We start from the raw sequence: 57671 nt of genomic DNA on the forward strand, positions 1-57671 counted from the left end.
AATTCTTCCCACCCATTTCTCGGCTGTTTTCTGCATATGCGGATCAAGCGTCGTATAAACCTTTAATCCGCCAGCTTCGATAAAACGCTGATCAAGGTTCAGTCTGTTTACAAGCGACTTTTTCACTTCATCAAGGAAATAAGGCCCCAATGATTCGATCTTATCTTCTTCGGGCTTTGCTAATATAATCCTTTCATGCTTCGCTTTAAAGGTTCTTTCGCCAGAAGCTTTGTTCGTTGCGGCCATAACATCTAGAATCGTTTCCTGCCTGTCTTTTGCCCGTTCAAAATGAACTTTTGGAGAATAATAGCTCGGGCCTTTTGGGATTCCAGCAAGCATCGCCGCCTCGCCAAGCGTCAAATCTTTTGCGTGTTTATCAAAATAATAGTCTGCAGCAGCTTCGATTCCGTAAGCGCCGTGGCCGTAATAAATCGTATTAAGATAGCCTTCCAAAATTTCTTCTTTCGTATAGTTTAACTCCAGGCGAATCGCATAAAGTGCTTCCTGTATCTTCCTTGTCCATGTTTTGTCATGTTCCAGAAACAGGTTTCGGGCATATTGCTGGGTGATCGTGCTTGCCCCCTGGACTTTTGACATCGCCTTTATATCCGCCAATCCTGCAGCGATAATCCTTTTAAAATCAAAACCGTAATGATCATAAAACCTTTTGTCTTCAATAGCGATCGTAGCATCGATAACATTCGGTGAAATGTCCTTCAACGGAACCCAGTATCTATTTTGTCCGCCGTGTTCGCTCTCACCTACCACCGAACCATCACTCGCATAAAAAACCGTCGTTTGCGGAACAAGCAATGTAGGCGGGCCCTGAATTTTCGCATATAAAAAAATAGAAAAAAGAAAGAGTACCATAAAAATAGAAAAAATAAGTGCAAGACGCATGAAAAGCCTCAGCCATCTCCACGTCTGTTTGAGCCGCTGGTCTGTGATCACTTCCATATCCTTCACCTCCGCCCATGCAAATTTAAAAAATCTATAAAACTTAGTTTTAGTATGGGAAAAAAGAAGGATTTCTAAACATGGATAGGAGTTACGGACAGTAAACATCGCTTCGGACAATCAACAAGCTGGTTTTGGCACGCTCGGAAAATCGAAGTAATGAACAAAAAATCTCTTGCAATAGGATAAAAAGTAAGACTATACTATGGCAGTCACAGTGGTTTTTTATGTGATAAAGGTTTTCTTTTTTGCTATCTATAGCGTGCTTTCCGTTTCAGAATTTTTGAACAGGGAACGATAAAACCATAAATTGTATTTCAAAGGATAATAAGGTTAGTTCGAGAAAACCTGAGGAATGAATTTTTTAGAGGAGTGAATGTAATGGAATTATGGTACACAGAGAAACAAACGGAGCGGTTTGGCATCACAGCGAAGATCAAACAAACTTTACATACAGAGCAGACCGATTTTCAAAGGCTGGATATGATCGAGACAGAAGAGTTTGGGAACATGCTTGTGCTTGACGGCATGGTGATGACAACGCAAAAAGATGAGTTCGTTTATCATGAGATGGTTGCACACGTGCCGTTATTTACCCATCCTAACCCAAAGAACGTACTGGTTGTTGGCGGCGGTGACGGCGGCGTTATCCGTGAAGTGCTGAAACATCCTTCTGTTGAAAAAGCGACACTTGTAGAAATCGACGGGAAGGTGATCGAATACTCGAAAAAGTACCTTCCGGAAATTGCGGGAGACCTTGACGATCCGCGTGTTGAAGTAAAAGTTGACGATGGATTTATGCATATCGCAAAAAGCGAAAACGATTATGACGTGATCATGGTAGATTCTACAGAACCTGTCGGGCCAGCTGCAAAGCTTTTTGAAAAAGGATTTTATGAAGGTATTTCCAAAGCGTTAAAAGAAGATGGGATCTTCGTTGCCCAGACAGATAACCCGTGGTTTAAGGCAGACTTGATTTCCCAGGTGAACCGTGATGTGAAGGAAATCTTCCCGATCACAAAACTATATATCGCTAACATCCCTACTTATCCGAGCGGAATGTGGACGTTCACGATCGGTTCTAAAAAACATGACCCGCTTGAAGTAAGCGAAGACCGTTTCCATGATATCGACACCAGGTATTATACAAAAGAGCTTCACAACGCTTGTTTTGCGCTTCCAAAATTCGTAGCGGATTTAGTGAAGTAAGGGGGAAGCAGGATGAAATTCGATGAAGCTTATTCTGGAAATGTCTTTATCTTAAGCAATCCGGACTTCGAAGAGAGCGATGTTGTCATATACGGAATGCCGATGGACTGGACTGTAAGCTTTCGCCCGGGCTCGCGTTTCGGCCCTGCCCGCATCCGTGAAGTATCCCTGGGGCTGGAAGAGTACAGCCCATACATGGACAGGCATCTTGAAGAAGTAAAATATTTTGATGCAGGCGACATCCCGCTTCCTTTTGGTAACCCTCAGAGAAGCATCGATATGATCGAGGAATATATCGATGGCCTGCTTGAAAAAGGAAAGTTTCCGCTCGGGCTCGGCGGTGAACATCTTGTAACATGGCCGATTCTCAAAGCGTTCCATAAAAAATACGATGACCTGGTGCTGATCCATATCGATGCACATACAGACCTGCGTGAGCAGTATGAAGGAGAACTATTATCCCATTCAACACCTGTCAGAAAAGCGTGCGGCCTGCTTGGTGCAGAAAATGTTTATTCATTCGGAATCCGTTCCGGTATGCGTGAAGAGTTTCAGTTCGCAAAGGACTCCGGAATGCATTTGTATAAGTTCGACGTAGCAGAGCCACTTAAAAAAGTACTGCCTGATCTTGCCGGCAGAAACGTATACGTCACGATAGATATCGATGTGCTTGACCCGGCACATGCTCCAGGAACCGGAACAGCTGAAGCGGGAGGCATCACGTCTAAAGAACTCCTGGATGCTATCATGATGATCGCTGACTCCGATATGAAAGTTGTCGGAGCGGATCTTGTGGAAGTAGCGCCGGCATATGACCCGACAGAAAAAACGCAAATCGCCGCTAGTAAGTTCATCCGGGAAATCCTGCTTGGATGGACAAATAAAAAATAATTAATTTTTCATTACTGCATCGCTAAGCGGTGCAGTTTTGTTTTATAATAAAAGCGGGACAAATTGTTTAAAAAATACATATTTTCAAAAAAATACTCTAGTTCCTTAGACTCGTACATAATAATGCAGACTTAGCAAGCTAAAATTATATATAAAGGTGTGTTTGTTAATGAATGCAGAGGACACCCGATTCGGCTCTTTTACGTTATCATTTTACGATCAACTCTCAGATCCGGTCATTTTTACTGATTCAAAAGGATCGATCTTAGCATTAAATAAATCGGCCCAAAAGAAGTTCAAGAATGTTCCTTCCCACACTCCTATCGTTAAGCTTTTTCCGGACATCATAGTTGAAAATCTAAAAGAAGAAGAAATCGTTCCCGCCTGTTCGGTAGATGGTCATGATTATCTTCTTTCTATTTGCATGTCTACCCAATCGAATGTAAGCGCTGTTTTACTTAGGTCTTCGAAATTAGAACAAGAAAAACAACACCGCTACCAGTCATTGTTTGAACAAAATTCTTCGGCTATATACGCGATCGACCGAAACGGTACTATCCTGGACATAAATGCAGAAGGAGAAAGAGCAACAGGATATAAAAAGGATGAACTGATCGGTCATTCAATCCATAAGCTTATCTATGAAGAAGACCTTCCTGCGGTTGAAGAGCTGCGAGAAAGAGTGTATAACGGAGAACATATTGAATACGAGATTCCGATCCAAACAAAAGACTGTGTTAAAAAACATATGAGAGTAAAAAACATTCCTATCGTTGTGCAGGATGAAATAATAGGAATGTACGGTATCGCAAAGAATATCACCAAACAAAAAATAACAGAAGAAGCGCTGAAGATCAGCAATGAACGGTATCGGCTACTCGTTGAACATTCGCCTGATGCGATTGCCATACACAGGAATGGGAAGATTGTGTATGTTAACGAAGCTGGTGTTAAGCTTGTAAGCGCAACCGATCATTGTGAGTTAATAGGTAAAAGTATTTATGATTTTCTTCATGAAGATTCCACTGACATTGTCCAAAAGCGCCTCAGTATTCCAGTTGATGATGCGGCACGGGAAGAAATGATCGATTTGAAGTTGAAAGGAAAAGACGGAAGTGTGGTCGATGTTCAGTTAAAAGCGATTCCATTTGAAGATAAGGACACGGTTCAAATTGTCATCAGGGAAGTGACGGAACAGAAAAAAGCAAAAAGAGAGCTCGAAGATTCAGAACAGCGCTATAAATCCCTTTTTCAGAATAATCCTGATTCCATGTACTCGATTGGGCTTGATGGCAAGTTGTTGAGTGTTAATCCTGCATGTGAAAAGGTTACGGGCTATACGATAGAGGAATTGAAGGCCCAGGATTATGAGAACTTTATAGCGAGCAATGATAAAGAGCGAGTGAAAAAAATATATAAGAGCATAATGGGAGGCGCCACCCGGAAATTCCATAAAACAATCATCCATAAAAAAGGGCATCGCGTAGATATGGAAGCGATTGGGTTTCCTATGATAGTCGATGGCAGGATTGTCGGGGTATACGGGATTATGGTGGATATCACCCATCAAAAGAAGACAGAAGAATTGCTAAGAAAGTCGGACAAGCTTTCCGTTGTCGGGCAGCTGGCAGCGGCAGTGGCGCATGAAATACGCAACCCGCTAACCGCATTGAAAGGGTTTATCCAACTGCTTTATGGAGGCCTTGACGGAAAAGGACAATACTATCAGATTATGCTTTCCGAGCTGAGCCGAATCGAAACGATTATAAGCGAACTGCTTGTCCTGGCAAAGCCACAGGCTGTTGTGTTCGAGGAAAAGAATATCCATTACTTGCTTAGCCATGTTGTAACATTACTTGAAAGCCAGGCCAACCTTCAAAACGTCCAGATTTTCAGAAGCTTTGGTGCCTATAATCCGATACTTAAAGGGGAAGAGAACCAACTAAAGCAAGTATTCATCAACGTTATGAAGAACGCGATCGAAGCGATGCCCCGAGGAGGAAGGCTTATTATCGAAACGACGCTGGAACAGGATAAGTATATAGGTGTGCGGTTTAAAGACAGCGGCGAAGGTATTCCGAAAGAGCGTCTCGCGAATCTTGGCGAGCCGTTTTACACCACAAAAGAAAAAGGAACGGGCCTTGGCTTGATGATCAGCTACAAAATTATCAAAGAGCATAACGGCATGATCGAAATCAAAAGCGAAGAGGGAAAAGGTACTACTGTTGAAGTACTGTTTCCAGTGGTGCAAACGGTTGAAGTATAACTTGTTTTAGAATAATGTTGAGGCATGATCCACGTAAAGTGGACATGCTTTTTTGTTTGATTTGAAAAGAATTGATGTATAAATACCAAAGAAGGAATTTAAGCAGAGGAGCGTTTGCTTTCCGCTTAAGAATGCTCGACTTTACGCAGGGCGGGTGGTGAGCCTCCTTATCGCAAATCATCAGGGTGCTGACTAGAGTGTCCTTTCTTCATTAGAGGACATCTGTTCCGTTATTTGTGACAAAAGGCTGTTTTTTAAAAATTATAGGTCATTGGTGCCGTTATTTACTGGTGAAACGCCTATTTTGATCCGATTATGAGTAAATAGCGGAACGTATGCCCTCATTTATTTCTAAAAGTAGTAGTTTAACACAAATAGCGGATTCAATGTCCTATAAATCCAACTTCAAGCTGGCTACTGATGCCCTCGATACTCCAGGAGTCTAGCAGATCCGCACCGATCCAAATATTCCTGAAAGTTTGCTAACAAACATAAATAATCAACATCGACTGGAAATGATAACCTGCAGAGGGAACCCTGCCAAAGATTGATACGAAAAGGAATCTTTTTTATAATAGAAAAGTTAATGCAAAAAAGGACGTGAAAAGATGCAATCAGAAGTGCAGGTAAACCTTGAGCTGGATACTGTGATCGGCCATGGAAGAGATAAAGAGAAAACGAACTTAAAAACGTCTGGATCCGTTTTTCAAAAAAGTAATGCAACTTACATTAAATATGATGAACATCTTGAGGCGGGAAAAGTATCAAACGTTGTAAAAATAACAGGAACACAGGTTACGGTTATCAGAAGAGGCGCTGTTTCGATGCGGCAAACATTCGAACAGGGCAAAACAACGGAAAGCGTTTATCAGTCTCCTTTTGGAGCACTGCAAATGGAAGCGAAGACAACACAAGTAAGCTTTGAATGGGATGAGCAGAACCGATCCGGGAAACTGTCTCTCGATTACCAACTATCATTGCAGCAAGAACAACCGCGTCATCACCAGATGACCTTTACGTTGAAGGGAGTATCAGTATGAACAGTTTAGAAAAAGTAAAAGAACTTCTAAAAGAGGAAATTGCAGATGCCGTCGTTAAAGCTGGCCTCGCTGAAAAGGAGCAACTGCCGGAAGTTATCCTTGAGACGCCAAAAGAAAAAGCGCATGGTGACTATGCATCGAACATGGCGATGCAGCTTGCCAGAATCGCGAAAAAAGCGCCGAGAATGATCGCGGATGATATCGTGAACCACCTTGATAAGGAAAAAGCGCACGTAAAAGAAATCGAAATTGCAGGTCCAGGGTTTATTAACTTCTTTATGGACCATTCTTATTTAACAGAGCTTATTCCATCTATTTTAAAAGCCGGAGACGAATACGGCAAAACAAATGCCGGCGCTAACAAGAGAATCCAGATGGAGTTTGTTTCCGCGAACCCGACAGGAAGCCTTCATCTGGGGCATGCACGTGGCGCTGCAGTTGGTGACACGTTGTGCAATATCCTTGATAAAGCTGGATACGATGTTTCGAGAGAATATTATATCAACGATGCAGGAAACCAGATCCATAACCTCGCTCTTTCCCTTGAAGCAAGATACTACCAGGCCCTTGGACTGGAAAAGGATCTTCCTGAAGATGGCTATTACGGGGAGGATATCGTTCATTTCGGGAAAGACCTTGCAGAAGAACAGGGCAAAAAGCTTCTCGACCTGGAAGAAAAAGAACGGTATTCCTATTTTAGGGAGTACGGACTGAAGCGTGAATTGGATAAGCTGAAGCATGACTTGAAAGAATTCCGTGTGGAGTTTGATGAATGGTATTCCGAGACCTCCCTGTATACCTCCGGAAAAATTGATAAAGTGCTTGAAAAGCTTGAAGAACGCGGAAAAACGTATAAAGAAGACGGTGCTACATGGTTCCGCTCGACAGAATACGGCGATGACAAAGACCGTGTATTGATTAAACAGGATGGTTCTTACACCTATCTAACGCCTGATATCGCCTACCATCTGGATAAATTCGAACGAGGTTTTGAAAAGCTGATCAATATCTGGGGCGCTGACCATCACGGTTATATACCGAGAATGAAAGCGGCAGTGCAGGCACTCGGATATGACCGGGAGCAGCTGGAAGTACTCATCATCCAGATGGTGAACCTGTTCAAAGACGGCGAAAAGATGAAAATGAGCAAGCGTACAGGTAAAGCGGTAACACTTCGAGAGTTGATGGAAGAAGTCGGCGTTGACGCTATGCGTTACTTCTTCTCGATGAGAAGCAACGATTCCCATCTGGACTTTGATATGGACCTGGCTGTATCGCGATCAAATGAAAATCCTGTCTATTATGTACAATACGCACATGCGCGTGTTTGCAGCATCTTGAGGCAGGGGCAGGAAATGGGCCTTTCATATGAAGGAGATGCTGATCTATCGCTTATCGATTCAGAAAAAGAAATCGAGTTATTGAAAAAGCTGGGCGAGTTTCCAGAGGCAGTAACGGAAGCGGCTGAAAAGCTGATGACTCACCGCATCACCCATTATGCGTTTGAGCTTGCTGCAGCATTGCACAGTTTCTACAACGTGGAACGCGTACTTGATTCAGAAGACATGGAGAAAAGTGCAGCGCGCTTTAAACTGATGAAAGCCGTCCAGCAAACGATTCAAAATGCGCTTCGCTTAATCGGCGTCTCTGCTCCAGAGAAAATGTAAATAATTTTAAGATAGAGTTGACTCAAGTGTCCGGCTCCCTCCGTTTAGCACAGATCTAGATAACGTGTTGGAGGTGCCTGGCACTTTGCCATTGAGTCGACTCCTTTTTGTATTCAGTCAACATCTTATAACTTCCCCTCGCTTAGGTCATCCTAAAAGAGGGTAGAAAAGTTGTGGATAGGAGGGAAACAATTTGAAAATCGTTCTATTATCAATCATTACAGGATTTGTCGTTGGATTTATATTTGCTTTATTTAAACTGCCAATCCCTGCACCACCTGCCCTCGCCGGGATCGCTGGCATCGTCGGAATCTATCTCGGCTTCAAAGCCTTCAGCTGGGTCCAAACCTTCTTCTAACAGGCGAAGAAAAAGAAATGGTGGCTGGCACTTATCCACAACTTTGAGGGGGTCAGACCCCGAAAAAAAGGGGTTAGACCCCAAAAGAGGTGTTAATAAATTGCCTACTGTACATCTAGAGAATGAGCTTGAGGTTTATTATGAGGAGGCGGGAAGGGGGATGCCGATCCTTTTTCTTCATCCGCCCGGGATGGGGCTTGTGACCTTTTATTATCAGCAGGCTCTTGCCGACCAATTTCGGGTCATCGCTTATGACATTCGAGGGCACGGCTATAGCGGGCTGACAGAAGAACCGCTTTCGATCGGCCTTTTAGCTGAGGACCTGCTTTTTTTTATGAATGCGTTAAATATAGAAAAGGCAGTGGTTTGCGGCTACTCCGCAGGCGGGTCGATCGCGCTGGATTTTGCGCTTAAGCACCCGGAAAGGATGGAAGCTTTAATTCTCTCCGGCGGTTTTTCTGAAGTTAACGACTTTTGGCTTCGAAACGAATTCAAAGCGGGAATAGCGCTTTCAAATGAAAAAAGGCTTCCGTTCCTTGCCAAAGCAGTATCCCTTGGAAACCGTTCTACAAAAGCGGATACAAAAATGCTCTATGATTATTTCATGAAGTCTGATCCACTCACGCTTCGGAAGTTATATAAAGAAGGCCTCGACTACAATTGTACGAAGCACCTTCCGAATATAAAATGTCCGCTTATGGTGGTCGAAGGGCAATTTGCTTTTTATTTTCACCACTATCAAATGATTTTCCAGAGTCTAGTGCCGAATGTAGAAACGGCAAGAGTATCAAAAGGTTTCCATGAACTTCCGATGAAATTCCATGATCCTTTCAACCATGTGGTCAGGACGTTTCTTAATAAAGTCCTATATTCTGAGCGTAGCACCGCCGATTCGTTTAAACCCGCGTACAGCTGATAAATCTTCCACCAGCTTTAATGCTGCCTTATCCTTCGCTTTAGCTTCGATCATAATGTCAGCATCCTCGCCATGGGACTGAAGAAGCTTAATGAAGGGCATGGCGAATTCAGCATCAACATAATCAGCGTGAGAACGGTAAGCCTTCTCGGATTTTGGGGAAGAAAGATGAAATTTCGGCTGGAATGATGATTTTTCCCATGTTTTATATACTCTCGGCAAGATTCCTTCCAGCCCTTCATCCCCGGTGTTTGCTTTATAATGATGGTAATCAAGTACAAAAGGAACCCCATGGCGTTCGCACACATCCAGGGTTTCCATAACGGTATACGTTTTGTCGTCGTTTTCCAGGGTGACCTGTTCACGAACCGCTGTATCCAGCTTCACAAAGTTCTGGTCAAACCGCTCAAGCGCCGTTTGCTTATCCCCGTAAACCCCGCCAACATGAATATTGATCGTAGCCTGCTTTTCGATTCCCATCGCTTCAAGCATCTGATAGTGGTAAACCATATCTATGATCGCATTTTCCGTAACGTGACTCTTTTGACTTGTGAACAGCGTAAATTGATTTGGATGAAAACTGACACGTAGCTTATGCTTTTTCACAAGGTCGCCGATTTCTTTAAATTTATCTTCGAATGGCGTTAAAAAATCCCATTTCACTTCAGGATGGGTCGCAAGCGGAACAATGGAAGACGACATCCGATAAACCTGGATGCCGTGCGCGATGTTATAATATAAAGCCCTTAACGTATTGGTAAGATTCGTATCTGTTGCTGTATAAAGCTTTTCTTTTCGTTCTTCGGGACTTAGCTGCTTCCATCTCGTGAAAGTCAGCGTTTTAGCTGGAGAAGCCTCCCATAATGAAAGGGCTGTTGCTACATAGCCAAACCGAATATCTATTTTAAACACGCTCCTCAATCGTTTCTCCTCAAAACTTATCATAAACGTTCCCTGGAAAACTTAAATGAAACGCCTTTCAAGGCCAGGGGAACTTACAGCATTCATCTGGCCAACCTTATAAAAAATAAGAAAGTAAATCAGCGAACGGCTCTTTTAACCGCTGGAGAATTGGACGACCCTTAAACTTTCCGATCGTTAAACGCTCAGAGTCCTTGATGTCCTGTTCGATGGTCTTTTTAATGACCTCAAGCAGTTTGCCATCTTTTAAAATACAGTTGATTTCACTGTTGATATGAAAGCTTCTTTTATCAAAGTTGGCAGTGCCGATATCACATAACTCATCGTCTATTAGAAGCACTTTTGCATGGTAAAATCCCTTTTGGTACTGATAGATTTCACAGCCTGCTTCTAAAAGGGGCAAAAAGTAACGGAAGGCAGCTTCCTTGACGAGCGGATGATCTGCTTTAAACGGCAAAATGATTTTGACATTAATCTTTTTTCTAGCAGCTGTGATCAGCGCATTTTGAATTTTCAGCCCCGGTATATAGTAGGGCGTACCAACGACGATTGATTTTTCGGCAGATTCGATATAATCGAGAAACGAATAGTTCATATCGATGCCTTCAGTCGGTTCAAGCTTGAGGCTGATCGGCCCTTTTTCTAGTTCCGGGTAAAGAGACCGGTCTTTCGTGATACTCATGCCGGCAATTCTCCAGTCCTCTACAAACTGCTGTTGCAGATCCTGAACGCCGTCTCCGTTGATCCTCAGCTGGTAGTCGCGCCAGTATCCGAGCTTAGGGTCCTTTCCCAGGTATTCATCCCCGATGTTAAACCCGCCAATATAGCCGATGTTCCCATCGATCACCCCGATTTTTCTATGGTTGCGATGATTCAACGTGTAAAAGAAGAAGGGGAATTTTGGGCGGTTGGAAAGACCGAGTTCAATGTTGTTTTCTTTCAAAAGCTTCCGTGCGCTTTTTGATAATTTATGGCTACCTATTGCATCAATTAAAACGCGCACCTTTACCCCTTCTGAAGATTTCTTGATGAGCCGCTGGATGAGTTCCATGCCAATTGTGTCATCACGAAATATATAAAACAAGAGATGGATGTGCTTCTGTGCATTTTCGATATCGTCAAACAGGACCGAAAAGAAGTCCCGGCCTTCATTATAAAAGGAGCAAGAGCTGTGGCGGACAGGGAGGCGGGAAGGCTCGATCTGTTCCATCCTTGCTTTTTTTCCAAGATAAAAATCCAGCCCCAGCCAGATTGCTATAACAACGATAAGGATAATGATGGCAATGAGCAAGAGATTCCCTCCTGAATGGTTAGTAACCTTAGCGTTCCCTAAAAAATAAAAATTAAAAAAAAGTTCCCGACTGAATGCTCATTCACAAAAAATATGCTATAATGATGTCAGAAAATTATTTGCTTTCTGCTCATTCTGACTTAAAAACGCTTTCATATATGCGTTTGATAAGAAAGGTGACTCTCATTACCAACATCACCACCGATGAAAGGAGCACTACACCATGAATGTACTGTTAGTGTTAAACTGGCTTGCGTTTCTTGCCGTCACCGGTTACGGACTGTACTTATTTGCATCCGTAGTGAAAACAAGATACGAATTTATCAAAATGGGTAAAAAAGAAGAGTATGACCGCACGTTAAAAGAGAGCTTCAAGGAGATTCTTGTGAAAGTGTTCGGTCAGAAAAAGCTATTGAAGGACAAGAAGAGTGGAACGATCCATGTGATGATGTTCTACGGATTCCTGCTTGTTCAGTTCGGTGCGCTTGACATGATCATCAAAGGCCTTGCACCTGGAGCGCATTTGCCGCTTGGTCCGCTTTACCCGGCGTTTACGTTCTTCCAGGAGCTTGTTACTTTGATGATTTTGATAGCGGTTGCATGGGCTTTTTATCGCCGTTATATAGAGGCGATCCCTCGTCTGAAAAAAGGCTTGAAAGCTGGACTGGTACTTATTTTTATCGGTTTGTTGATGCTTTCCGTGCTGCTTGGAAACGGAATGGAAATCATCTGGCATGATACAGGATACAGCTGGAGCGGACCAATCGCTTCTGGTGTCGCATTCCTATTCTCATGGCTGAATGAATCGGCCGCAATCGGTATCTTTTATTTCGCATGGTGGGTGCACTTGCTTACATTGCTTGCATTCCTTGTCTATGTGCCGCAATCCAAGCATGCCCACTTGATCGCTGCTCCTGCCAACGTATTCATTGGATATACTTCACCGGTAGGGAAAATGAGATCGATCGACTTTGAAGACGAGTCAGTGGAATCATACGGCGTAAATAAAATCGAAGACTTCACACAAAACCAGCTTCTCGATCTTTACGCCTGTGTAGAATGCGGGCGTTGTACAAACATGTGTCCTGCGACTGATACCGGAAAAATTTTATCGCCGATGGATTTGATGATTAAATTAAGAGATCACCTTACAGAAAAAGGTGCTGCGGTAACGTCAAGAACACCATGGATGCCGGCCTATGCATTTTCTGATACAACGGCAAACCAGCTGGCGTACCAGGCTAGAGGCAACAACGAAACAGCGGCTGCTGCGGAAGGCGGCTCACTTGTGAAAGATGAAATTATCGGAAACGTTATCACAGAAGAAGAAATCTGGGCTTGTACAACTTGCCGCAACTGTGAAGACCAGTGTCCGGTAGAAAACGAGCATGTGAGTATGATCATGGACATGCGCCGCCATCTTGTATTGATGGAAGGAAACATGGACAGTGAAGTACAGCGTGCGATCACAAACATCGAGCGCCAGGGCAACCCATGGGGTATCAGCCGTAAAGAGCGTGAGAACTGGCGTGAGATCCGCGATGATATCCATGTTCCTACCGTAAAAGAAATGGAAAAAGCGGACGAAGAGTTCGAATACCTTTTCTGGGTAGGCTCGATGGGATCTTACGATAACCGAAGCCAGAAGATCGCAGCTTCTTTTGCGAAGATCATGAATGAAGCAGGCGTGAAGTTCGCCATCCTTGGAAATAAAGAGAAGAACTCTGGTGACACGCCTCGACGTGTCGGAAACGAATTCTTGTTCCAGGAACTTGCGAACAAAAACATCGAAACGTTGAAAAAGCATGACATTAAAAAGATCGTGACGATCGACCCTCATGCATACAATACAATGAAGAACGAATATCCGGAGTTCGGCCTGGAAGCAGAAGTGTATCACCATACCGAACTGCTTGATAAGTGGATAAAAGAAGGCAAGATCAAGCCTACGTATGAAGTAAATGAGCGAATCACGTACCATGATTCCTGCTACCTCGGCAGATACAATGAGGTTTACGATCCGCCAAGGGAAATCCTGAAAGCGATTCCGGGAATCGACCTTGTTGAGATCGAGCGTAACCGCGAGGAAGCAATGTGCTGCGGGGCCGGCGGTGGCTTGATGTGGACAGAGGAAGATACAGGATCCCGCATCAACGTAACCCGTACTGAGCAAGCATTGCGAGTCAATCCATCCATTATCAGTAGTGCCTGCCCGTACTGCTTAACGATGATGAGCGACGGAACGAAAGCGAAGGATGTAGAAGACGACATTGCGACACTTGATATCGTCGAAATTCTTGAGCGTTCCCTTATTAAAAAAGAAGCAGAAGTAGTCCAGTAAGAGAACCAATTGAAAGATGCTTATGCCGGTGTGTAGTGCCGGCATAGGCTGTTTCACTGAGGATAGGGTGAGCGAGCGTTCAGTCGTCAGCTTGCCGTTTAACTAAATTGCTTACATAAAGAGAAAATAAGCAATTGCTGCCGTTTTATATGCCATGTTGAAAGCGATTACTTTTTCAAGGAGGAGAAAGAAATGGGAAAAACAGTGATTGTAAGCGGAGTAAGAACGCCATTTGGAAAGTTTGGAGGAGCACTTGCGCCATTAACAGCATCCCAATTAGGCGGTAAAGCGATCGAGGAAGCACTGAAGCGGGCTGGAGTTACAGGAGAGCAGATCGGCGAGGTTATCATGGGAAGTGTTTTACAGGGGGGACAGGGACAGATCCCTTCACGCCAGGCTGCCCGTAATGCCGGCATCCCATGGGAAGTGAAAACGGAGACGATTAACAAAGTTTGTGCTTCCGGTATGCGAAGCGTGACACTCGCTGACCAGATTATCCGTGCCGGCGATGAAGAGGTGATTGTAGCCGGCGGTATGGAATCGATGAGTAACGCTCCTTATGTTCTAAAAGATGCAAGATGGGGATTGAGGATGGGAGACAGCAAAGTGACTGACTTGATGGTCCATGACGGTCTGACCTGTTCATTTAAAGGATGCCACATGGGCGTTTATGGAAACGCAGTAGCGGATGAGTTCGAAATTTCCCGTGAAGCGCAGGATGAATGGGCTTTCCGCAGCCATAAAAAGGCATCAGAAGCGATTGAGTCCGGAAGAATGGCAGAAGAAATTGTTGCGGTTGAGGTGCCTCAACGTAAAGGCGATCCTCTCGTGGTGTCACAGGATGAAGCGCCAAGAAAAGATACTACCTCTGATAAACTTGCAAAACTGAAGCCTGTTTTCGGTAAAGACGGCACGATCACAGCAGGAAACGCACCTGGCGTGAATGACGGTGCTGCAGCAATGGTTCTGATGTCAGAAGAACGCGCGAAACAAGAAGGAAAAGAACCGCTTGCAACAATCCTGGGCCATGCGGCAATCGCGGTGGAAGCTGAGTATTTTCCAAAGACTCCTGGCCTTGTAATCAACGAACTCTTAAAGAAAACCGGAAAAAAGATCGAAGACATCGACCTGTTTGAGATCAACGAAGCATTCGCAGCAGTTGCATTGACCAGTGGTAAGATCGCTTCGATCGACCCTGAAAAAGTAAACGTGAACGGCGGAGCAGTTGCACTAGGACACCCGATCGGAGCAAGTGGCGCAAGAATTATCATCACACTGGTAAACGAATTAAAACGCAGAGGCGGGGGACTTGGAATCGCTGCGATCTGCAGCGGCGGAGGCCAGGGAGACGCGATTTTATTGGAAGTGAAGTAATAGAAGTCCGTTTGCAAGAGAAGATTTTAATAAGACCACAAAGCGACACATCCTTGCTCTCCCTAAAAAGAAGATGAGATATCAAAAGAGCCGACCGGGAGAGCAATATTGTTTTACGAGTGACAACATTCCAAGCAGTTAATAAATAGATAACAGGAGGAATACGGATGCAAATCAAAACAATCATGGTGATCGGAGCCGGCCAAATGGGATCAGGAATCGCACAGGTCTGTGCTGCCAACGGCTACGACGTATACATGCATGACCTAAAAGAAGAATTCACACAGCGCGGAATGAACGGAATCGACAAAAACCTGAGCCGCCAGGTAAAAAAAGAACGCATGACAGAAGATGAAAAACAAGAAACCTTAAATCGCCTGCGCCCAACAACTGACCTGGATGATGCAGTCCATGCAGATATCATCATCGAAGCAGCAGTAGAAAATATGGAAGTAAAATGCAACCTCTTCTCCAGGCTTGATGGCATCGCACAAGAACATGCGATTTTAGCGACAAACACTTCTTCCCTGCCGATCACAGAAATCGCAGCTTCCACCAAACGACCGAAGCAGGTGATCGGAATGCACTTCATGAACCCGGTTCCTGTTATGAAGCTAGTGGAGATCATCCGCGGCCTTGCAACAACGGATGAAGTTTATGAAGCAGTAGAAACGCTAGCGAAGAATCTCCAAAAAACGCCGGTCGAAGTTAATGACTTTCCTGGCTTCGTTTCGAACAGAATCCTGATGCCGATGATCAACGAAGCGATTTTTACCGTGTACGAAGGCGTTTCTTCCCCGGAGGATATCGATACTGTGATGAAACTCGGCATGAACCATCCGATGGGACCGTTGACACTTGCCGACTTTATCGGCCTTGATACTTGCCTTTATATCATGGAGACGCTTCATGAAGGATTTGGCGATGACAAGTACCGTCCATGTCCATTGCTAAGAAAATATGTGAAAGCTGGCTGGCTCGGCAAAAAGACTGGAAAAGGGTTTTTCGAGTATGAAAGCAACTAAAACAGCATGAGAAAGCCTTGAGGAGGAACTTATATGGAGCTTCGCTTCACTGATGAGCAACTGATGATGCAGAAGATGGTCCGCGATTTTGCCCAGAAAGAGATTGCGCCGATCGTTGAACATATGGAAGAAACAGACGAATTCCCAAAAGAAATCGTCAAAAAAATGGGAGAACTCGGCTTGATGGGAATTCCGGTTCCTGAAAAATATGGCGGCGCGGAGATGGATTATACTTCTTATATCATCGCGATAAACGAGATTTCCCGTGTCAGTGCGACTGTGGGAGTCATCCTTTCTGTTCACACATCAGTCGGAACAAACCCGATCCTTTACTTTGGGACAGAAGAACAAAAACAAAAGTACATTCCAAAGCTTGCGTCCGGCGAGTATCTGGGGGCATTTGCGCTGACAGAACCTGCTGCAGGGTCTGATGCTGCAAGCTTAAAAACAAGAGCCGTGAAAAAAGGCGACCATTATGTGCTGAACGGCTCCAAGATCTTCATCACAAACGGAGGAGAAGCAGACACGTATATCGTTTTTGCCAGAACAAACCCTGAGGAAACAGGTAACAGGGGCGTCTCGGCATTTATCGTTGAGCGCGACACTCCGGGATTTTCAATCGGTAAAAAAGAAAAGAAAATGGGACTTAACGGCTCGAACACCGTTGAGATCATTTTCGAAGATGCGAAGGTCCCGGCAGAAAACCTGCTCGGTAAAGAGGGGGAAGGCTTTAAAATCGCCCTCGCTAACCTTGAAAAAGGAAGGATCGGAATCGCGGCGCAATCACTGGGAATCGCAGAGGCAGCCCTTCACTATTCGACCCAGTATGCAAAAGAAAGAAAGCAATTTGGCAAACCGATCGGCCAAAATCAGGGTGTCGGCTTTAAACTTTCTGATATGGCGACCGAAGTGGAAGCTGCGAAACTATTAATCTTCCGTGCTGCCGACTTGATCTCAAGAGGAGAACCATGCCGAACAGAAGCATCGATGGCAAAGCTCTGCGCCTCCCAGGCTGCAGTCAAAGCATCGATCGAAGCAGTCCAGATCTACGGCGGATACGGCTACACCAAAGAGTACCCGGTAGAACGCCTATTCCGTGACGCCAAAGTAACCGAAATCTACGAAGGCACAAGCGAAATCCAGAGAATGGTCATCAGTAAGAACCTATTGAAATAAAACATTTAACGAAACATTTTTGAAATTAACTAAAAGCCTTTAATAAGACCACAAAGCGACACATCGTTGCTCCCCTTAAAAAAGATTGAATAAATCTTTTTGCAGGAGCGCAAGCGACAAGTCTCGTCGATTTAAATGAATCGTCAAGCTCGCTTGTAAGAGGCTTTTAAACCGTAAGAGACGCCGGGGAGCAATAACACTGAAATAACTCAAAGATAAAAAGGGGAGAAACCAAATGAATTTCCAACTATCAGAAGAACACGAAATGCTAAGAAAAATGGTCAGAGACTTCGCTAAAAAAGAAGTCGAACCAACAGCAGCGGAACGCGACGAAGAAGAACGCTTCGACCGGGGCGCTTTCAACAAAATGGCGGAACTTGGCCTTACAGGAATCCCGTGGGACGAAAAATACGGAGGCATCGGCTCGGACTACCTGGCATACGTTATCGCAGTTGAAGAACTTTCACGTGTGTGTGCATCCACAGGCGTAACGCTTTCAGCTCACACATCACTTGCTGGCTGGCCGATCTATACATTCGGGACAGAGGAGCAAAAGCAAAAGTTCCTTCGCCCGATGGCAGAAGGCAGCAAGATGGGTGCATACGGCCTAACAGAACCAGGCTCAGGATCAGACGCGAGCGGCATGAAAACCACTGCGAAGCTTGAAGGCGACCACTATGTACTAAACGGCTCTAAAATCTTTATTACAAACGGTGGAGAAGCGCAAATCTATGTTGTCTTCGCGCAAACCGATAAAGAAAAAGGACACCGGGGCATCACAGCGTTTATCGTAGAAGAAGGAACACCGGGCTTTTCCATGGGTAAGAAAGAAAAGAAACTGGGTATCCGTTCATCCCCTACATTAGAAATCATATTTGAAGACTGCAAGATTCCGGCAGAAAATCGACTTGGCGAAGAAGGAGAAGGCTTTAAGATCGCGATGAAAACCCTTGACGGGGGCCGTAACGGAATCGCTGCCCAGGCGGTCGGGATCGCACAGGGCGCTCTTGATGCTGCTGTAGCTTATGCAAAAGAAAGAAAGCAATTCGGAAAACCGATCGGTGAAAACCAGGGTATCGGATTCAAGCTTGCAGACATGGCAACAAAAGTAGAGGCAGCAAGACTGCTAACCTATCAGGCGGCCTGGAGAGAAAGCCAGGGTATCTCTTACGGAAAAGAATCCGCGATGTCTAAGCTGTATGCAGGCGATATTGCGATGGAAGTAACTACAGAAGCGGTTCAGGTATTCGGCGGATACGGCTATACAAAAGATTATCCGGTAGAGCGCTATATGCGTGATGCGAAGATCACCCAAATTTATGAAGGCACACAGGAAATTCAGCGACTTGTTATTTCAAGAATGCTTTTAAAAGATTAATTGGAGTTGTTTTGGATGCATCCACTGGCAGAACGGATAAAAAACAAGGATGAAAGAGCGCTGGCACGGGCCATTTCCCTCGTGGAAAACGATAGTCCCGAGAAGCTTTCCCTGTTAAAGGATATCCACCCGATGACAGGAAGGGCCCACTATGTTGGCATAACAGGTTCTCCAGGAGCAGGGAAGAGCTCGCTTGTGAACCGGCTGATCACCTATTTACGCTCGCTTGATTTAAAAGTGGGAATTGTAGCAGTAGATCCAACGAGTCCTTTCAGCGGAGGGGCTTTGCTCGGGGACAGAGTACGGATGGCAGAACATTTCACAGATCCGGGCGTGTTCATTCGCAGTATGGGAACACGGGGTAGCCTCGGCGGGTTGTCGAGAACAACGAAAGAAACAGTCAGGCTGCTCGATGCCTATGGATTCGATGTGATCTTGATTGAAACGGTCGGAGTCGGGCAATCCGAACTCGATATTATGAAAATTGCCGATACGATCACAGTTGTTTTAAATCCTGGCAGCGGTGACGTTGTCCAGGTGTTTAAAGCGGGCATCATGGAAATCGCCGATGTATTCGTCGTAAATAAGGCTGACCTGCCAGGCGTGCAAAAATTGCTTACTGAACTTGAAAGCATGCTTGACATTGTAAAGCATGATGCTGATTGGAGGCCTCCTGTCGTACAGACGGTCTCTGTGAAAAACCAGGGGATCGACGAAATGTGGAAAGAGATCGACCATCATAGACAGGAAATTGAACGGACAGGCGAAAGGGAAAGAAGAAGAAAAGCCAATCTTGAGCGGGAAGTTCTTGAGGTCGTTCATTACGAATTAATGCGCGAGATACAAAAGCGAGAAGAAGATACTGGATACGAATGGTTAGAGGATGTCGAGAAAAACCGGGTCGACCCTTATTCGGCGGCCCAGCGGATTTTAAGAAAGTGGACAGAAAATCCAACATAAGAAAATGACTTCATAGGAGATGAGAGTATCGTGAAAAAGAATGTTCCTTCGATGGTGAAGGATGAGAAGCTCATCCAAAAGCGACGGAACCAGATGATCAAGGCCGCGGTCTCTTTGTTCAAGGAAAAAGGATTTCATCGAACCACGACCCGTGAAATTGCCAGGGTAGCCGGCTTTAGCATCGGCACGCTGTATGAATACATTCGAAAAAAAGAAGATGTGTTATACCTGGTCTGTGATTCGATTTACGATGAGGTCCGAGAAAGGCTCGAAAACGCCATCGATGTTGATAAAAGCGGACTGGAAAAACTCAAGCAGGCAGTTCATGCGTTTTTTAAAGTGATGGATGATATGCAGGATGAAGTGCTCGTCATGTATCAGGAGACAAAGTCACTGCAACAGGAAGCCCTGCCGTATGTACTGAAGAAGGAAATCGGTATGGCTGAAACGTTCGAAAAGCTGCTGAAGCACTGCGTGGATGAAAAACAGTTGGAGCTGAGCGATAAAGAGATCCAATGTGTGGCACATAATATACTTGTTCAGGGACAGATGTGGACGTTTAGAAGATGGGCGCTTCACAGCCTGTATACGTTGGAAGAGTATGCAGACATACAGCTCGGGCTTATGCTTAATGGAATCGAGAAAGGGAAGGTTTCGTCATCGGTGTAACGAAGGGGCAATTATTGCTCCCCGGCGACTCTATTGTTGTCTTACTTTTTGAAAGAAAACCTGACAGACAAAAAAGCAAAACACATAAGGAGGTAAATGGGATGAGTACGGTTGATATTTATCGTCCGAAGAACCATGTTCGGTTTGTGACGGCGTCGAGTCTGTTTGATGGGCATGATGCCTCCATTAATATTATGCGGAGAATTTTGCAGGCAAGCGGTGCTGAAGTGATACACCTTGGACATAACCGCTCCGTCGAAGAAGTGGTGAACGCAGCGATTCAGGAAGACGTTCAGGGAATCGCTATTTCCTCTTACCAGGGCGGACATATGGAATACTTTAAATACATGTATGACCTGCTTCAGGAAAAAGGGGCACCGCACATTCGCATTTATGGCGGAGGCGGGGGTGTTATCATCACTCGTGAAATCAAGGAACTGCATGAATACGGTATCGCCAGGATCTTCTCTCCAGAAGACGGCAGGGAGCATGGCCTTCAGGGCATGATCAATCAGATGGTCAAGGAGTGTGACTTCCAAACGGTCCGCCAGATTTCTAATCAAATGGAAAACCTTAAGGAGCGCGATCCACAAGCTGTTTCCAATCTGATTACCTTTGCAGAGGAATTTGGTTCAAAAAAATATGAGTCAACCAGCGGAGAAGTTGCTGCAACTGCTGAAAAAGTATTCACTGACTTGAAAAATATGACGACGGAAACGCCTGTAATCGGTATTACTGGAACAGGGGGAGCAGGTAAAAGCTCCCTGACAGATGAACTCGTTCGAAGGTTTTTAAACGAATTCGAAGATAAAACGGTAGCGATATTGTCCGTTGACCCGACAAAACAAAAAACAGGCGGTGCTTTGCTTGGTGACCGTATCCGCATGAACGCGATCCATAACGAGCGAGTATTCATGCGCAGCCTTGCGACGAGAAAATCGAAGACTGAACTTTCTGATGCGATCCGTGATGCACTAACAGTCGTAAAAGCTGCTGATTATGATTTGATCATCGTTGAAACGAGCGGGATCGGCCAGGGAGATGCCGAAATCGTAGAAATCTCGGACGTTGCGATGTACGTGATGACAAGCGAGTTCGGAGCACCATCCCAGCTTGAAAAAATCGATATGATCGATTTTGCTGACTTGATCGCGATCAACAAGTTCGAGCGAAAAGGCTCTGAAGACGCACTCCGCGATGTAAAAAAACAATACCAGCGCTCCCATATGCTGTTTGACAAAGACCTTTCTGAGATGCCGGTTTACGGCACAATCGCGAGCCAGTTCAATGACCCGGGAACCAACACCCTTTTTAAAGTGCTTGTTGATACGATAAATGAAAAATGTAACCTTGACTGGAAAACAGATATTGAAACAACTGACAAAGTAGAAAAGCTAAACCTGATCATTCCTGGTGACCGGCAGCAATATTTGAATGACATTTCCAGAACGGTTAAAGGCTATCATGAGTATGTGGAAAAACAAGTTAAGCTTGCTAGAAAAGCGTTCCAGATCGACGGAACCGTAAAAGCGCTTAAAGAAGCAGAAGATGATCACTCTGGAACCGTCAACATGCTTGAGAAAATGAAAGAAGAAACGCTCGAAAGTATGCACCCGGAAACAAGAAAGATCATAGAAAACTGGCCGGAAGTAAAAGAAAAGTACGCTGCACAGGAGTTTGTTACAAAGATCCGCGATAAGGAAATCGTTACGGAGCTTCAAACGAAAAGCCTTTCAGGACTTGATATTCCTAAAGTTGCGCTTCCGAAATATGAGGACTGGGGAGAAATTGTCCGCTGGGTCCTAAAAGAAAACGTGCCGGGTTCATTCCCGTTCACGGCAGGAGTGTTCCCTTTCAAGCGTAAAGGGGAAGACCCGAAACGGCAGTTTGCAGGGGAAGGAACTCCAGAACGTACAAACCGGCGCTTCCACTATCTTTCAAAAGATGACGATGCAAAGCGTTTAAGTACGGCTTTTGACTCTGTAACATTGTATGGGGAAGATCCTGACTATCGTCCTGACATTTACGGAAAAGTCGGCGAAAGTGGTGTCAGCATCTGTACATTGGATGACATGAAAAAGCTGTATGCTGGTTTTGACCTTTGTTCACCGTCTACTTCGGTTTCAATGACGATCAACGGTCCGGCACCGATCATCCTTGCGATGTTTATGAATACGGCAGTCGAGCAGCAAATCGAAAAATTTGAAGAAGAAAAAGGCCGCTCCGCAACAGCAGAAGAGCTGGAAGAGATCAAAGCATATACGCTGAACACGGTGCGCGGAACCGTTCAGGCGGATATTTTAAAAGAAGATCAGGGACAGAATACATGTATCTTCTCAACAGAATTTGCGCTTCGCATGATGGGAGATATCCAGGAATATTTTATCGATAATCAAGTACGTAACTATTACTCTGTTTCAATCTCCGGCTACCATATCGCTGAAGCGGGAGCGAATCCGATTTCCCAGCTTGCATTTACGCTCGCGAACGGCTTTACCTATGTTGAGTACTACTTAAGCCGGGGAATGGACATCAACAAGTTTGCGCCGAACCTGTCGTTCTTCTTCAGTAACGGACTTGATCCGGAATATACCGTTATCGGACGTGTCGCTCGCCGAATCTGGTCTACTGTTATGAGGGATAAATACGGTGCGAACGAGAGAAGCCAGAAGCTGAAATACCATATCCAGACATCAGGACGCTCGCTCCATGCCCAGGAAATGGACTTCAACGACATCCGTACGACGCTTCAGGCATTGATGGCGATTCAGGACAACTGTAACTCGCTTCACACGAATGCATATGATGAAGCGATCACCACACCATCAGAAGAGTCTGTTCGAAGAGCGATGGCGATCCAGATGATCATTTCAAAAGAGCTTGGTTTAACGAAAAACGAAAATCCTCTTCAAGGTTCTTTCATTATCGATGAATTAACAGATCTTGTAGAAGAAGCGGTATTAATGGAGTTTGAACGAATCAATGCCCGCGGCGGCGTACTGGGAGCGATGGAAACGCAGTATCAGCGCGGTAAGATCCAGGAAGAATCTATGTATTACGAAATGTTGAAGCATACAGGGGAGCTTCCGATCATCGGAGTCAACACATATCGCAATCCGAACCCTCCTGCAGAAGAAGAATTCAACCTGCAGCTGGCCCGTGCTTCAAAAGAAGAAAAAGAGCAGCAAATCGCCAACTTGAAAGCGTTCCAGGAACGAAATGCAGGCAAAACAGAAGAAGCGCTAAAACGTCTGCAAGAAGCTGCCCTTACAAACGGAAACATCTTCGAAGAATTAATGGAAACAGTAAAAGTAGCAAGCCTTGGCCAAATCACAACCGCACTATACCAGGTAGGCGGAAAATACCGTCGTAACATGTAACATAAAAAAAGCAGCAATAAAACTTCTTTTTACTTGTAAAACAAAAAAGTTCATATTATCTTTAATGGAAAGGGGAAACCCTTTCCCTTTATTTGTAATACAATAATAACTTCAACCTGTTTACAAGAATAAAAGAATGGCAACAATTTAAATAGAGTTATAATCAATTTCTTAATATTTTTAAATGGGACCACAAAGCGTTACATCTTTGCTCCCCCAAAAAAAAGATTGATGAAATCTTTTTTTGTAAGAGCGTTAGCGATTGGCACGTTGTTTTGAGAGCTACGTCAAGCTTGCTTGTAAGAAGCTCTTGAAACATAAGTGCCGAGGGGGAGCAAAACTGTCCCTTTCTTTGAAGATATTTTGCCTTCTTCTATAGCATATCTAACCAAACTTTGTTTATAATGAATGGTATGATTTTCAAATCAAGACTAAGATCCTATGTTACCGTTCAGAAATGAAAGGGAGTGCCTTAATTGAGTATGACAGACCAACTCACACCTGAAGAAATCCTGGAAACACCAATGATCGAAATCATGCATCATGTATTGTTGCAAGAAAAAAAACCATTGTCCTTCTATGCGCTCATGCAGCGTATCGGAGAATTGAAAAACATGCCCAATGAAGAAGTGAAGGAACGCCTTGCACAAGTCTATACAGATATAAATATCGACGGCCGCTTCGTAACACTTGGTGACAACCAATGGGGCCTAAAAAGCTGGTATCCTGTTGAACAGAGCCAGGAAGAGCTAGCGACAACCATCAAACCTAAAAAACAACGCAAAAAAGATGAAGATGCAGATGAGCTAGGCCTTTATGACGATCTTGATGATGACTTCGAAGACCTTGATGAAGACGTGGAATTCGACGAAGTGGATGATGAAGACTTTGCTGCCGACGACGCAGATCTCGATTTCGATGCGGACGAAGATTTTGACGAAGACGACGATGAAGATGAAGACTTTGCAGAAGATGAGTATGACCTGGAAGATGAAGACTAAAAATTATTTGTAAGACCGGTTGACTTTATAGGAGGAAATCGGTAGAATCATTTTTGGGCTTTACCAAACAGAAATTTAATAATTGAACGATAGAATAAAAACAAAAGCGCCCCCTCCAAATGGGAGAGGAGTCGCTTTTGTTTTTTTATATTTATAAGGGCTTTTATTCTTGTTTGAAATGGCTATCATATTTTTAAGTAGTTATCGAAGAGCGAATTATTCAGCCTATTAATACTCCTAAAAGGAAGTTCCCTTATTATAAAAGGCTCCTTTCTAAAAGATTGTTGCTTTTGCACATAAGCCATAAACTGCGACGTAAGTTACTGTTGACCGATACGGAAAGCGAACTGCCCGGAGTGGAAATCAATGCTGCAATTGCAGTTCATCTCTAATGAGAAGCTTATTAAGCAAGAAAGTATGGGAAGAGAGCTTTAAAAAAAGCGTATGAACGTGACACTGCCGCAACTAAACTTTGCAGGATAACATTATTTTTCCAAAACTTGTTTTCTTCTGCATGAGATATAAATCAATATGGCAAAACTACTTAACCGAGGAGGAATTCCAAATGACTAAAAAATACATCTTTGTTACCGGTGGTGTTGTTTCTTCACTGGGAAAAGGAATTACGGCAGCGTCTCTCGGCCGTTTATTAAAAAATCGCGGTATCAATGTTACCATTCAAAAGTTTGACCCATACATTAACGTCGATCCGGGTACGATGAGTCCGTATCAGCATGGAGAAGTTTTTGTAACAGACGATGGAGCGGAAACAGATCTAGACCTTGGTCACTATGAGCGCTTCATTGACATAAATCTTTCTAAAAACAGCAACGTAACAACAGGAAAGATCTACTCTACTGTTTTGAGAAAAGAACGCCGCGGTGACTACCTTGGCGGAACAGTTCAAGTTATTCCGCATATTACGAACGAAATCAAAGAACGTGTCTTCCGAGCAGGAAGAGAAACGAACGCTGATGTCGTTATCACAGAAATCGGCGGAACTGTCGGAGACATCGAAAGCTTGCCTTTCCTTGAAGCGATTCGCCAGATTAAAAGTGATATCGGAAAAGAAAATGTAATGTATATCCATTGTACGCTCCTTCCATATTTAAAAGCGGCAGGAGAAATGAAGACGAAACCAACCCAGCACAGCGTAAAAGAATTGCGGAGCCTTGGCATCCAGCCAAACGTAATCGTCGTTCGAACTGAAATGCCTGTTCCTCAGGAAATGAAAGACAAAATCGCGCTCTTCTGTGATATCGATAAAGACGCGGTAATCGAAGCACAGGATGAGGATACATTGTATAAAGTACCTTTGTCCCTGCAGAAGCAGCATCTTGATGATATAGTTTGTAACCATTTGAAGCTAAAATGCGGCGAAGCAGACATGGAAGAGTGGAAACAGCTCGTCGATAAAGTAAGGAACCTGTCCAGGAAAACAAAGATCGCGCTTGTAGGTAAGTATGTTGCTCTTCAGGATGCTTATATCTCCGTGGTAGAATCACTGCGACATGCGGGCTACGCATTCGATGCAGATATCGATATCAAATGGATCGATTCAGAAACAGTTACAGAAGAAAACGTTGGGCAATTGTTAAATGACGTTGATGGCGTTCTAGTGCCGGGCGGTTTTGGAGATAGAGGGATCGAAGGGAAAATTTCAGCTATTAAGTATGCCAGAGAAAACAAAATTCCTTTCCTTGGGATTTGCCTGGGTATGCAGTTAGCATCAGTAGAATTTGCCCGCAATGTTTTAAACCTTGAAGGAGCACACTCTGCTGAAATTGATCCAAAAACAGACTACCCGATCATTGACCTTCTTCCAGAACAAAAAGATATTGAAGATCTTGGCGGAACGCTAAGACTTGGATTATATCCTTGTAAGCTTCAAGAAGAAACAAAAGCTTACAATGCATACAGTGACGAAGTGATCTATGAACGCCATCGCCATCGTTACGAGTTCAATAATGAGTATCGCCAGCGAATGGAAGAGGCAGGGTTCCAGTTCTCAGGGACAAGCCCGGATGGCCGTCTTGTGGAAATTATTGAAGTAAAAGACCATCCATGGTTCGTTGCATCCCAGTTCCATCCGGAATTCACTTCTCGTCCAACAAGGCCACAACCATTGTTCAGAGAATTTATCGGAGCAACTTTAAACAAATAACATCAGGAAACGCCCTTATTCAAACAGGGCGTTTTTTAATTGCCGTTTTAAATTTATTAAAAAGTAAAATCAATCTTGACTAACAGAACGTTTGTTCGTATAATAATTTTAAAGAAAGCTAAAGTTTCTCTCTCAAACTTTAGCGCCTTGAAACGTTTTTCTTTTTATCCTCAGATAAATGGGAGAAGACAGAACAAGGCGCCGACAGTTCGGCTCGCGCTAGAGGCTTATGCAGAGGTAATGTCCAAGTTATGTAACCAGCGGGAGGTTGAGGTGGTCTTGCGAGGAATTACAGGGAGTGAGTCTCCCCGACAACTATAATTCTTCCAGTATTTACAAATTCCTTCTTATTTTTTGAAAATTTTTATTTTTATTTTCTATTTAGGTCGAAATTTGTGGAATAAGTTGTCTCTGCAAGTAAAAGAGACAATTAAAGATCCAGTTCATGTTCCTGCAGAATTTCCGTCGTGGTCAAAAATAAGGCAAAGTAACAATATAGAGCTGCCATTGCGGAAGGGAAGCCGACTCTGTTTCCGTCTTCACCAGGTACAAGGGCATCCACCTGCTTTGTATCAAGATGAAAATCAACCTCATTCACAAAAAGCCGTTCTTCCTCTTTTCTTGTTGCGGAAATGCCGATCACTACTGCACCTTTTTCTCTTGCTTCTTTTGCAAGATCGGCTGCCTTCTGGTCCTCTGAAAATCTTGTAGCCAGTACTACCCCATCTTGAGGAATAAGCTCTGCCATTTTCCCACCTTTTATTAAAAAATCAGTGGCAGGCAATGTTTGAGCTCCATAAACCGCTTCATAAGAAACAGCCTGCATCTCATCTACGCCATGGAAGTAAAGTGTTCCTCCGGCAGACAACACCTGGGTAAACACCCGAGAAATATCTTCGATCATCATCTCTTCTTGCTCCTGAATCTTATTAAAAGTTCCCATTAACTGAGTAGTAAAAATCTTTAACATCGTTTCCGTCCTTTCATTCATTAATAACTATCAGACATTATAACGTTTTAGAATGCAAGGTACAAAAATCAAGGTTATCATTATTGATAGGGCCGGGGAGCAAAAATACTATTAATCATCTCTGCAATAAATATAAATCCCGATTGCCTAAAAAACCTTGAAGGAATCCTACTAATCACAGAGAATAACTTACAAAAGGAGAATTTATGCATAGTTGGAGGCTACATTCATGAAGAAAAAAATCTTAATTGTCGATGACCAATATGGAATACGGATCCTTCTTAACGAGATATTCCAAAAAGAAGGCTATGAGACATACCAGGCTGCTAACGGTGTTCAGGCCCTTTCGATCGTAAAAAGCGAAGATCCGCAACTTGTCATATTAGATATGAAAATTCCAGGAATGGATGGACTTGAAATATTGAAGAGAATCAAGGAAATGGAAACAAAAGCCCAGGTAATCATCATGACAGCATACGGAGAACTGGACATGATCCACGAAGCGATAGAACTCGGAGCGGTCACCCATTTCGCAAAACCGTTCGATATCGATGAAATACGTGAAGCGGTAAGAAAAGAACTCCCGTTAAACAGTTGATAACCAGTAGCGGAAAAAGGATAGCGCTTTCATAAAAAACCTTGATAAATCAAGCGTTTGCCCTTCTTTTATTATGTTGATATGCTATAATAGAACCGGTAATTGGAGTTGCATAAAAGGCGTTATTATTTTCCTGATCCATACATAAAACCCATCCATTTATGCCATGTTGTAGAAGAATAGCAATAGATTTCTATTACGCCATTTGCTCCACAAAATGTTCAAGTAAGTATTCAACAATCTAAGGAGGATCTTACAATGCCTTTAGTTTCCATGAAAGAAATGCTCGAAAAAGCAAAAGCAGAAAGCTATGCTGTCGGGCAGTTTAACCTAAATAATCTTGAGTTCACTCAAGCGATTTTACAGGCCGCACAGGAAGAAAAGTCTCCGGTTATTTGCGGTGTGTCCGAAGGTGCTGCGCGTTACATGGGCGGTTTCAATTTCGTTGTGAAAATGGTTGAAGCGCTTATGGAAGAGTATGAAGTGACTGTACCTGTTGCGATTCACCTTGACCACGGTTCAAGCTTCGAAAAATGCATGCAAGCGATGAAAGCTGGATTTACTTCCGTTATGATCGATGGTTCCCATTATCCGCTTGAAGAAAACATCGCGCTTACAAAGAAAGTTGTAGAAGCTGCACATGCAGTCGGTGTTTCTGTTGAAGCTGAGCTTGGCAGAATCGGCGGCCAGGAAGATGACTTGATCGTTGACGACGCTGAAGCAGCATACGCGATTCCGGAAGAGTGTGAGAAATTGATCAACGAAACTGGTGTAGACTGCTTTGCTCCAGCACTTGGTTCTGTACACGGTCCATACAAAGGCGAACCGAACCTTGGATTTGATCGCATGGAACAAATCAGTAAATTGACTGGTGTTCCGCTTGTTCTTCATGGCGGTACTGGCATCCCTACAAAAGATGTTAAGAAAGCAATCGAGCTTGGCCATGCAAAAATCAATGTTAATACAGAAAGCCAGATTTCTTCTTCTAAAGCCGTTCGCCAGGTTCTAGAAGAAAAGCCTGATCTGTATGACCCGCGTAAATATCTTGGGCCTGCACGTGAAGCTATTAAAGAAACAGTTAAAGCAAAAATGCGTGAGTTTGGTTCTTCCAATAAAGCGTAAGCAAAAATAGAAAGGAAGCCGCCTGGATCATTTGGGCGGTTCCTTTTCATATCACTTCCATCCAGGCGCTCATCATCGCATTTCCCTCTGCCATAGACATCATTAAAAACGATACGCCTGCCACTCTGTTTGTCACCCGGACTCCGACGTTTAAGTTTGGCTTTTTCAAGGTAAATTCTTCATAGAATAGAATCCTCTAAATTAGTACAACCAAAGAAGCAATTTTAAGAGAAATAAGCCAATTTGATAGAATTATGTTACTATTTTATAGTAAACGCTTTCGAACAATAGAAAAGGAAGTGATCCAGTGAAGATTTTTATAGATACTGCAAATGTAAGTGAAATTAAAGAAGCATATGACATGGGGATTGTATCAGGTGTTACGACAAACCCATCTTTAGTAGCGAAAGAAAACGTGGATTTTCATGACCGCCTGCGAGAAATTACAAGTTTTGTAAAAGGATCAGTAAGCGCAGAGGTAATTTCGACAGAAGCAGATGGAATGGTGGAAGAAGGAAAAAAACTTGCTGACATCGCACCGAATATCACCGTGAAAGTCCCGATGACAGGAGAAGGCCTGAAAGCTGTTAAAGAATTCAAAGAGCTTGGCATTAAAACGAATGTTACCCTTGTTTTTTCTGCGAATCAGGCATTGCTTGCTGCAAGAGCGGGAGCATCGTATGTATCGCCATTTTTAGGCCGTCTTGATGATATTGGGCAGAACGGATTAGACCTTATTGCGCAGATTGCTGAAATTTTTGGTTTGCATGGAATCGAGACGGAGATTATAGCAGCGAGCATCCGCCACCCGATGCATGTAACAGATGCAGCCCTGGGAGGCGCTCATATTGCTACAATGCCGTTTAAGGTCGTCCAGCAAATGCTTAAGCACCCATTAACAGACGCTGGAATCGAAAGGTTCCTTGCAGATTGGGAAAATGCACAAAAAGGCTAAGCAAAAGTAAAAGGTTTAGTATTAGGAAAAAAGTAAAATTTTAATCTGATTTATAAAAATTGGCATGAACTTCCTAATTATGCTCATACTAAAACTAACGTATGAAAATAAGGTGTTTTTGCTTAAAACTTGAACAGCGTGCAAGGAAGGGAGACAGTTATGGAAAAGTTAATGATCGCCGGAGGACAGCCTCTAAGTGGAACCGTACAAGTAAGTGGAGCTAAAAACAGCGCAGTTGCTCTTATACCGGCGGCTATTCTTGCTGAATCAACAGTGACGATTGACCATTTGCCAAATATTTCAGATGTTGCAATCCTACGTGATTTACTTGAAGAAATTGGCGGTAAAGCTGAGTTGGATGGTACAACATTAACCGTTCATCCAGAAAACATGATTGCGATGCCGCTTCCAAATGGACGAGTTAAAAAGCTTCGTGCTTCTTATTATCTAATGGGCGCTATGCTCGGGCGCTTCAAAAAGGCAGTGATCGGCCTTCCGGGTGGATGTAACCTTGGCCCTCGCCCGATCGACCAGCATATCAAAGGGTTTGAAGCACTCGGAGCAAAAGTGACGAATGAACAGGGAGCGATTTACCTTCGTGCGGACGAGCTGATAGGTGCTCGCATTTATCTTGACGTTGTTAGTGTCGGAGCTACGATTAACATTATGCTTGCTGCAGTCAGGGCAAAAGGTCGGACAGTGATTGAAAATGCTGCGAAAGAGCCTGAAATTATTGATGTCGCAACGCTTTTAACAAGTATGGGCGCAAAGATAAAAGGTGCCGGTACAGATGTTATTCGCATTGATGGTGTCGATGAACTGCATGGCTGTTATCATTCGATCATCCCGGATCGCATTGAAGCAGGGACATATATGATTATGGGAGCTGCAGTGGGAAAAGACCTGGTCATCGATAACGTTATCTCTCAGCACCTTGAGTCCCTTATAGCTAAATTGCGTGAAATGGGTGTTACGATTGAAACAAACGAAGATCAGGTTTTTGTACAGGCTCCTGATAAGCCGTTAAAGAGTGTAGATATTAAAACACTTGTCTACCCAGGATTTCCAACCGATCTTCAACAGCCTTTTACATCCCTTTTAACAAAAGCTGCGGGAAGCAGTGTTGTAACTGACACTATTTATTCTGCCCGCTTTAAACATATTGACGAGCTCCGCAGGATGGGAGCCAATGTAAAGGTAGAAGGCAGATCGGCGATCATTAACGGTCCGTTGAAGCTGCAAGGAGCCAAGGTGAAGGCTTCAGATCTTCGTGCGGGAGCATCATTAGTCGTTGCTGGCTTAATGGCGGATGGTATCACTGAGATATCCGGTATCGAGCATATCGATCGTGGTTATGAAAAGCTTGTTGAAAAGCTTTCAAGCCTTGGGGCGGATATCTGGCGTGAGGAAATGGATGTTGAAGAAATGAAAGAAGTCGAAAGTTCTTGATGAGCATTCATAAAGAAAATCGTTACTGGAACGATTTTCTTTTGATTTTAACCTGAAAGCGTTTTACTTTTCGTATACAATAGAGAAGAGAGAAAAAATTGCGAGCCCGAAAGCAATGGGGGAGGAGAAAATCATGGAAAGAAGTTTATCAATGGAGCTTGTCCGTGTAACAGAAGCTGCTGCTTTAGCTTCTGCTAGATGGATGGGAAGAGGCAAGAAGGAAGAAGCTGATGATGCTGCTACTTCTGCAATGAGAGATGTATTTGATACTGTGCCGATGAAAGGGACGGTTGTAATCGGGGAAGGGGAAATGGATGAAGCCCCGATGCTGTATATCGGAGAAAAGCTAGGAACAGGTTACGGGCCTCGTGTCGATGTAGCTGTAGACCCGCTTGAAGGGACAAACATTGTCGCTGCCGGCGGATGGAATGCGCTTGCGGTGCTTGCGGTTGCTGACCACGGTAACTTGCTTCATGCTCCTGATATGTATATGGACAAGATTGCAGTTGGACCTGAAGCGGTAGGAAAAGTGGACATCAATGCGTCTGTCCTTGACAATTTAAAAGCGGTTGCGAAAGCAAAGAACAAGGATGTCGAGGATTGTGTGGCGATCGTTCTAAACCGTAAACGACATGAAAAGATCATCCAGGAAGTTCGGGATGCAGGGGCAAGAATTAAACTGATTTCAGACGGTGATGTTGCAGGTGCGATCAATACGGCGTTTGAAGATACAGGTGTAGATATTTTGTTTGGCTCAGGAGGAGCTCCCGAGGGTGTTCTTGCTGCAGTGGCATTAAAGTGCCTTGGAGGAGAAATTCAGGGAAAGCTTCTTCCTCAAAACGATGAAGAACTAAAACGCTGCCATGGAATGGGCATTTCTGATATTAATAGAGTGCTTCGGATGGAAGACCTTGTGAAAGGCGATGACGCAATCTTTGCTGCTACAGGTGTAACGGATGGAGAGCTTCTAAAAGGTGTTCGATTCAAGGGAACCTTTGGAACGACAAGCTCTGTTGTCATGAGAGCGAAGTCTGGAACTGTCCGCTTCATTGACGGGAAGCATAGCCTTCATAAAAAACCAGACCTTGTTATTAGACCATAATGGCCTTATAATCTATATATTAAGAGGTAGTGCGTTTCATGCGCGCTACCTTATAACTGTTTAAAAGTTGAATAATTCATGTTAATATGGGTAAAATAAAAATTGTGTTTTGTTTTTTGATTCATCTTCTATGTTAAGATTCCTCATCATGGAAAATTCCTGCTCTAAAACTCCATGTACCTCTTAAGGAATTACATATTCAGCCCTACAAGGACGAATTTCTTTTTGGTCGTTTATTTAAAATTTAATTTTTTCAAAGAAAGCAGATCTGTTTGTTTTTCTTCTTTTAAACAATGTTTTAATTGTTTGTTTTTCTATGGATGTTTTTCGAAAAGAGTGTTGGTGGGAATGAACGTATAATAGACAGGCATCGTGTAGCTTGTTTCAAGCAATATTTAAAAATCAGAAGTGTGGTGTCATAATGGGAGTTAATTTATCAGAATTAGAAGGTATGAAACTAAAAGATTTGTACGAAAAAGCCAAAGAATACAAAGTCTCATACTATAGCAAACTTAACAAAAGAGAACTTGTTTTTTCGATTCTTAAAGCTCAGGCTGAACAATCCGGCCTATTGTTTATGGAAGGGGTTCTTGAAATTATCCCTTCAGAAGGCTTTGGCTTTTTAAGGCCGATCAATTATTCGCCGAGCTCAGAGGATATTTATATTTCAGCATCCCAAATCAGGCGTTTTGACTTGAGAAACGGTGACAAAGTATCAGGAAAAGTTCGTCCGCCAAAAGAAAACGAGCGTTACTACGGTCTGTTGCATGTAGAAGCTGTTAACGGGGAAGATCCTGATTCCGCGAAGGAACGTGTACACTTCCCGGCGCTTACTCCGCTTTATCCTGAAAAGAAAATGGTGTTCGAAAGCAATCCGAAAAACATTTCGACGCGAATTATCGATATGATTGCACCGGTTGGTTTTGGACAGCGGGGATTGATTGTTGCCCCTCCAAAGGCCGGAAAAACGATGCTTTTAAAGGAAATTGCTAACAGTATCACAACCAATCATCCTGAAACCGAACTGATTGTGCTATTGATCGATGAGCGACCTGAGGAAGTGACCGATATCGAGCGCTCCGTTGATGGAGAAGTAGTGCATTCAACATTTGATGAAGTGCCGGAAAATCATATTAAGGTAGCAGAACTTGTGCTGGAACGTGCGATGCGCCTGGTAGAACATAAAAAAGATGTTGTGATTCTGCTTGACAGTATCACACGTCTTGCAAGAGCATACAACCTTGTAATCCCTCCGAGCGGCAGAACCCTGTCCGGTGGTATTGACCCGGCTGCGTTCCATCGTCCTAAACGTTTCTTTGGTGCGGCAAGGAATATTGAAGAAGGCGGAAGCTTAACGATTTTGGCAACTGCCCTTGTCGAAACCGGGTCACGTATGGATGATGTAATTTACGAGGAATTTAAAGGAACAGGAAATATGGAGCTTCATCTCGACCGTCGCCTTGCAGAAAGAAGAATTTTCCCGGCGATCGATATCAGGCGTTCTGGAACAAGAAAAGAGGAAATGCTTTTGCCGAAAGAGCAGCTTGAAATGTTATGGTCGATCCGTAAAAGTATGGACGATTCGATGGAATTTGTGGAGCATTTCTTGAAACGGATGAAGAAAACGAAGACAAACAAGGAATTTTTCGATATATTTGAGAAGGAAAAAACTGGCTCTTCACGCAGGTAAGAGAGATGATATAATAGGGAACGGCAAAGCGGGAAAGACCTATGCTGAGGGTAATGACAAAGTTTTTTATTCCTCATTGCATATATGGATACTCCCTGTTATAATATTTCTATGTGTTTAGGAATGACTGCCCGGAATTTTCGGGCATCCTATAAAGTTAACTCTGTTTCCTCAGGACTCAGGGCGGAAGGAGATGAAAAGCATGAAACAAGGAATTCATCCTGGTTATGAAAAAGTAACAGTTACTTGTGCATGCGGAAACGAATTTGAAACTGGTTCTTCAAAAGCTGAAGGCGTAAAAGTTGAGGTTTGTTCCGAGTGCCATCCATTCTACACAGGCCGTCAGAAGTTTGCTGAAGCCGGTGGACGTGTAGATCGCTTTAGAAAAAAATACAACCTTAATAAGTAAGGCTGGTAAACAGGCAAGTACTTCTCTTGCCTGTTTTTTTACTCGCACAAATTATTTTCGCACCTTCTAGTCAAAGCATGAAAAATTATACCAGGCATTCATACCATCTCCTGCGAAAAGATATTATGCCCCGATAATGGATACATACACTGATATCGTGACGGCATTTCAGGGTATTGAATAAGCTATTAAGAAATACCGGAAAGGAGAAGTCATCGCATGCAAGTCATGTCACGCCCCGGTTGGATCGAAGTCATTTGCGGAAGCATGTTTTCCGGCAAATCGGAAGAATTGATTCGCCGGGTGAAAAGAGCTACCTACGCCAAGCAAAAGGTTAATGTTTTTAAACCGAAAATCGATGACCGTTATAGTGAAGAAGCGGTTGTTTCCCATAATGGAATGTCTGTAATGGCTGTTCCTGTTGAAAATTCACTCGATATTTTTGATTTATTAGTGGATGATGTCGAGATTGTCGCAATCGATGAAGTCCAGTTTTTTGATGAAGATATTACAATGGTTGCACAAAAGTTGGCTGATCAAGGGGTAAGAGTCATTGTAGCTGGTTTAGACCAGGACTTTAGAGGAGAATCATTTGGCCAGATGCCGCAGCTTTTAACAATGGCGGAATTTGTGACAAAATTGCAGGCCATTTGCGTATCCTGTGGATCACCTGCAAGCAGGACTCAGCGATTGATCGATGGCGATCCAGCCCATTATGAGGATCCGATAATCCTTGTGGGTGCTTCAGAGTCATATGAACCTCGCTGCCGCCATTGTCATGAAGTGCCGGGGAAGTCCCATTCTCCAAATAAAACCGAAAACTCTGAATTAGTGAAGTAGCTGTTTCTAAGGAAACGGCTCTTTTTTTTGCTTAAAAAATTCCATCCATTGTTTTACGCAGCAAATTTCCTTTAATTGGTCTTATAGATGGTACATTTTTCTTCGTCTTCTTTATCGTGGGACAGGGCACGCTAAGTGCAGGAGGTGTCCTAGATGAAAAAAGGTTTAATGATCGCTGGAATCATTCCGGTGCTTCTTGCAGCTTGTTCGCCGCTTCAATCCTCAGGGGCAAGGGACCGGAATGAAATTCAAAACATATATGAAACAAATTTAAACCCGAATAACTACCGAAACATGAATGCTAACAAGCCGACACTCAGTAACGACCAGGCGAAGATAAGAGAAGCTGTTAATCGGATTGACGGAGTTAGAGCAGGCATGGTAGCAATTGTTGGGAACATTGCTTATGTTAATGTTAAATTCACAAAAGACATTAAACAGGAAGATCGCAGGGATTACCTGAATGAAATTGAAGAAAAAGTGTATAAGGAAGTTCCCCGGTATAAAATCCGTGCCAGAGAATCGTAAAGGACGCTCCTTCCCGGAGAGTCCTTTTATTACCGTATAGAAAATATACCTTTTAGCAGAGAAGAAGGTTCGCCGTTTTTGAAAAGTTTTAGGAAAGATAGCGCAATTCTCCGTCGGCGAGTTTTCTATCTTATGTTGCCCGCCTTGCAGCCTGTTGAATCGGATCCCATACACTGTTGTAAGGTGGAGAGTAAGCAAGATCAAGATCTTCCATATCGTGTAGAGTCATCTGGTGAAACAATGCAGTAGCAAGCACATCCACCCTTTTATCAACGCCGTGTTTCCCTATAAATTGCCCGCCTAGAATCCTCTGGTTATCCTTTCGGAATGTAATCTTTACCTTCAGTTTCTCGGCATCAGGATGATAGCCAGCAATGTCGGTTGCTTCTGTATAACAGGAGTCGTAAGGAATTCTTAACGCTTCTGCTTCTTTTTCAGATATACCCGTCCTGCCCAGCGTAAGGTCAAGAAACTTGATTACAGAGGTTCCGACTATGCCTTTAAACGTTTTAGGGATTCCGGCCATATTCAATCCTGCGATTCGCCCCTGTTTATTTGCTGTCGTTCCGAGCGGGATAAAATCGTCTTTTTCTTTTACCAGGTTATAATGGACAGCACAGTCTCCGGCTGCATAGACATCCTTCACGTTTGTTTCCATGTAATGGTTGACCTTGATGGCCCCGTTTTCTGCCAGATGGATCGGTGTACCTTTTACAAACTCGGTGTTTGGCTTAACACCTACAGAAACGAGGACAAGATCCGCTTGATAGCTTCCTTTATCAGTTACGACCTGTTCGACACTCTTGCTGCCTTCGAATGCTTTTACCGCTTCTTTCGTTTTTACTTCTATCCCGTGTTTTTCAGCTTCTTCGTGTACAAACGTTGCCATGTCTTCATCAAAAATCCCGGCAAGATGAGAAGATAGTTCAATAATGGTTACTTTTTTTCCGAGGTGAACAAATGCTTCTGCCATTTCGAGTCCGATGTATCCACCGCCGATAACAGTAACATGTTCTACGTCTTTATCAAGCGAGCCCATTATTTCTTCTGCATCCGGTATTGTTTTTAGCATATGTATCCCCTCAAGATCAAACCCTTCCCATTTTGGATTAACAGGATTTACTCCTGTAGCAATCAACAGCCTGTCGTACTCGTATGAAAAGATTTCATGGGAATCTAACTTTGTTCCAGTCACAACTTTGTTGACTGTATCCACCTTTTCAACATTGTGTAACGTTCTGGCATCAATGCCGTACTTATCACGAAAAGTTTCCGCCCTGCGTGCGATGAGGTTTTCGGTCGATGGAATCAATCCGCTTATCACATAAGGAAGTCCGCACTGTCCGTAAGAATAAATCGAGCCTCTTTCAAGCGTGAGTACCTCTGCCTCTGAATCGTTCCTCACAATTTGCATCGCAGCACTCATACCGGCCGCATCTCCGCCGATCACTACATATTTCATTACCCATTCCTCCTTATCCCACGTTGCTTCTTTTTAGTATTCCCCGGGTAGTATTCTTATTAACATTTTTTTGGGTCAGACCCCGAAGTTAATTATCCACAAAAACAATGGGGTCAGACCCTGCTGTGATGTGTGGATAAAACAAAACGCGTTGGTAGAAAGATAACGTTGTTTAAATCTGTGGCATATACATAGTCAAGACGGTTTGAATAGGTATTGGGACGCCTTCTCCCGGGTTATCCAAAAAAACAGTGGGGTGTTGCCCGCTTTACTAATGGGCATTTGTATACTATAATTAGAATGTTATGCAATGATTAATGAGGTGAAAAAGCGTGTTAGAACGTTTAGAAGCGATAGAAGAGCGTTATGAAAAATTAAATGAGTTGCTTAGTGATCCAGAAGTTATTAATGATACAAATAAGCTGCGTGAGTATTCGAAGGAGCAGTCTGATCTGCAGGAGATTGTCCAGGTTTACCGCGTTTATAAAACTGTAACAGATGAATTAGAAGATGCAAAAGTGATGCTGGAAGAAGAAAAAGATCAGGAAATGCGTGAAATGGTTAAGCTTGAGCTCAATGAGCTGGAAGAACGTGAAGAAGAGCTTAGCGACAAACTGAAAGTCTTGCTTCTTCCAAAAGATCCTAACGACGATAAGAACGTTATCGTTGAGGTTCGCGGTGCTGCCGGTGGAGACGAAGCTGCATTGTTTGCCGGCGACCTATACCGTATGTACAGCCGATATGCTGAGGTGCAGGGCTGGAAGACAGAAGTTATCGAAGCGAGTTCCACGGAGCTTGGCGGTTACAAAGAGATTATCTTTATGATCAACGGTAACGGAGCTTATTCTAAGCTTAAGTATGAAAACGGAGCTCACCGTGTTCAGCGTGTACCATCTACAGAATCCGGCGGACGCATTCACACTTCGACTGCTACAGTCGCTGTACTGCCTGAAGCAGAAGAGGTTGAAGTAGAAATTCACGAGAAAGACATTCGTGTTGATACATTTACATCCAGCGGGCCAGGAGGGCAAAGTGTAAATACTACTATGTCTGCGGTTCGTTTAACACACTTGCCAACTGGGACAGTGGTATCATGCCAGGATGAAAAATCACAGATTAAAAACAAAGAAAAAGCAATGAAAGTATTGCGTGCACGTGTATATGATAAGTTCCAGCAGGAAGCACAAAAGGAATACGATGAAACCCGTAAATCTGCAGTAGGGACAGGGGACCGTTCGGAGCGTATTCGTACGTACAATTTCCCGCAAAACCGTGTAACAGACCACCGCATTAACTTAACGATTCAGAAGCTCGATCAGATTCTTCAGGGGAAGCTGGATGAGTTTATCGATGCGTTAATTACTGAAGAGCAAACCAGGTTAATGACAGAGGCTGGAGTGTGAACGTAACATGCGAAAAATTTACGAAGCCCTCAATTGGGCTTCTTCTTTTTTAGAAGAAAATGGACGCGAACCGTTTGCTGCTGAGTTGCTGCTTCGCCATGAACTGGGGGTCGATCGAACCGGCCTTTTCATGAAAATGCGGGACGGTATTCCAGAGGCTATGGAGCGGGCATTTGTTGAAAAGATTAAAGCCCATGCAACAGGTATTCCGCTTCAGCATCTTACAGGAACAGAAAGCTTTTACGGGCGCGAATTCACGGTTAACGAACATGTGTTGATTCCAAGGCCGGAAACAGAAGAACTCGTATTAGGAGTTATCGAAAGGTCCGCGAAGCTCTTTCCTGGAAGTGAGCCTTTATCACTTGTAGACGTTGGAACCGGGAGCGGGGCAATTGCGATTTCTCTGGCATTAGAGCTCGAACGGTCAAACGTGACCGCGATCGACATTTCTGAGGAAGCATTAAAGGTCGCCAAACAAAACGCAATCAACCTTCGTGCAGAGGTTTCCTTCTTGCATGGAGACCTGCTGCAGCCAATTATCGAACAGGGAAAGCGTTTTGACATCGTCGTCTCCAACCCTCCGTATATCTCGCAGGAAGATTACGAGCAGCTTGACCCGCTTGTGAGAGACCATGAGCCAATAACAGCTCTAGTTGGCGGAGAAGACGGTTACGAATTATACCGAAAGCTTGCCCACCAAATTCCTAAAGTATTAGCTCCTAAGGGGATCATCGCTTTTGAAGTCGGCGAAAAACAGGCGAAAACAGTCGCCGGCTTTCTAGAAGCCTCCTTTGGAAACAACATCAAAACAGAAATCGTAAAAGACATAAACGGAAAACAACGCATGGTCTTCGGACAGGTAGGATAACCATCCCGCCTGTCTTTTTCCATGGGTATATTTTAATTTTTAGCATTTAAATGAGACCACAAAGCGACACTTCTTTGCTCCCCCTAAAAAATAGATTGCCAAATCTATTTTATAAGAGCGTTAGCGACAAGTCTCTTGTGTTATAAAAGCTGCGTCAAGCTCGCTTGTAAGAAGCATTTATAACATAAGAGACGCCGGGGGAGCATAAGTGATACCATCTATTACTCCTCAGTTCGTCGAAATCCTTCGACTTATGTTGGAAGAAAACACGTTTGAACTCCGTATAACCTGTCCACACTGTTTGTAACAGAAAGGACGGGGAATAAAAATGAAAAAACAAGCACTTATCCATCTATTAATCTCTTTTATCATTGTTTTTACAAGCTTATCCTCAAGCCAGCCAAGAGCCTTTGCAGAACAGGATCCAAATGTTATCCCGGACGAAGCGATTCGCCTTCGCATCCTGGCAAACAGCAATTCTGATGCCGATCAATCAGTTAAGCGGCTCATCCGTGATAAAGTAAATGAATCGATCAATACATGGGTAAAGGATCTGACATCCATTGAAGCTTCACGAAAAGTGATCCGAAGCCATCTTGGTGAAATCAGCAATATCGTTAGCAATGAGCTTGAAGCAATGAACCTCGATGGCCAAAATTACAAGGTAGAATTTGCGAAAGTGCAGTTCCCTACTAAACTTTACGGAAACTATGTATATCCGGCTGGAAAATATGAGGCAGTGTTGATCACTCTAGGCGAAGGTCTTGGCGACAACTGGTGGTGTGTGTTGTTCCCTCCGTTATGCTTCCTTGATTTTGATAACGGGGATGCCGTAAAAGATGCAAACAATGAAAAAGCGGTGAATACTGAACAGGCTAAAGAAATCCAAACGGAAAAGGAAGAAGTAAAAGTAGAATTTTTCCTGGTAACTGTTTTTGATGGATTAGTAGACTTTGTGAAAAATCTATTTTAATGTAAACTGCCGGTGATATTTTTCCTTCCGATCTCATAGGTTTATAGAAATGGGAAATGGAGGGGGATCTATGACGGTAAATATCCGCAAGGCGGTCAAGGATGATAAAGTTTCGATTGCTAGAATGATAGAAAGAGCCGGTCTATTGAACCGGGAGTCTTTGCCTGATGTAGAAAACTTCCTGATTGCTGAAACGGTTGATGAAAATATTGTGGCAACGATCGGGCTCGAAAAATACGGGGATTTCGGTTTGCTGCGAACATTTGTAATGGACACAAATTATTGGGACGCGAAAAAAATGATGCAGTTTTTCCAGGTAGTATTTGATTATGGCGTGAAACAGGATTTAAAAGGGCTCTATCTACTAACAAAACGGCCATCCTTTATCTTTCAGGCGTTTGGTTTTCAAACAATATCGCAAACAGAAATCCCCACAGAAATGCTTCGTTCGAGTGCTGTTGAAAAGGCCATTATGAATAAATCTGTGATTATGTTTAAAAGCCTGTGAATAATCGAGAGAATAACTGCTAACTATCCCAAAATCTTGAATTTATCAACAGAGTTATACACAAAATCCGGGAACTTATTCACAACCTGTGAGTAATTTCTCTTTCTTTCTTTTTGAAGGGAAATCCGTTACGATACATAGTGGGAAAGTTAAACGAATTAAATAGGTAAAAAGGTACTCTAAAGGTAGGTTTTATAGGTCTTTAGCTACTGAAATGAGGCAAAAGAAAAAAGTAGGTGTTGTAAAATGAATGATATCCACACAAACGTTTGGGTTGTGGATGAAAATGTGGATAATTTAGAGAGTTGTGCACAAATAACGGAAAGTGCGGAGCTTCTGCAAAAAAATGAGGTGGTGGCATTTCCTACTGAAACAGTTTATGGGCTCGGCGGAAATGCTTTATCTGAAATAGCGATCGCTAAAATTTTTAAAGCAAAAGGACGCCCTGCAGATAATCCGTTAATTGTTCATGTTTCTTCCGTAAGCCAGTTAGATCAACTTGTAAAACACATTCCGGAGTCAGCCAGACCGTTGATTGAAGCGTTTTGGCCTGGCCCCTTAACGATAGTCATGCCTGGCGGGGCGCAGGTCGCGTCTAACGTTACAGCTGGGCTCGATACAGTAGCGATACGGATGCCAGATCATCCTGTTGCCCGAGCGCTTATCCATAAAAGCGGCATTCCACTTGCGGCCCCAAGCGCGAACCTTTCTGGAAAGCCTTCTCCGACAACAGCAGCTCATGTATATGAAGATTTAAAAGGAAGGATCGCCGGTGTCGTGGATGGGGGGCCAACAGGAGTAGGAGTTGAATCAACGGTAGTAGACTGTACGGGAGATGTCGTCACTATTCTTCGTCCTGGAGGAATTACGAGAGAACAACTGGAAGAGGTAGTTGGTAAGGTGTCTGTTGATCCAGCATTATCAAACGAAGGACAGGCCCCCAAATCTCCTGGCGTAAAGTATAAACACTACGCTCCACAGGCTCCGTTTACACTTGTTGAAGGCGATACAGAGGCGATACAGTCGCTGGTAAATGAAGCGAAAACAGAAGGCAAAAAGGTCGGGGTACTGGCAACCGAAGAATCCAAACATCATTATGATGCTGACCTGGTTATTTCCTGCGGGACAAGAAAAGACCTTGCTACCGTTGCCAATCGCTTATACGATGTATTGCGAGCTTTTGATAAAGAAAATGTGGATGTGATTTACGGCGAAACATTTCCAACTTCAGGCATGGGGGAAGCGGTTATGAACAGGCTTATGAAAGCTGCGAACGGGAGGATCATCAAGAAAGAATTTTTAGGTAATTAATGAAGTATTTCAAAAGTCATTCTTAAAGGAATGGCTTTTTTAATTTTTCTATTTTCTCGTACTTTTTAACTGGTTTTATGTTTTAACTTGAAAATATAGCGCTTTCATTGTATATTTGAATACGTATTCAAAAAGTGGAAATTTCAGAAAGTTGGTGAATAGTTGGAAAAAGTAGCGGTACTCGGGTGTGGCACGATGGGGCATTCTATTGCACTAAATGCAGCCTGGGCCGGGATAAGTGTAACAATGCAGGGCATAAGCGAAGCAGACCTGGACCAGGGATGGACGAATATGCTAAAGAAGCTGCAGATCATGCTGAATAACAATATTTTATCTGATTCAGAAGCCGACAAAATTAAAGAAAATATTAAAATAACGACTTCCGTTGAAGAAGCGGCCGAACAGGCGACGTTCGTGATTGAAGCTGTGCCGGAGGATATTAACTTAAAAGTTGAACTTTTTAAGAAGCTTGATAGTTTATGCGGAGCAAATGTCATTCTTGCCAGCAATACAAGCGGTCTAAGTCCAACGGAGATTGCCAGTCAAACGGCTCATCCAGAACGGACGGTGGTTACTCATTTCTGGAATCCAGCACATCTCATTCCTCTTGTAGAAGTTGTAAGAGGAGAGAAAACAAGTGATGAAGCAGTGGAAAGAGCTTTTGAATTATTGCAGCAAATGAAAAAGAAGCCGATCGAAGTGAAAAAAGAGGTACCTGGATTTGTAGGAAACCGCCTTCAATATGCGCTTTTTCGTGAAGCCCAATATATTCTGGAAGAAGGCATCGCAAGCAAGGAAGACATCGATGATGCAGTTACATTTGGTATTGGCCGCAGGCTGCCCGTATCAGGCCCGTTGATGTCGGCCGATATGGGAGGATTGGATGTTTTTTCTGCTATTTCGGATTATTTATTCCAGCATTTATCCTGTGCAGAAGAATCACTGCCGACTCTAAAAAATCTTGTGGAAGAAAAAAAGCTCGGGGATAAAACAGGAGAAGGCTATTATAAGTGGGATGAGGCATTTTCAAAGGAATACAACCAGAAAAGGGAAGCTGAACTTATCCGCTTTTTAAAGAAAGACTTAGGAATCGAACAAAAATAATGGAGGGGTGTTATGAAAAACTTTCCCGATCTTGAAAATAAATCGGTTATCGTGACAGGCGGAAGCAAGGGAATCGGAAAGGATATCGCCCTTTCTTTTGCAGAAAATGGAGCAAAGGTTGTCATTGTAGGAAGAGACGAAAATGCTCTGCGTCAGACAACCGATGAGCTGAAAAAAATAAACGCCGATAGCTTTTACGTATCAGCTGATCTTAATAGTTTTGCTGAAATCAAACGCATGACAGATACAGCAGCAGATTACATGGGCTCGATCGATGTACTGGTCAATAATGCAGGTATCAACAGAGCGAAGCCTGCGATGGAAGTTACAGAGGAAGATTGGGATTTGACGCTCGATACAAATCTTAAGGCGGCTTTTTTCTGTAGCCAACAGGCAGCGAACTATATGATGGCGAACAAGTCGGGCAAAATAATAAATATTGCTTCTCAAATGGCATTTGTCGGGTACTACAAACGTGCGGCCTATTGTGCCAGCAAAGGCGGAATGGTCCAACTGACGAAGGCTCTTGCAGTTGAATGGGCAACGGATGGAATAAATGTTAATGCAGTTGCACCAACATTTATTGAGACAGAACTCACTGCGAAGATGTTTGAAGACAAAGCGTTTGAACAGGATGTTTATAGCAGAATCCCGCTTGGAAAGCTTGCTGATGCAGAGGATGTTTCAAGTGCAACAATGTTCCTGTCTTCAAAACTATCCAAGTTCATAACTGGAGAGACGATTAAAGTAGATGGCGGCTGGACAGCCATTTAATTTTTAAACAATTTTGCATACGTATTCAAAAATCAATTATGGAGTGATTAATCATGGCGACTTTTTTAAAACAGGGAAAGAATGACCAGGAAGTACAGGAAGCAGATGTAAAAGTAAAAGAAGCTGTAAGCGAAGTTCTTAAAAATATCGAAGAAAACGGGGATGAAGAAGTTCGCAAGCTTTCCGAGAAGTTCGATAAGTGGTCTCCTGAGCAGTTCAGATTAACGGATGAGCAAATCCAGAACATTGTTGATTCTGTTCCAGAACAAGTTCTAAACGACATTAAATTTGCGCAGGAACAAATCCGAAACTTTGCCCAGCATCAAAAAGATGCATTAAAAGATATTGAAGTGGAAACATTGCCTGGCGTCTTCCTTGGCCATAAAAATATTCCGGTAAACAGTGTAGGTTGCTATATTCCGGGCGGGCGCTACCCGATGGTCGCATCTTCGCACATGAGTGTTTTAACTGCTAAAGTGGCAGGTGTTAAGCGTGTTATCGCATGTACGCCTCCTATCAAAGGAGAGATTCCTTCTGCAACTGTGGCTGCAATGCATCTGGCTGGTGCAGACGAAATTTTCATCCTTGGTGGAATCCAGGCAATGGGTGCGATGGCGATCGGCACAGAAACGATTGAACCGGTCGATATGCTTGTCGGTCCAGGTAATGCATTTGTTGCTGAAGCGAAGCGCCAGTTGTACGGAAGAGTAGGGATTGACCTGTTCGCAGGTCCAACTGAGGTTCTTGTTGTTGCAGATGAAACTGCAGATGCTGAAATGGTAGCAACAGACCTTCTGGGACAGGCAGAGCATGGGCCGAATTCCCCGGCTGCACTTATTACAACGTCTGAGAAATTAGCAAAAGAAACGGAAAAGGAAATTGAACGCCAGCTTGAAACGCTTCCAACAGCTGATGTTGCAGGTGTAGCATGGCAGGATTATGGTTCGATCATCCTTGTAGATAGCCTTGAAGAAGCAGTAGTAGAAGCTGATAAACTTGCATACGAGCATGTGGAGATCCTGACAGAAGATCCAAATTACTTTTTAGAAAACATGACGAACTACGGGGCGCTCTTCCTCGGTCCTGAAACGAACGTAGCATACGGTGATAAAGTCATCGGAACCAATCATACATTACCTACCAAAAAGGCTGCCCGTTATACAGGCGGACTCTGGGTAGGCAAGTTCCTTAAAACGTGCACATACCAGAGAGTAACACCTGAAGCGAGTGCCACAGTTGGGGAGTATGCTTCAAGGCTATGCGATCTTGAAGGCTTTAAAGGGCACCAGGCACAAGCCGATCTGCGTGTCGAACGCTATGGAAAAAAGGATAAGTAAAATCTGTTATAATTTCTCTGTCTATACTCAGACAGGAGGAACATGCTTTGAAAAATAAAAAAGTTACAGCTATGGATGTCGCTCGGTTGGCAGGAGTCTCCCAATCGAGTGTATCCAGGGCTTTTAGTGAAAATTCAAGTATCTCAATAAAAAAGAAAAAGATTATTCTAGAGGCGGCAGAACAACTTGGATACCAGCCGAATGCGATTGCAAGAGGCCTGATCACGAATCAGTCGCGCATCATTGGAATCGTAATGCGAAATATCCAGAATCCGTTTTTTCCGGAAGTACTCGATCGATTTTACAGCAGGCTTTCTGAAAAAGGATACCACGTTATGTTTATCAACTCGCAGAATAATGAAATACAAGAGGAAGAAGTGAGCCATTTAATCGAGTACAGTGTGGAAGGTGCTATCATTACAGATGCGCTTTTAACTTCATCTGCTGTACAGAAATTTACCCGGAATGGCATCTCGGTCGTTTTGTTTAACCGATATGTTAACGATTCCCTGAGCAATGCTGTGGTATGTGATAACTTTGCTGCCGGGAAAAAAATTGGCCACTATTTAATTGAAAAAGGACATGAGAATCTTGCCTTTATCTCCGGACCGGTAAATACATCAACAACAGTCGATCGAAGAAATGGATTCCAATCGGCTTTAGCTGAACATGGAATCACTTCCTTCTTAAAAGAAAATGGCCTTTATTCATATAGAGGAGGATATATTGCAGCTCAGAGATTACTTGAACAAGATAAAGACATCGATGCTATTTTTTGTTCTAACGATATTTCTGCTTTTGGTGCGATAGATTATCTAAGGAAACAAGGGATAAGAGTTCCCGAAGATATTTCAATAATCGGCTTTGATAATGTGGCGATGGCGGACTGGTCTTCCTACGCGCTGACAACCTGGCATCAGCCAATAGACGAAATGGTCGATTCTTCTATCGAGCTTCTACTGAATAATGTAAATGGAGAGGTACGTTCTCCTGAAATACAAAGATTAGAAGGGCATTTAGTAGAAAGAGGATCAGTAATGGATAGAAGATGAGGGAGACAAGGAAGGGTTTTCGGAAATAGGAGGATTTTATGCTTAGTATGATCGGACTGCTCGGGGGGATAGCCCTGCTGATCTATCTCACGATGAGAGGGGTGAACCTGCTGCTAGCTGCCCCTTTTGCAGCTTTTATTGTTGCAATATTCAGCGGGTTGCCAATCTTCCCCCAGTTTGCAGGAGAAGGTGAAGTCAATTTTGTAACAAATTATATGGAAGGGTTTTCAGGCTTTATCACTTCCTGGTATTTGATGTTCTTATTTGGTGCTATTTTTGGAAAATTAATGGAGGACAGCGGAGCAGCGGATAGTGTATCAAAGTGGATAATTGAAAAAATCGGTATGAAGCGTGCTGCTTTGGCTGTGATAATTGCCTGTGCGGTCTTGACATACGGTGGAGTAAGTCTGTTTATCGTTGCTTTTTCCGTTTATCCGATGGCATTAAGTTTATTTAAGGAAGCAAATCTGCCAAGGAGGTTTATACCGGCAGCACTGGCTTTTGGTTCGACCACGTTTACAATGACATCAGCAGGATCTCCGGAAATTCAGAACTGGATTCCGATAGAATTCTTAGGAACTTCCCCATATGCAGGCTGGGAAGTGAGTTTGATCGTCGCTGTATTCATGATGGTGTTCGGTTATTGGTGGCTGAAGAAGATGATAAACAAAGCGGTTCAGAATGGAGAAAAGTTCGAGGCGAGGGAAAGTGACCCGACCCTGGTACGTCAAAACCTGCCAGGTCCTATTTTGAGCATGATTCCTCTCTTGACCGTTTTAGTTATTTCTTTCATCTTCCATGACATATTGGCGCAATCAGCTCTTATCATTGCTTTATTAAGTGGTTGTATCGTGACATACCTTCTTAACCGAAAATACTTCACCAACGTGTGGGGAGCAGCTTCAGAAGGTACGATCGGAGCTCTGATTGCGATTGCAAATACATCTGCGGTAGTTGGCTTTGGTGGCGTGGCTAAGGCTACTCCTGCGTTTGCCAGTGCAGTTGATGCTATGACCAGTGTCCCGGGGAGCCCGCTGATCGGAGGGGCTATTGCAGTATCTGTAATAGCCGGCCTAACGGGATCGGCATCAGGTGGCCAATCTATTGCATTGCCGTTGCTTGCTCCACATTATCTCGATATGGGAGTCGTTCCTGAGGAGCTACATCGTGTCGTTGCAATTTCTTCAGGTTCGATCGATTCTCTTCCTCACGGAGGATATGTTGTGACCACGATTCGTGCGATTGCTGGGGAATCCCATAAGGATGCATACCCGGCATTCGGTGCTATGACTGTTATTGTACCGATACTCGGTGTTATTCTGGCAGTTGCTCTATTCACTATCTTTTAAAGGAAGATTGAAAAATGACAGCGGAGAATTTTCCCTGTCTTTTTTCGTTTAAAAAGAGTTAAGAAACGTGTTAGCTTTTTGCTTTTCTTGTGTCTGATAAAAGTCTTGTAGCTGTTCCTGGGTACCTAACGCCAGTTTATACAATAACCAGAGAGTGTTATAATTTTGAAAAAATTATAAATGATGGAGGGGTCTGACTTGCCTCAGGATTTATATAAAAATATGGATGATTTACACAGGGATGAATTATTCCAGGTGAAAAATTGGATGACGCCAGGTCCTTACTCTATTAAAACGGGACAAACATTCCGGGATGCTTCTAAAATGATGGTACAGTACCATTTGAATAGCTTGCCAATTGTAGATGAAAAAGGCCGTTTCGTCGGAATGATTACCCCTGAAAAGCTTTTAAATTACTTTGCGCAGGGAAAACAGGGAGACTCCTCGATCAGCAACATACCAAAGTCAACTTTACCAACTGTAAGACCTGATGACTCTATTATTGATGTTGGTTCTCTTCCATATGATCATTTACCAGTCACACAGGATGGCGAGCTGATTGGAATTATTACAGGCAGAGATATTTTGGATGGACTCTCAAAGTATATTTATAAACTGGAGCAACAGAAAAACTCTGCAGGGGCACTTGAGGCTATTCTGGAAAGTGCTTATGAAGGGATAGCTGTAGTTGATGAGAACGGCATCCTTCTAGAATTCAACGAAGCCTATAGCCGTTTTACAGGGATTAGCAGAGACGAGGCGATAGGAAGGCATGTGAAAGAAGTCATCGATAACACCCATCTACATGAAACGGTGAAAAGTGGAATTCCCGAAAGAGGAGTTTTGCAGAATATCCAGGGGCACGATATGGTCGTCCATCGAATTCCGATCTGGAAGGAAGACAGGGTTGTCGGAGCAATCGGAATGCTTATTTTTGAAGGTGTGACAGAGGTCTATAAAATTTATGAAAAAATACAGAGAGACCATGGCCAAAATTCGGAGAAATCATTTTTAACGAAACAAAAGGAAAGGGACAGCAGGATCACACTTGACCAGATTATCGGTACGAGTGAGGGGATAGTCGAGGTCAAGCGACTTGCAAGAAAAGCTGCCAGAACGGCGGCAACCGTTCTGGTTACCGGCGAAAGCGGGACGGGGAAAGAGATGTTTGCAAAAAGCATTCATCATTTGAGCCCTTATTCCAATGGGCCGTTTATCAGCGTTAACTGCGGTGCCATTCCTGAACACTTATTCGAATCAGAATTGTTCGGGTATGAAGAAGGTGCTTTTACAGGGGCAAAAAAAGGAGGGAAGCCTGGCAAATTTGAATTGGCTAACAATGGGACGATCTTTTTAGATGAAATAGGGGAGATGCCTCTTGTGATGCAAACCAAGCTCCTTCGCGTTCTGCAGGAAAAGGAAGCTGAAAGGGTGGGCGGCGTAAAGAAATATAACATTAATGTAAGAGTGATCGCTGCTACCAATCGTAACCTGATGCGGATGGTGGAAGAAGGGGAGTTCCGGGAAGACCTTTTTTATCGATTAAATATTATCCAGCTCCATATCCCGCCTCTTCGGGAACGAAAGAAGGATATTCCAGTCTTATTGATTCATTATTTGAAAGAAATATGTGAGCGGTATCATGTTCAACAAAAGTTGTTCACATCTGAAGCGGTAAAGGCTTTTGTTCATCATAAGTGGAGAGGGAATATTCGAGAGATGGTCAATACAGTGGAACAACTGGTGACACTTGTAGATGGTAAAGTGATAGACTATCATCATTTGCCAGATGTTTTGAAACAGGATGATATCCAGAAGGAAAAGGCGAGCCGATTACCTTCATCAAAAAGTTTAATAGATGAAGCAAAATCTCTGGGCCATAAGCGGGAATCAGAATTGATTAAGGAAGCAATAAGGAGAGCGGGAGGGAACAAGTCAAAAGCTGCTGACCTGCTGGGTATCCACCGGACAACCCTATACCAGAAGTTAAAAAAACACGGAATTTCTTAAAAAAAGTGTAGTGGTCAATCTACAAAAAAACTACATATGTAGTGTAGCGGCTACACTCTGGATGCTACAAAACACTGATTATAAGCGGATTCAAAGTTGGCACACTTCTTGCAAACAAATAAAGTGACAGATTTTAAAAGGGGTGGAATGTTCAATGGAGAATTCAGGAGTTTTCCGTGTGCCTGAAGCGATCTTCTATGGAAGGGGCTCACTTGAAAAGGTTGGGCCAGAAGCGGCACTAAGAGGGAAAAAAGCGTTAATAATCAGTGATAAAATCATGGACCAGCTCGGATATGTCAATGAATGCCTGACCCATCTTGAGAAAGAAGGGGTGCAACATGAAGTTTATCTAGGAGTAGCATCAGAGCCGACCGATGTGTATGTTGCAGAAGCATTGGAACTTTTCCAGAATCAACAGTGCGACATCGTGGTCTCTGTTGGAGGCGGAAGCTGTATTGACACGGCTAAAGCGATCGCAGCCCTGGCGACTAACGGAGGATTTATAGGTGATTATATGGGTGGGGAAAAACTGGCTAACAATGCTCCAGTCCCGCACATTGCGCTACCAACAACAGCAGGAACGGGTTCTGAGGCAACAGACGTAACCGTCATCACAAATTCGTCCAATGATGTCAAAATGATGATCAAGCAGCCTGCCTTTATGCCAAGTGTAGCCATTGTGGACCCATTGTTGATTGTTTCTTCTCCCAAAAGTGTAACTTCTGCAACAGGAGTAGATGCGCTGAGCCATGCGGTTGAAGCCTATCTTTCACAAAAAGCTCATCCGATGACAGACGTAATGGCTGTATCGGCTATGAAGCTAATCATTAAGAATATTTTAACCGCTTACAATGATGGTGAGAATATTGACGCTCGGGAGGAAATGAGTCTAGGATCACTTAAGGCAGGCATGGCGTTTTCAAATGCTTCCGTTTGTCTGGTCCATGGAATGAGCCGGCCGATCGGGGCACTGTTCCATGTTCCGCATGGAATCTCTAACGCTATGCTTTTACCGGCGGTTTTAGAGTTCAGTAAAGAAGCATGCATCGATCGGTTAGCCGATATCGGCAGAATTTTTGAACCGGATAATAACAGTCTTTCCAACGAAGAAGCAGCTGATGTTGCAGTAACGTCTATCAAGAACCTTTGTCAAAAGCTAAATATTCCTAACTTAAGAGATTATGGTATTGACCGGGAGGCGTTTCAAGCTGCTGTTGAAAAAATGGCAGCGGACGCGATTGATAGCGGAAGCCCTGGCAATAACCCGAGAGTGCCGAATCATAACGAACTGACAGAGCTTTACCATGTTTGCTATGATTATCAATTTTCCTCTGAAACAGAGAAAGTATAAAAGGGACAGGGGGGAATGACAATATGATCGGAATGCTAGGGTTAATCGCTTCGTTGCTTCTATTAATGTATCTAACGATGAAAGGCATCAATATTATAGTCGCAGCCATCATCAGTGCAATCGTAGTTGCACTTACCGGAGGGCTGAATCTTGAAACTGCCTTAACAGAGCATTATATGACAGGTTTCACAAACTATTTTTATTCCTGGTTCTTAATCTTTTTACTGGGAGCAATTTTTGGGAAAATAATGCAGGTAACAAAAGCTGCTGATAGTATTGCTAATTGGGTAAAAGACACTCTTGGGCCTTCGAGGGCTGTATTCGCGGTTGTAGCTGCAGCTGCGATTATGACATATGGCGGAGTGAGCCTGTTCGTTGTAGGGTTCGCTGTTTATCCGATTGCTGTATCGCTTTTTAAGCTTGCAAATCTGCCGCACCGTTTTATCCCGGCGGCTTTAGTGTTCGGATCAATATCCTTTACGATGACAGCGCCAGGTTCTCCAGAGATTCAAAACTTGATACCGACAGAATTTTTCGGTACGAAGCCAACTGCAGGCGGGTTTATCGGCGTTTTAATGGCACTGGTCATCATGGTCATTGGCAGCTTGCTGCTCAGCAGGATGGTGAAAAAAGCAGTCCAAAACGGAGAAACATTTTCATTGCCTAATAAGTCCTCGAATGTGGCAGCCGATGAAACTGCTGCTGCCCTCGAAGCCGAGGTGATGATGCAACGGCCAGCAACAGAACCAAAGGGGAAAGAATATCCACATATTATACTGGCGATTTTACCGTTAATGACCGTTATAGCAATGTTAAACACAATTGCCAATTTCACTTCTTCTACGGCCGCTGCCCTGGTTTCATTATTCAGCGGAATCGTTCTGGCGTGTGTTTTAATGTTCAAATATTTAGTTGGATTCTGGGAAGCACTTGCAAAAGGTTCTCAGGATGCTTTAGTGGCCGCAGCAAATACATGTGCGGTAGTAGGATTCGGGAGTGTTGCAGCCCAGGTAGCCGCTTTTGATACATTTGTAGATGCGCTGGTTAATATTCCGGGACCGCCGTTAATGGGATTAGCCATAGCTGTTACTTTAATATGCGGTATTACTGGCTCTGCTTCAGGTGGCCTTGGGATCGCGCTGCCAATCCTGGCGCCGATGTATATGGCTCAAGGTCTGGATCCGGGAGCTATGCACAGGATCTCGGCACTTGCATCAGGCGGACTTGATTCACTGCCGCATAACGGCTATGTCGTAACAACCATCAGAGCTATCTGTGGTGAAACCCATAAACGGTCATATGGACCGATCTTTATTCTTAGTGTAGCAATGCCGACTATTGTGTTAGTCCTTGCAGTTATCTTATATTCCATTTTCTAATCATGAGAGGAGATTTTAATTATGACTACGACAGCAACGAAAGTATTGAAAAACTTTATTAACGGTGAATGGGTGGATGCCAATACAGATAAGTTCGAAGCGGTACCAAACCCTGCAACTGGAGAAGAGCTTGCACGCACGCCGATTTCAACTCGTGAAGATGTTGATAACGCAGTTAACGCAGCAAAAGAAGCGTTTAAAACATGGAGCAAAACTCCAGTTCCGAAAAGAGCTAGAATTCTGTTTAAATACCAGCAGTTATTAGTAGAAAACTGGGAAGAGCTTGCAAGATTGATCACTCAGGAAAACGGTAAGAACTTTAAAGAAGCCTATGGTGAGGTGCAACGTGGGATTGAATGTGTGGAGTTTGCAGCTGGTGCGCCATCCCTAATGATGGGTAAACAACTTCCAGACATTGCTACCAACATTGAATCAGGAATGTACCGTTATCCTGTCGGTGTAATCGGCGGTATTACTCCGTTTAACTTCCCGATGATGGTTCCATGCTGGATGTTCCCGCTCGCTATTGCATGTGGCAACACATTTGTATTGAAGCCATCTGAAAGAACACCGATCCTTGCTAATCGCCTCGCTGAGCTTTTTGTAGAAGCGGGTCTTCCAGCAGGTGTGTTCAATATCGTTCATGGTGCCCATGATGTCGTAAATAGCCTCATTGATCATGAAGATGTTCCAGCTATTTCATTCGTTGGTTCTCAACCTGTTGCAGAGTATATCTACAAATCAGCGACAGCAAACGGAAAACGTGTCCAGGCTCTTGCTGGAGCGAAAAACCATTCTATCGTATTGTCAGATGCGGATATGGATAGTGCTGTAAAAGAAATAATCGCGGCTGCTTACGGGTCTGCAGGAGAAAGATGTATGGCTTGTTCCGTTGTAGTTGCGGTTGACTCCATCGCAGATGATCTAGTGGAAAAACTTAACGAAAAAGCAAGTGAGCTGTCGATTGGTAACGGTCTGGATGAAGATGTATTCCTCGGACCTGTCATCCGCCAGGAAAACAAGGACCGTACAAGCAGCTATATTGAAATCGGAGAAAAAGAAGGGGCGACGCTTGTCCGAGATGGCCGTAAAGATGAAGCTTACCATGAAAAAGGATATTTCGTTGGGCCAACGATTTTTGACAACGTAGATCCGTCCATGAAGATCTGGAAAGAAGAGATCTTTGCACCTGTCCTTTCCGTTGTACGTGTAAAAGATCTTGAAGAAGCGATTGAGCTTACGAACAAATCGGACTTCGGAAACGGTGCATGCCTGTTCACGGACAGTGGAAGCAGCGTCCGTTACTTCAGAGAAAACATCGAAGTGGGAATGCTTGGTGTCAACATCGGTGTACCAGCACCAATGGCCTTCTTCCCATTCTCCGGATGGAAAAATTCGTTCTATGGAGACCTTCATGCCAACGGAACTGATGGAGTTGAATTCTACACAAGAAGGAAAATGCTAACTGCTCGCTGGTAAAAATAAACATACAAAAATGAGAAGTGCTCAGCACTTCTCATTTTTTGTTGGTATTTATATTTCTCAAAAACTGCAAAAAAGCCAGACATCTTATGTAACTATTACTAAACGTAAAAGAGTTACTATTAAAGGACATCTGTTCCGTTATTCGAGCCAAAAGTAAAGTTATAAAAAAAATAAGGACATTGATTCCGTTATTTACCCTATCAACGTCCAGTTTGATATGATTTTAAGTAAATAGCGGAACGTATGTCCTATAATTCTTCAAATTGATGTTTAAAAGACAAATAGAGGACTCAATGTCCGATAAAATAATTATTCGCTTTTTTTCTTCAGAGTTCTCGGAACTGCTTAATCCTTTAAGGTCAGCTTTTACAAGTTACCTTCCGTACTTTTTCTCTGTGTATTCCTCGATCATGTCCTTTGTTACATGCTTCCTTGGTGGGACGACACCTTCGCGAGCAAGCTCGTTGATCTCTGTTGTGACATCATTAATCTCATCTACTGAAATAGGTTCGTTCTCACGGCATCTTTTCACCGCTTCATCAATCAGTTCTTCTCTTTTTTGATCGAGCTTCACAAACATTCTGACGATCCTGTTCTTTTGGTCCAGATGGTTGCTTATATCTTTGTGTACACTCATAGTTCGGGCCTCCAGCTCTATATTTTTTGAAAAATTTGTTTGAAAAAAAAGGTGTACTGTACGATTCCTTAATTAAGACAATCTTAAACTATTATTGCCTCTTTCATGTCTAATTTCAAGTGGACTTGCATAAAGTGGAGTAGCAAGTCCTCAGGAGGAGATGGCATGGAAGCAATCGCATTAGTCGGTGAATTGATCACATTAAGCATTATGGCGTTTGCGCTTGGAATGGATGCATTTTCTGTTGGCCTGGGCATGGGGATGCTCCCGCTAAGGCTTAAACAAATTGCCAAAATCGGTGTTGTTATCGGCCTTTTTCATATGTTGATGCCATTGGGGGGAATGCTCATCGGCCATTTTATTTCAGAGTATTTCGGGGCGATCGCAACACTTGTAGGCGGTACCTTGTTATTATTATTAGGATTCCAGATGATCGTCTCCTCCTTTGATAAAAACGAGGAGCCTTTTGTTACACCGGTCGGTTTCGGGATGTTGGTGTTTGCTGTAAGCGTAAGCCTCGATAGCTTTTCAGTAGGTCTGAGCCTCGGGATTTATGGAGCCAGGATGCTGCTTACAATCTGCTTGTTTGGCTTTTTTAGTATGATTTTAACATGGGCAGGCCTTTTGATGGGCAGAAAATTTCAACACTGGCTTGGCTCATACAGTGAACTTCTGGGCGGAAGCATCTTACTCGGATTCGGTATTAAGCTATTGATATAAAATATTACTCTTCGGGAACCGGCGCCTGCTGTGGAAGGTGGGAAGTACATTCCGGACAGCGGACGGCATCCTCTGGAATTGAGGACAGGCAAAACGGGCAATCCTTTTCAGCAGGTGCTTCTTCTTCGTTGTGATAGACCTTTTTCCATTGTTTGACGAGAAAATAAATAACGAGTGCGATAATAAAAAAGTCGATTACATTATTGATGAATTGCCCGTAATTGATCGTAGGTGCTCCAGCTTCTTTTGCCTGGGCGAGTGAATCGTAGTGTGTATCTGTCAGGTTGATGTACAGCTTGCTGAAGTCTACTTTTCCAAGCAATAGTCCGATCGGCGGCATGATGATGTCTTCTACGAGGGAGTCAACGATTTTTCCAAAAGCTGTACCGATCACGACTGCGACTGCGAGGTCAACGATGTTTCCTCTATTGGTGAAATTTTTGAATCCTTTAAGCATGTTAAGGGCTCCTTTCAGGCGGTATTATTTTAATACCTCTAGGAGCTAGAGTTTAAAACTATATTGGTCATTTTTGCTCTCCAGGCGGCTCGTTTAGTTTTCGGCTTCTTACATGCGAGCATGACGCTTCCGAAAGCTAAACGAGCCTTGTCGCTGGCGCTCTTATAAAAAAGATTTGGCAATCTTTTTTTTGGGGAGAGCAAAGATGTGTCGCTTTGTGGTCTTATTTTTTTAAAACTTTAATAACAATAAAAGCGCCCTCCGATGTCGAGGACGCTTTTGCTTATTCTGTGTAGCCCATGAGCAGTTTTGCGTATGGGGAGTTTGCTGGCAGCATGATGACTGTTTCATCGTTGATCGTTGTTCTGTAGGATTCGAGTGTCCGATAGAGATCGTAGAACTGCGGATCCTGGCTGAACGCTTTGTTATAGATTTTTGCTGCTTCTCCTTCACCCTGTGCTTTTATGACTTCAGCATCTGCGCTTGCTTTTGCCATGATGGTTTCGACGTTTCGGTCTGTCTCTGCCTTGATCCGGTTTGCTTCAGCTAACCCTTTTGATAAGTACTCCTGGGCTTTTGATTGGCGTTCAGAAATCATCCGAGTGAAGACGGATTGTTCGTTCGCGTCAGGCAGGTCGGTTCGTTTCATCCGCACATCGGTAAGCACAACGCCGTATGAATCTCGTTCAAGCAGTTTGTTCACTTTTTCCCTCACCCGGTCGTTCAGGCTTCCGCGAGAAGATTTTTCATCATTAATAATTTCTTCATACTCCAGGTTACCAAGCTCAGAGCGGATAATGGAGAAGATGAATTCCCCCATCTTTGCTTCGGCGTTCTCTATTGT

50 protein-coding genes (2 of these 50 running past the window's edge) are annotated in these 57671 nt (G+C 43.5%); 41 read left to right on the plus strand and 9 right to left on the minus strand.

Going from position 1 to position 57671, the window contains the following annotated elements:
- Positions 1-957, minus strand: the 5' portion of a protein-coding gene (locus tag FCL54_RS14290; RefSeq protein ID WP_138127409.1) for a transglycosylase domain-containing protein. 1110 nt of this gene lie to the left of the window's left edge; only the first 957 of its 2067 coding nucleotides appear in the window; the start codon lies at positions 955-957; its stop codon lies off the left edge, out of view.
- A gap of 381 nt (positions 958-1338) precedes the next feature.
- On the opposite strand from FCL54_RS14290, the gene speE reads away from it, so the two are divergent.
- The 7 genes from speE (at position 1339) to FCL54_RS14325 (ending at position 9304) form a co-directional block, all read left to right on the plus strand.
- On the plus strand, positions 1339-2166 hold the full coding sequence (gene speE / locus FCL54_RS14295) for a polyamine aminopropyltransferase (RefSeq protein ID WP_138127410.1): 828 nt from the start codon (positions 1339-1341) through the stop codon (positions 2164-2166).
- Between the two features lie 12 nt (positions 2167-2178).
- Positions 2179-3057: an agmatinase gene (gene speB, locus FCL54_RS14300; protein WP_138127411.1), complete on the plus strand. Its 879-nt coding sequence runs from the start codon at positions 2179-2181 to the stop codon at positions 3055-3057.
- A gap of 169 nt (positions 3058-3226) precedes the next feature.
- Positions 3227-5323: a PAS domain S-box protein gene (locus tag FCL54_RS14305; protein ID WP_138127412.1), complete on the plus strand. Its 2097-nt coding sequence runs from the start codon at positions 3227-3229 to the stop codon at positions 5321-5323.
- Between the two features lie 608 nt (positions 5324-5931).
- Positions 5932-6363: a YwiB family protein gene (locus tag FCL54_RS14310; RefSeq protein ID WP_138127413.1), complete on the plus strand. Its 432-nt coding sequence runs from the start codon at positions 5932-5934 to the stop codon at positions 6361-6363.
- On the plus strand, positions 6360-8030 hold the full coding sequence (gene argS / locus FCL54_RS14315) for an arginine--tRNA ligase (RefSeq protein ID WP_138127414.1): 1671 nt from the start codon (positions 6360-6362) through the stop codon (positions 8028-8030). Before FCL54_RS14310 ends, argS begins: the two co-directional genes overlap by 4 nt.
- Before the next feature lie 193 nt (positions 8031-8223).
- A complete protein-coding gene (locus FCL54_RS14320) occupies positions 8224-8388 on the plus strand; it encodes a XapX domain-containing protein (protein WP_138127415.1) in 165 nt (54 codons plus the stop codon).
- A gap of 100 nt (positions 8389-8488) precedes the next feature.
- Complete coding sequence (locus tag FCL54_RS14325) at positions 8489-9304, plus strand: alpha/beta fold hydrolase (protein ID WP_138127416.1); 816 nt, start codon at positions 8489-8491, stop codon at positions 9302-9304.
- Here FCL54_RS14325 and uvsE read toward each other — a convergent pair.
- The gene (uvsE, locus tag FCL54_RS14330) at positions 9254-10207 is read right to left on the minus strand and encodes a UV DNA damage repair endonuclease UvsE (RefSeq protein ID WP_138127469.1); all 954 of its coding nucleotides are present in this window, start codon (positions 10205-10207) and stop codon (positions 9254-9256) included. The two genes, FCL54_RS14325 and uvsE, sit on opposite strands and share 51 nt — an antisense overlap.
- Positions 10208-10322: 115 nt before the next feature.
- Complete coding sequence (cls, locus tag FCL54_RS14335) at positions 10323-11516, minus strand: cardiolipin synthase (protein ID WP_246055274.1); 1194 nt, start codon at positions 11514-11516, stop codon at positions 10323-10325.
- A 223-nt stretch (positions 11517-11739) separates the two neighbouring features.
- Here cls and FCL54_RS14340 point away from each other — a divergent pair, with 223 nt between their 5' ends.
- The 10 genes from FCL54_RS14340 (at position 11740) to FCL54_RS14385 (ending at position 26984) form a co-directional block, all read left to right on the plus strand.
- Complete coding sequence (locus FCL54_RS14340; protein WP_138127417.1) at positions 11740-13857, plus strand: (Fe-S)-binding protein; 2118 nt, start codon at positions 11740-11742, stop codon at positions 13855-13857.
- 192 nt (positions 13858-14049) lie between these two features.
- Positions 14050-15231 carry an acetyl-CoA C-acetyltransferase gene (locus FCL54_RS14345; protein WP_138127418.1) on the plus strand — a complete coding sequence of 394 codons (1182 nt, stop codon included), beginning with the start codon at positions 14050-14052 and terminating at the stop codon, positions 15229-15231.
- A gap of 167 nt (positions 15232-15398) precedes the next feature.
- Complete coding sequence (locus FCL54_RS14350) at positions 15399-16256, plus strand: 3-hydroxybutyryl-CoA dehydrogenase (protein ID WP_138127419.1); 858 nt, start codon at positions 15399-15401, stop codon at positions 16254-16256.
- A 33-nt stretch (positions 16257-16289) separates the two neighbouring features.
- Positions 16290-17432: an acyl-CoA dehydrogenase gene (locus FCL54_RS14355; RefSeq protein ID WP_138127420.1), complete on the plus strand. Its 1143-nt coding sequence runs from the start codon at positions 16290-16292 to the stop codon at positions 17430-17432.
- A gap of 235 nt (positions 17433-17667) precedes the next feature.
- Positions 17668-18810 carry an acyl-CoA dehydrogenase gene (locus tag FCL54_RS14360; protein ID WP_138127421.1) on the plus strand — a complete coding sequence of 381 codons (1143 nt, stop codon included), beginning with the start codon at positions 17668-17670 and terminating at the stop codon, positions 18808-18810.
- Between the two features lie 15 nt (positions 18811-18825).
- Entirely contained in the window at positions 18826-19770 is a 945-nt protein-coding gene (gene meaB, locus FCL54_RS14365; protein WP_138127422.1) for a methylmalonyl Co-A mutase-associated GTPase MeaB, read from the plus strand.
- Positions 19771-19797: 27 nt separating this feature from the next.
- Positions 19798-20439: a TetR/AcrR family transcriptional regulator gene (locus tag FCL54_RS14370; RefSeq protein WP_138127423.1), complete on the plus strand. Its 642-nt coding sequence runs from the start codon at positions 19798-19800 to the stop codon at positions 20437-20439.
- A gap of 101 nt (positions 20440-20540) precedes the next feature.
- Positions 20541-23819 (plus strand): fused isobutyryl-CoA mutase/GTPase IcmF, encoded by a 3279-nt coding sequence (gene icmF / locus FCL54_RS14375; protein ID WP_138127424.1) that lies wholly within the window; start codon positions 20541-20543, stop codon positions 23817-23819.
- A 482-nt stretch (positions 23820-24301) separates the two neighbouring features.
- On the plus strand, positions 24302-24820 hold the full coding sequence (rpoE, locus tag FCL54_RS14380; protein ID WP_138127471.1) for a DNA-directed RNA polymerase subunit delta: 519 nt from the start codon (positions 24302-24304) through the stop codon (positions 24818-24820).
- Between the two features lie 565 nt (positions 24821-25385).
- Positions 25386-26984: a CTP synthase gene (locus FCL54_RS14385; protein WP_138127425.1), complete on the plus strand. Its 1599-nt coding sequence runs from the start codon at positions 25386-25388 to the stop codon at positions 26982-26984.
- Between the two features lie 430 nt (positions 26985-27414).
- Here the strand turns inward: FCL54_RS14385 and FCL54_RS14390 are convergent, their stop codons facing one another.
- Positions 27415-27954, minus strand: a complete 540-nt coding sequence (locus tag FCL54_RS14390) for a DUF2529 family protein (protein WP_171016852.1) — start codon at positions 27952-27954, stop codon at positions 27415-27417.
- 229 nt (positions 27955-28183) lie between these two features.
- Between FCL54_RS14390 and FCL54_RS14395 the strand changes: the two genes are divergently transcribed.
- Together FCL54_RS14395 and fba are read left to right on the plus strand one after the other, a co-directional pair.
- Positions 28184-28552: a response regulator gene (locus FCL54_RS14395; protein WP_138127427.1), complete on the plus strand. Its 369-nt coding sequence runs from the start codon at positions 28184-28186 to the stop codon at positions 28550-28552.
- A 258-nt stretch (positions 28553-28810) separates the two neighbouring features.
- The gene (gene fba, locus FCL54_RS14400) at positions 28811-29674 is read left to right on the plus strand and encodes a class II fructose-1,6-bisphosphate aldolase (RefSeq protein WP_138127428.1); all 864 of its coding nucleotides are present in this window, start codon (positions 28811-28813) and stop codon (positions 29672-29674) included.
- 46 nt (positions 29675-29720) lie between these two features.
- On the opposite strand, the gene FCL54_RS24625 is transcribed toward fba, so the two are convergent.
- Complete coding sequence (locus FCL54_RS24625) at positions 29721-29843, minus strand: hypothetical protein (protein WP_281281378.1); 123 nt, start codon at positions 29841-29843, stop codon at positions 29721-29723.
- A 138-nt stretch (positions 29844-29981) separates the two neighbouring features.
- On the opposite strand from FCL54_RS24625, the gene fsa reads away from it, so the two are divergent.
- The 7 genes from fsa to FCL54_RS14435 all read left to right on the plus strand — a co-directional run bounded on the left by fsa (position 29982) and on the right by FCL54_RS14435 (position 36647).
- Complete coding sequence (gene fsa, locus FCL54_RS14405; protein WP_138127429.1) at positions 29982-30629, plus strand: fructose-6-phosphate aldolase; 648 nt, start codon at positions 29982-29984, stop codon at positions 30627-30629.
- A 159-nt stretch (positions 30630-30788) separates the two neighbouring features.
- A complete protein-coding gene (locus FCL54_RS14410) occupies positions 30789-32078 on the plus strand; it encodes a UDP-N-acetylglucosamine 1-carboxyvinyltransferase (RefSeq protein WP_138127430.1) in 1290 nt (429 codons plus the stop codon).
- A gap of 133 nt (positions 32079-32211) precedes the next feature.
- Positions 32212-33180, plus strand: a complete 969-nt coding sequence (glpX, locus tag FCL54_RS14415; protein WP_138127431.1) for a class II fructose-bisphosphatase — start codon at positions 32212-32214, stop codon at positions 33178-33180.
- Positions 33181-33601: 421 nt separating this feature from the next.
- Positions 33602-34870: a transcription termination factor Rho gene (rho, locus tag FCL54_RS14420; RefSeq protein WP_425467130.1), complete on the plus strand. Its 1269-nt coding sequence runs from the start codon at positions 33602-33604 to the stop codon at positions 34868-34870.
- A gap of 202 nt (positions 34871-35072) precedes the next feature.
- The gene (gene rpmE, locus FCL54_RS14425; protein WP_138127432.1) at positions 35073-35279 is read left to right on the plus strand and encodes a 50S ribosomal protein L31; all 207 of its coding nucleotides are present in this window, start codon (positions 35073-35075) and stop codon (positions 35277-35279) included.
- Positions 35280-35498: 219 nt separating this feature from the next.
- Entirely contained in the window at positions 35499-36119 is a 621-nt protein-coding gene (locus FCL54_RS14430) for a thymidine kinase (RefSeq protein ID WP_138127433.1), read from the plus strand.
- A 153-nt stretch (positions 36120-36272) separates the two neighbouring features.
- On the plus strand, positions 36273-36647 hold the full coding sequence (locus FCL54_RS14435) for a hypothetical protein (protein ID WP_138127434.1): 375 nt from the start codon (positions 36273-36275) through the stop codon (positions 36645-36647).
- Positions 36648-36777: 130 nt separating this feature from the next.
- On the opposite strand, the gene FCL54_RS14440 is transcribed toward FCL54_RS14435, so the two are convergent.
- Positions 36778-38109: an FAD-dependent oxidoreductase gene (locus tag FCL54_RS14440; RefSeq protein ID WP_138127435.1), complete on the minus strand. Its 1332-nt coding sequence runs from the start codon at positions 38107-38109 to the stop codon at positions 36778-36780.
- A gap of 332 nt (positions 38110-38441) precedes the next feature.
- Here FCL54_RS14440 and prfA point away from each other — a divergent pair, with 332 nt between their 5' ends.
- From prfA to FCL54_RS14510, 14 genes are all read left to right on the plus strand, one after another.
- On the plus strand, positions 38442-39512 hold the full coding sequence (gene prfA, locus FCL54_RS14445) for a peptide chain release factor 1 (protein WP_138127436.1): 1071 nt from the start codon (positions 38442-38444) through the stop codon (positions 39510-39512).
- Between the two features lie 7 nt (positions 39513-39519).
- Positions 39520-40380 carry a peptide chain release factor N(5)-glutamine methyltransferase gene (gene prmC / locus FCL54_RS14450; RefSeq protein WP_138127437.1) on the plus strand — a complete coding sequence of 287 codons (861 nt, stop codon included), beginning with the start codon at positions 39520-39522 and terminating at the stop codon, positions 40378-40380.
- A 328-nt stretch (positions 40381-40708) separates the two neighbouring features.
- Positions 40709-41353, plus strand: coding sequence for a stage II sporulation protein R (gene spoIIR, locus FCL54_RS14455; RefSeq protein WP_138127438.1), 645 nt, complete (start codon positions 40709-40711; stop codon positions 41351-41353).
- 70 nt (positions 41354-41423) lie between these two features.
- Positions 41424-41861 (plus strand): hypothetical protein, encoded by a 438-nt coding sequence (locus tag FCL54_RS14460; RefSeq protein WP_138127439.1) that lies wholly within the window; start codon positions 41424-41426, stop codon positions 41859-41861.
- 255 nt (positions 41862-42116) lie between these two features.
- The gene (locus tag FCL54_RS14465; RefSeq protein WP_138127473.1) at positions 42117-43172 is read left to right on the plus strand and encodes an L-threonylcarbamoyladenylate synthase; all 1056 of its coding nucleotides are present in this window, start codon (positions 42117-42119) and stop codon (positions 43170-43172) included.
- A gap of 162 nt (positions 43173-43334) precedes the next feature.
- Positions 43335-44276: a 3-hydroxyacyl-CoA dehydrogenase family protein gene (locus FCL54_RS14470; RefSeq protein ID WP_138127440.1), complete on the plus strand. Its 942-nt coding sequence runs from the start codon at positions 43335-43337 to the stop codon at positions 44274-44276.
- Between the two features lie 12 nt (positions 44277-44288).
- Positions 44289-45050, plus strand: a complete 762-nt coding sequence (locus FCL54_RS14475; RefSeq protein WP_138127441.1) for an SDR family NAD(P)-dependent oxidoreductase — start codon at positions 44289-44291, stop codon at positions 45048-45050.
- 53 nt (positions 45051-45103) lie between these two features.
- Positions 45104-46387, plus strand: a complete 1284-nt coding sequence (gene hisD, locus FCL54_RS14480; RefSeq protein ID WP_138127442.1) for a histidinol dehydrogenase — start codon at positions 45104-45106, stop codon at positions 46385-46387.
- Positions 46388-46434: 47 nt separating this feature from the next.
- The gene (locus FCL54_RS14485) at positions 46435-47439 is read left to right on the plus strand and encodes a LacI family DNA-binding transcriptional regulator (protein WP_138127443.1); all 1005 of its coding nucleotides are present in this window, start codon (positions 46435-46437) and stop codon (positions 47437-47439) included.
- 38 nt (positions 47440-47477) lie between these two features.
- Entirely contained in the window at positions 47478-48788 is a 1311-nt protein-coding gene (locus FCL54_RS14490) for a GntP family permease (RefSeq protein ID WP_138127444.1), read from the plus strand.
- A gap of 222 nt (positions 48789-49010) precedes the next feature.
- Positions 49011-50798: a sigma 54-interacting transcriptional regulator gene (locus tag FCL54_RS14495; RefSeq protein ID WP_138127474.1), complete on the plus strand. Its 1788-nt coding sequence runs from the start codon at positions 49011-49013 to the stop codon at positions 50796-50798.
- Positions 50799-50952: 154 nt separating this feature from the next.
- Entirely contained in the window at positions 50953-52149 is a 1197-nt protein-coding gene (locus FCL54_RS14500; protein ID WP_138127445.1) for an iron-containing alcohol dehydrogenase, read from the plus strand.
- Between the two features lie 23 nt (positions 52150-52172).
- A complete protein-coding gene (locus tag FCL54_RS14505; RefSeq protein WP_138127446.1) occupies positions 52173-53528 on the plus strand; it encodes a GntP family permease in 1356 nt (451 codons plus the stop codon).
- Between the two features lie 21 nt (positions 53529-53549).
- The gene (locus FCL54_RS14510) at positions 53550-55007 is read left to right on the plus strand and encodes a CoA-acylating methylmalonate-semialdehyde dehydrogenase (RefSeq protein WP_138127447.1); all 1458 of its coding nucleotides are present in this window, start codon (positions 53550-53552) and stop codon (positions 55005-55007) included.
- Between the two features lie 379 nt (positions 55008-55386).
- Here the strand turns inward: FCL54_RS14510 and FCL54_RS14515 are convergent, their stop codons facing one another.
- Positions 55387-55650 carry a DUF2533 family protein gene (locus tag FCL54_RS14515; RefSeq protein ID WP_138127448.1) on the minus strand — a complete coding sequence of 88 codons (264 nt, stop codon included), beginning with the start codon at positions 55648-55650 and terminating at the stop codon, positions 55387-55389.
- 165 nt (positions 55651-55815) lie between these two features.
- On the opposite strand from FCL54_RS14515, the gene FCL54_RS14520 reads away from it, so the two are divergent.
- A complete protein-coding gene (locus tag FCL54_RS14520; protein WP_138127449.1) occupies positions 55816-56370 on the plus strand; it encodes a manganese efflux pump MntP in 555 nt (184 codons plus the stop codon).
- A 4-nt stretch (positions 56371-56374) separates the two neighbouring features.
- Here FCL54_RS14520 and mscL read toward each other — a convergent pair whose 3' ends face one another.
- The gene (gene mscL, locus FCL54_RS14525; RefSeq protein WP_138127450.1) at positions 56375-56827 is read right to left on the minus strand and encodes a large conductance mechanosensitive channel protein MscL; all 453 of its coding nucleotides are present in this window, start codon (positions 56825-56827) and stop codon (positions 56375-56377) included.
- Positions 56828-57110: 283 nt separating this feature from the next.
- Positions 57111-57671: the 3' portion of a protease modulator HflC gene (gene hflC, locus FCL54_RS14530; RefSeq protein WP_138127451.1), read on the minus strand. The gene runs 375 nt beyond the window's last position; only the last 561 of its 936 coding nucleotides appear in the window; its start codon lies beyond the right edge, outside the window — the gene reads right to left on this strand; the stop codon is at positions 57111-57113.

The organism is Exobacillus caeni (assembly GCF_005747095.1).
In the GTDB taxonomy this organism is placed as follows: Bacteria; Bacillota; Bacilli; order Bacillales; family Guptibacillaceae; genus Exobacillus; species Exobacillus caeni.

Excerpts from the sequence above, each read along its gene's own strand:
- rpoE (WP_138127471.1), top strand. The coding sequence starts at position 24,302 with ATGACAGACCAACTCACACCTGAAGAAATCCTGGAAACACCAATGATC.
- FCL54_RS14350 (WP_138127419.1), top strand. The coding sequence starts at position 15,399 with ATGCAAATCAAAACAATCATGGTGATCGGAGCCGGCCAAATGGGATCA.
- FCL54_RS14495 (WP_138127474.1), top strand. The coding sequence starts at position 49,011 with ATGGATGATTTACACAGGGATGAATTATTCCAGGTGAAAAATTGGATG.
- FCL54_RS14395 (WP_138127427.1), top strand. The coding sequence starts at position 28,184 with ATGAAGAAAAAAATCTTAATTGTCGATGACCAATATGGAATACGGATC.
- FCL54_RS14440 (WP_138127435.1), bottom strand. The coding sequence starts at position 38,109 with ATGAAATATGTAGTGATCGGCGGAGATGCGGCCGGTATGAGTGCTGCG.
- FCL54_RS14510 (WP_138127447.1), top strand. The coding sequence starts at position 53,550 with ATGACTACGACAGCAACGAAAGTATTGAAAAACTTTATTAACGGTGAA.
- speB (WP_138127411.1), top strand. The coding sequence starts at position 2,179 with ATGAAATTCGATGAAGCTTATTCTGGAAATGTCTTTATCTTAAGCAAT.
- prmC (WP_138127437.1), top strand. The coding sequence starts at position 39,520 with ATGCGAAAAATTTACGAAGCCCTCAATTGGGCTTCTTCTTTTTTAGAA.
- FCL54_RS14475 (WP_138127441.1), top strand. The coding sequence starts at position 44,289 with ATGAAAAACTTTCCCGATCTTGAAAATAAATCGGTTATCGTGACAGGC.
- hisD (WP_138127442.1), top strand. The coding sequence starts at position 45,104 with ATGGCGACTTTTTTAAAACAGGGAAAGAATGACCAGGAAGTACAGGAA.
- glpX (WP_138127431.1), top strand. The coding sequence starts at position 32,212 with ATGGAAAGAAGTTTATCAATGGAGCTTGTCCGTGTAACAGAAGCTGCT.
- argS (WP_138127414.1), top strand. The coding sequence starts at position 6,360 with ATGAACAGTTTAGAAAAAGTAAAAGAACTTCTAAAAGAGGAAATTGCA.
- FCL54_RS14305 (WP_138127412.1), top strand. The coding sequence starts at position 3,227 with ATGAATGCAGAGGACACCCGATTCGGCTCTTTTACGTTATCATTTTAC.
- FCL54_RS14515 (WP_138127448.1), bottom strand. The coding sequence starts at position 55,650 with ATGAGTGTACACAAAGATATAAGCAACCATCTGGACCAAAAGAACAGG.
- FCL54_RS14385 (WP_138127425.1), top strand. The coding sequence starts at position 25,386 with ATGACTAAAAAATACATCTTTGTTACCGGTGGTGTTGTTTCTTCACTG.
- FCL54_RS14490 (WP_138127444.1), top strand. The coding sequence starts at position 47,478 with ATGCTTAGTATGATCGGACTGCTCGGGGGGATAGCCCTGCTGATCTAT.
- FCL54_RS14340 (WP_138127417.1), top strand. The coding sequence starts at position 11,740 with ATGAATGTACTGTTAGTGTTAAACTGGCTTGCGTTTCTTGCCGTCACC.
- FCL54_RS14505 (WP_138127446.1), top strand. The coding sequence starts at position 52,173 with ATGATCGGAATGCTAGGGTTAATCGCTTCGTTGCTTCTATTAATGTAT.
- icmF (WP_138127424.1), top strand. The coding sequence starts at position 20,541 with ATGAGTACGGTTGATATTTATCGTCCGAAGAACCATGTTCGGTTTGTG.
- speE (WP_138127410.1), top strand. The coding sequence starts at position 1,339 with ATGGAATTATGGTACACAGAGAAACAAACGGAGCGGTTTGGCATCACA.
- rpmE (WP_138127432.1), top strand. The coding sequence starts at position 35,073 with ATGAAACAAGGAATTCATCCTGGTTATGAAAAAGTAACAGTTACTTGT.
- FCL54_RS14500 (WP_138127445.1), top strand. The coding sequence starts at position 50,953 with ATGGAGAATTCAGGAGTTTTCCGTGTGCCTGAAGCGATCTTCTATGGA.
- meaB (WP_138127422.1), top strand. The coding sequence starts at position 18,826 with ATGCATCCACTGGCAGAACGGATAAAAAACAAGGATGAAAGAGCGCTG.
- fba (WP_138127428.1), top strand. The coding sequence starts at position 28,811 with ATGCCTTTAGTTTCCATGAAAGAAATGCTCGAAAAAGCAAAAGCAGAA.
- FCL54_RS14355 (WP_138127420.1), top strand. The coding sequence starts at position 16,290 with ATGGAGCTTCGCTTCACTGATGAGCAACTGATGATGCAGAAGATGGTC.
- rho (WP_425467130.1), top strand. The coding sequence starts at position 33,602 with ATGGGAGTTAATTTATCAGAATTAGAAGGTATGAAACTAAAAGATTTG.
- FCL54_RS14345 (WP_138127418.1), top strand. The coding sequence starts at position 14,050 with ATGGGAAAAACAGTGATTGTAAGCGGAGTAAGAACGCCATTTGGAAAG.
- FCL54_RS14460 (WP_138127439.1), top strand. The coding sequence starts at position 41,424 with ATGACGGTAAATATCCGCAAGGCGGTCAAGGATGATAAAGTTTCGATT.
- FCL54_RS14390 (WP_171016852.1), bottom strand. The coding sequence starts at position 27,954 with ATGTTAAAGATTTTTACTACTCAGTTAATGGGAACTTTTAATAAGATT.
- FCL54_RS14435 (WP_138127434.1), top strand. The coding sequence starts at position 36,273 with ATGAAAAAAGGTTTAATGATCGCTGGAATCATTCCGGTGCTTCTTGCA.
- mscL (WP_138127450.1), bottom strand. The coding sequence starts at position 56,827 with ATGCTTAAAGGATTCAAAAATTTCACCAATAGAGGAAACATCGTTGAC.
- spoIIR (WP_138127438.1), top strand. The coding sequence starts at position 40,709 with ATGAAAAAACAAGCACTTATCCATCTATTAATCTCTTTTATCATTGTT.
- FCL54_RS14310 (WP_138127413.1), top strand. The coding sequence starts at position 5,932 with ATGCAATCAGAAGTGCAGGTAAACCTTGAGCTGGATACTGTGATCGGC.
- FCL54_RS14360 (WP_138127421.1), top strand. The coding sequence starts at position 17,668 with ATGAATTTCCAACTATCAGAAGAACACGAAATGCTAAGAAAAATGGTC.
- FCL54_RS14430 (WP_138127433.1), top strand. The coding sequence starts at position 35,499 with ATGCAAGTCATGTCACGCCCCGGTTGGATCGAAGTCATTTGCGGAAGC.
- FCL54_RS14410 (WP_138127430.1), top strand. The coding sequence starts at position 30,789 with ATGGAAAAGTTAATGATCGCCGGAGGACAGCCTCTAAGTGGAACCGTA.
- FCL54_RS14520 (WP_138127449.1), top strand. The coding sequence starts at position 55,816 with ATGGAAGCAATCGCATTAGTCGGTGAATTGATCACATTAAGCATTATG.